70 protein-coding genes and 1 pseudogene (2 of these 71 cut by a window edge) are annotated in these 53,864 nt (G+C 51.4%); 40 read left to right on the forward strand and 31 right to left on the reverse strand.

The window, feature by feature from the left end; all coding sequences use genetic code 11:
- The 3 genes from ACLW56_RS09795 to ACLW56_RS09805 all read left to right on the forward strand — a co-directional run.
- Positions 1-1,638: the 3' portion of a PqiB family protein gene (locus tag ACLW56_RS09795; protein WP_330983590.1), read on the forward strand. Its footprint begins 999 nt before the window's first position; 1,638 of the gene's 2,637 nt are visible here — the last part of the coding sequence; its start codon lies off the left edge, out of view; the stop codon is at positions 1,636-1,638.
- 80 nt (positions 1,639-1,718) lie between these two features.
- A complete protein-coding gene (gene rsmF / locus ACLW56_RS09800; RefSeq protein ID WP_330983591.1) occupies positions 1,719-3,143 on the forward strand; it encodes a 16S rRNA (cytosine(1407)-C(5))-methyltransferase RsmF in 1,425 nt (474 codons plus the stop codon).
- 113 nt (positions 3,144-3,256) lie between these two features.
- Positions 3,257-3,496 (forward strand): YebV family protein, encoded by a 240-nt coding sequence (locus ACLW56_RS09805; protein ID WP_330983592.1) that lies wholly within the window; start codon positions 3,257-3,259, stop codon positions 3,494-3,496.
- Between the two features lie 59 nt (positions 3,497-3,555).
- On the opposite strand, the gene pphA is transcribed toward ACLW56_RS09805, so the two are convergent.
- Entirely contained in the window at positions 3,556-4,200 is a 645-nt protein-coding gene (gene pphA, locus ACLW56_RS09810) for a protein-serine/threonine phosphatase (protein WP_330983593.1), read from the reverse strand.
- Positions 4,201-4,361: 161 nt separating this feature from the next.
- Here pphA and ACLW56_RS09815 point away from each other — a divergent pair, with 161 nt between their 5' ends.
- From ACLW56_RS09815 to ACLW56_RS09840, 6 genes are all read left to right on the forward strand, one after another.
- Positions 4,362-5,318 (forward strand): VirK/YbjX family protein, encoded by a 957-nt coding sequence (locus ACLW56_RS09815; protein ID WP_330983594.1) that lies wholly within the window; start codon positions 4,362-4,364, stop codon positions 5,316-5,318.
- 122 nt (positions 5,319-5,440) lie between these two features.
- On the forward strand, positions 5,441-5,584 hold the full coding sequence (locus tag ACLW56_RS09820; RefSeq protein WP_330983595.1) for an Ecr family regulatory small membrane protein: 144 nt from the start codon (positions 5,441-5,443) through the stop codon (positions 5,582-5,584).
- Positions 5,585-6,324: 740 nt separating this feature from the next.
- A complete protein-coding gene (locus ACLW56_RS09825) occupies positions 6,325-6,942 on the forward strand; it encodes a hypothetical protein (RefSeq protein WP_330983596.1) in 618 nt (205 codons plus the stop codon).
- Positions 6,939-7,442 carry a hypothetical protein gene (locus ACLW56_RS09830; protein WP_330983597.1) on the forward strand — a complete coding sequence of 168 codons (504 nt, stop codon included), beginning with the start codon at positions 6,939-6,941 and terminating at the stop codon, positions 7,440-7,442. The genes ACLW56_RS09825 and ACLW56_RS09830 overlap by 4 nt, the downstream gene beginning before the upstream one ends.
- 152 nt (positions 7,443-7,594) lie before the next feature.
- Positions 7,595-7,852 (forward strand): hypothetical protein, encoded by a 258-nt coding sequence (locus ACLW56_RS09835; RefSeq protein WP_330983598.1) that lies wholly within the window; start codon positions 7,595-7,597, stop codon positions 7,850-7,852.
- A 13-nt stretch (positions 7,853-7,865) separates the two neighbouring features.
- Positions 7,866-8,423, forward strand: a complete 558-nt coding sequence (locus ACLW56_RS09840) for a hypothetical protein (protein ID WP_330983599.1) — start codon at positions 7,866-7,868, stop codon at positions 8,421-8,423.
- A gap of 89 nt (positions 8,424-8,512) precedes the next feature.
- On the opposite strand, the gene ACLW56_RS09845 is transcribed toward ACLW56_RS09840, so the two are convergent.
- Positions 8,513-8,674, reverse strand: coding sequence for a hypothetical protein (locus ACLW56_RS09845; protein WP_330983600.1), 162 nt, complete (start codon positions 8,672-8,674; stop codon positions 8,513-8,515).
- A 193-nt stretch (positions 8,675-8,867) separates the two neighbouring features.
- On the opposite strand from ACLW56_RS09845, the gene ACLW56_RS09850 reads away from it, so the two are divergent.
- From ACLW56_RS09850 to ACLW56_RS09860, 3 genes are read left to right on the forward strand one after another with little or no spacing between them, the layout of a single operon-like run.
- Positions 8,868-9,359, forward strand: coding sequence for an Hcp family type VI secretion system effector (locus ACLW56_RS09850; RefSeq protein WP_330983601.1), 492 nt, complete (start codon positions 8,868-8,870; stop codon positions 9,357-9,359).
- Entirely contained in the window at positions 9,356-9,835 is a 480-nt protein-coding gene (locus ACLW56_RS09855) for a DUF2778 domain-containing protein (protein ID WP_330983602.1), read from the forward strand. Before ACLW56_RS09850 ends, ACLW56_RS09855 begins: the two co-directional genes overlap by 4 nt.
- Positions 9,835-10,104: a hypothetical protein gene (locus ACLW56_RS09860; protein WP_330983603.1), complete on the forward strand. Its 270-nt coding sequence runs from the start codon at positions 9,835-9,837 to the stop codon at positions 10,102-10,104. Before ACLW56_RS09855 ends, ACLW56_RS09860 begins: the two co-directional genes overlap by 1 nt.
- A 49-nt stretch (positions 10,105-10,153) precedes the next feature.
- Here ACLW56_RS09860 and ACLW56_RS09865 read toward each other — a convergent pair whose 3' ends face one another.
- The 25 genes from ACLW56_RS09865 to ACLW56_RS09985 all read right to left on the reverse strand — a co-directional run bounded on the left by ACLW56_RS09865 (position 10,154) and on the right by ACLW56_RS09985 (position 32,751).
- Complete coding sequence (locus ACLW56_RS09865) at positions 10,154-11,167, reverse strand: hypothetical protein (protein WP_330983604.1); 1,014 nt, start codon at positions 11,165-11,167, stop codon at positions 10,154-10,156.
- A gap of 11 nt (positions 11,168-11,178) precedes the next feature.
- Complete coding sequence (locus ACLW56_RS09870; RefSeq protein ID WP_330983605.1) at positions 11,179-11,703, reverse strand: hypothetical protein; 525 nt, start codon at positions 11,701-11,703, stop codon at positions 11,179-11,181.
- Between the two features lie 11 nt (positions 11,704-11,714).
- Positions 11,715-14,192, reverse strand: a complete 2,478-nt coding sequence (locus tag ACLW56_RS09875; RefSeq protein WP_330983606.1) for a host specificity factor TipJ family phage tail protein — start codon at positions 14,190-14,192, stop codon at positions 11,715-11,717.
- Positions 14,183-14,611 carry an NlpC/P60 family protein gene (locus ACLW56_RS09880; RefSeq protein ID WP_330983607.1) on the reverse strand — a complete coding sequence of 143 codons (429 nt, stop codon included), beginning with the start codon at positions 14,609-14,611 and terminating at the stop codon, positions 14,183-14,185. The genes ACLW56_RS09875 and ACLW56_RS09880 overlap by 10 nt, the downstream gene beginning before the upstream one ends.
- 19 nt (positions 14,612-14,630) lie before the next feature.
- Complete coding sequence (locus ACLW56_RS09885) at positions 14,631-15,125, reverse strand: DUF1833 family protein (protein WP_330983608.1); 495 nt, start codon at positions 15,123-15,125, stop codon at positions 14,631-14,633.
- The gene (locus tag ACLW56_RS09890; protein WP_330983609.1) at positions 15,112-15,567 is read right to left on the reverse strand and encodes a hypothetical protein; all 456 of its coding nucleotides are present in this window, start codon (positions 15,565-15,567) and stop codon (positions 15,112-15,114) included. Before ACLW56_RS09890 ends, ACLW56_RS09885 begins: the two co-directional genes overlap by 14 nt.
- 6 nt (positions 15,568-15,573) lie before the next feature.
- Positions 15,574-19,005 (reverse strand): tape measure protein, encoded by a 3,432-nt coding sequence (locus tag ACLW56_RS09895; RefSeq protein ID WP_330983610.1) that lies wholly within the window; start codon positions 19,003-19,005, stop codon positions 15,574-15,576.
- Between the two features lie 61 nt (positions 19,006-19,066).
- The gene (locus tag ACLW56_RS09900; RefSeq protein ID WP_330983611.1) at positions 19,067-19,381 is read right to left on the reverse strand and encodes a hypothetical protein; all 315 of its coding nucleotides are present in this window, start codon (positions 19,379-19,381) and stop codon (positions 19,067-19,069) included.
- Between the two features lie 124 nt (positions 19,382-19,505).
- Positions 19,506-20,147: a DUF6246 family protein gene (locus ACLW56_RS09905; RefSeq protein WP_330983612.1), complete on the reverse strand. Its 642-nt coding sequence runs from the start codon at positions 20,145-20,147 to the stop codon at positions 19,506-19,508.
- Positions 20,148-20,174: 27 nt separating this feature from the next.
- On the reverse strand, positions 20,175-20,912 hold the full coding sequence (locus ACLW56_RS09910) for a phage tail tube protein (RefSeq protein WP_330983613.1): 738 nt from the start codon (positions 20,910-20,912) through the stop codon (positions 20,175-20,177).
- 16 nt (positions 20,913-20,928) lie between these two features.
- Positions 20,929-21,309: a hypothetical protein gene (locus ACLW56_RS09915; protein WP_330983614.1), complete on the reverse strand. Its 381-nt coding sequence runs from the start codon at positions 21,307-21,309 to the stop codon at positions 20,929-20,931.
- Positions 21,306-21,776: a hypothetical protein gene (locus tag ACLW56_RS09920; protein WP_330983615.1), complete on the reverse strand. Its 471-nt coding sequence runs from the start codon at positions 21,774-21,776 to the stop codon at positions 21,306-21,308. The genes ACLW56_RS09915 and ACLW56_RS09920 overlap by 4 nt, the downstream gene beginning before the upstream one ends.
- On the reverse strand, positions 21,736-22,125 hold the full coding sequence (locus ACLW56_RS09925) for a hypothetical protein (protein WP_330983616.1): 390 nt from the start codon (positions 22,123-22,125) through the stop codon (positions 21,736-21,738). The genes ACLW56_RS09920 and ACLW56_RS09925 overlap by 41 nt, the downstream gene beginning before the upstream one ends.
- A gap of 8 nt (positions 22,126-22,133) precedes the next feature.
- Positions 22,134-22,508, reverse strand: a complete 375-nt coding sequence (locus ACLW56_RS09930) for a hypothetical protein (RefSeq protein WP_330983617.1) — start codon at positions 22,506-22,508, stop codon at positions 22,134-22,136.
- Between the two features lies 1 nt (position 22,509).
- Entirely contained in the window at positions 22,510-22,830 is a 321-nt protein-coding gene (locus ACLW56_RS09935; protein WP_330983618.1) for a hypothetical protein, read from the reverse strand.
- 11 nt (positions 22,831-22,841) lie between these two features.
- Positions 22,842-23,870, reverse strand: coding sequence for a major capsid protein (locus ACLW56_RS09940; RefSeq protein WP_330983619.1), 1,029 nt, complete (start codon positions 23,868-23,870; stop codon positions 22,842-22,844).
- Positions 23,871-23,881: 11 nt separating this feature from the next.
- Entirely contained in the window at positions 23,882-24,316 is a 435-nt protein-coding gene (locus ACLW56_RS09945; RefSeq protein ID WP_330983620.1) for a hypothetical protein, read from the reverse strand.
- Positions 24,316-25,740 carry a DUF2213 domain-containing protein gene (locus ACLW56_RS09950; protein ID WP_330983621.1) on the reverse strand — a complete coding sequence of 475 codons (1,425 nt, stop codon included), beginning with the start codon at positions 25,738-25,740 and terminating at the stop codon, positions 24,316-24,318. Before ACLW56_RS09950 ends, ACLW56_RS09945 begins: the two co-directional genes overlap by 1 nt.
- A gap of 30 nt (positions 25,741-25,770) precedes the next feature.
- The gene (locus tag ACLW56_RS09955; protein ID WP_330983622.1) at positions 25,771-26,757 is read right to left on the reverse strand and encodes a phage minor head protein; all 987 of its coding nucleotides are present in this window, start codon (positions 26,755-26,757) and stop codon (positions 25,771-25,773) included.
- On the reverse strand, positions 26,669-28,147 hold the full coding sequence (locus tag ACLW56_RS09960; RefSeq protein WP_330983623.1) for an anti-CBASS protein Acb1 family protein: 1,479 nt from the start codon (positions 28,145-28,147) through the stop codon (positions 26,669-26,671). Before ACLW56_RS09960 ends, ACLW56_RS09955 begins: the two co-directional genes overlap by 89 nt.
- 14 nt (positions 28,148-28,161) lie before the next feature.
- Positions 28,162-29,493, reverse strand: a complete 1,332-nt coding sequence (locus tag ACLW56_RS09965) for a terminase large subunit domain-containing protein (protein WP_330983624.1) — start codon at positions 29,491-29,493, stop codon at positions 28,162-28,164.
- Complete coding sequence (locus ACLW56_RS09970; RefSeq protein WP_330983625.1) at positions 29,462-30,559, reverse strand: terminase small subunit; 1,098 nt, start codon at positions 30,557-30,559, stop codon at positions 29,462-29,464. Before ACLW56_RS09970 ends, ACLW56_RS09965 begins: the two co-directional genes overlap by 32 nt.
- A gap of 6 nt (positions 30,560-30,565) precedes the next feature.
- Complete coding sequence (locus ACLW56_RS09975) at positions 30,566-30,832, reverse strand: hypothetical protein (protein ID WP_330983626.1); 267 nt, start codon at positions 30,830-30,832, stop codon at positions 30,566-30,568.
- Entirely contained in the window at positions 30,795-31,499 is a 705-nt protein-coding gene (locus ACLW56_RS09980; protein WP_330983627.1) for a ParB N-terminal domain-containing protein, read from the reverse strand. Before ACLW56_RS09980 ends, ACLW56_RS09975 begins: the two co-directional genes overlap by 38 nt.
- Positions 31,489-32,751: a hypothetical protein gene (locus ACLW56_RS09985; RefSeq protein WP_330983628.1), complete on the reverse strand. Its 1,263-nt coding sequence runs from the start codon at positions 32,749-32,751 to the stop codon at positions 31,489-31,491. Before ACLW56_RS09985 ends, ACLW56_RS09980 begins: the two co-directional genes overlap by 11 nt.
- A gap of 92 nt (positions 32,752-32,843) precedes the next feature.
- Between ACLW56_RS09985 and ACLW56_RS09990 the strand changes: the two genes are divergently transcribed.
- On the forward strand, positions 32,844-33,212 hold the full coding sequence (locus ACLW56_RS09990; protein ID WP_330983629.1) for a DUF488 family protein: 369 nt from the start codon (positions 32,844-32,846) through the stop codon (positions 33,210-33,212).
- Between the two features lie 120 nt (positions 33,213-33,332).
- Here the strand turns inward: ACLW56_RS09990 and ACLW56_RS09995 are convergent, their stop codons facing one another.
- The 4 genes from ACLW56_RS09995 to ACLW56_RS10010 form a co-directional block, all read right to left on the reverse strand.
- The gene (locus tag ACLW56_RS09995; protein ID WP_330983630.1) at positions 33,333-33,812 is read right to left on the reverse strand and encodes a TIGR02594 family protein; all 480 of its coding nucleotides are present in this window, start codon (positions 33,810-33,812) and stop codon (positions 33,333-33,335) included.
- Positions 33,809-34,102, reverse strand: a complete 294-nt coding sequence (locus ACLW56_RS10000) for a hypothetical protein (RefSeq protein ID WP_330983631.1) — start codon at positions 34,100-34,102, stop codon at positions 33,809-33,811. Before ACLW56_RS10000 ends, ACLW56_RS09995 begins: the two co-directional genes overlap by 4 nt.
- Before the next feature lie 35 nt (positions 34,103-34,137).
- Positions 34,138-34,554: a phage holin family protein gene (locus ACLW56_RS10005; RefSeq protein ID WP_330983632.1), complete on the reverse strand. Its 417-nt coding sequence runs from the start codon at positions 34,552-34,554 to the stop codon at positions 34,138-34,140.
- Between the two features lie 146 nt (positions 34,555-34,700).
- Positions 34,701-35,135, reverse strand: coding sequence for a hypothetical protein (locus ACLW56_RS10010; RefSeq protein ID WP_330983633.1), 435 nt, complete (start codon positions 35,133-35,135; stop codon positions 34,701-34,703).
- A 107-nt stretch (positions 35,136-35,242) separates the two neighbouring features.
- On the opposite strand from ACLW56_RS10010, the gene ACLW56_RS10015 reads away from it, so the two are divergent.
- From ACLW56_RS10015 to ACLW56_RS10145, 27 genes and pseudogenes are all read left to right on the forward strand, one after another.
- Entirely contained in the window at positions 35,243-35,503 is a 261-nt protein-coding gene (locus ACLW56_RS10015) for a transcriptional regulator (RefSeq protein ID WP_330983634.1), read from the forward strand.
- The gene (locus ACLW56_RS10020; RefSeq protein ID WP_330983635.1) at positions 35,500-35,988 is read left to right on the forward strand and encodes a toxin YdaT family protein; all 489 of its coding nucleotides are present in this window, start codon (positions 35,500-35,502) and stop codon (positions 35,986-35,988) included. The genes ACLW56_RS10015 and ACLW56_RS10020 overlap by 4 nt, the downstream gene beginning before the upstream one ends.
- Positions 35,989-36,037: 49 nt before the next feature.
- Positions 36,038-36,826, forward strand: coding sequence for a hypothetical protein (locus ACLW56_RS10025; RefSeq protein WP_330983636.1), 789 nt, complete (start codon positions 36,038-36,040; stop codon positions 36,824-36,826).
- Entirely contained in the window at positions 36,823-38,466 is a 1,644-nt protein-coding gene (locus ACLW56_RS10030; protein ID WP_330983637.1) for a DUF4942 domain-containing protein, read from the forward strand. The genes ACLW56_RS10025 and ACLW56_RS10030 overlap by 4 nt, the downstream gene beginning before the upstream one ends.
- A gap of 1 nt (position 38,467) precedes the next feature.
- Positions 38,468-39,148 carry an antitermination protein gene (locus tag ACLW56_RS10035; protein ID WP_330983638.1) on the forward strand — a complete coding sequence of 227 codons (681 nt, stop codon included), beginning with the start codon at positions 38,468-38,470 and terminating at the stop codon, positions 39,146-39,148.
- Between the two features lie 36 nt (positions 39,149-39,184).
- Positions 39,185-39,406, forward strand: a complete 222-nt coding sequence (locus ACLW56_RS10040) for a hypothetical protein (RefSeq protein WP_330983639.1) — start codon at positions 39,185-39,187, stop codon at positions 39,404-39,406.
- Positions 39,407-39,491: 85 nt separating this feature from the next.
- Positions 39,492-39,776 carry a hypothetical protein gene (locus tag ACLW56_RS10045; protein ID WP_330983640.1) on the forward strand — a complete coding sequence of 95 codons (285 nt, stop codon included), beginning with the start codon at positions 39,492-39,494 and terminating at the stop codon, positions 39,774-39,776.
- A gap of 26 nt (positions 39,777-39,802) precedes the next feature.
- Positions 39,803-40,072: a hypothetical protein gene (locus ACLW56_RS10050; RefSeq protein ID WP_330983641.1), complete on the forward strand. Its 270-nt coding sequence runs from the start codon at positions 39,803-39,805 to the stop codon at positions 40,070-40,072.
- 212 nt (positions 40,073-40,284) lie between these two features.
- Positions 40,285-40,575: a hypothetical protein gene (locus ACLW56_RS10055; protein ID WP_330983642.1), complete on the forward strand. Its 291-nt coding sequence runs from the start codon at positions 40,285-40,287 to the stop codon at positions 40,573-40,575.
- Positions 40,559-40,858 (forward strand): YdaE family protein, encoded by a 300-nt coding sequence (locus ACLW56_RS10060; RefSeq protein ID WP_330983643.1) that lies wholly within the window; start codon positions 40,559-40,561, stop codon positions 40,856-40,858. The genes ACLW56_RS10055 and ACLW56_RS10060 overlap by 17 nt, the downstream gene beginning before the upstream one ends.
- A gap of 187 nt (positions 40,859-41,045) precedes the next feature.
- A complete protein-coding gene (locus tag ACLW56_RS10065) occupies positions 41,046-41,423 on the forward strand; it encodes a hypothetical protein (RefSeq protein ID WP_330983644.1) in 378 nt (125 codons plus the stop codon).
- Positions 41,424-41,546: 123 nt separating this feature from the next.
- Positions 41,547-44,534 carry a RecE family exodeoxyribonuclease gene (locus ACLW56_RS10070; protein ID WP_330983645.1) on the forward strand — a complete coding sequence of 996 codons (2,988 nt, stop codon included), beginning with the start codon at positions 41,547-41,549 and terminating at the stop codon, positions 44,532-44,534.
- 5 nt (positions 44,535-44,539) lie between these two features.
- Positions 44,540-45,661 carry a RecT family recombinase gene (locus ACLW56_RS10075; protein WP_330983646.1) on the forward strand — a complete coding sequence of 374 codons (1,122 nt, stop codon included), beginning with the start codon at positions 44,540-44,542 and terminating at the stop codon, positions 45,659-45,661.
- Positions 45,662-45,700: 39 nt separating this feature from the next.
- Positions 45,701-46,054 carry a DUF977 family protein gene (locus ACLW56_RS10080; RefSeq protein ID WP_330983647.1) on the forward strand — a complete coding sequence of 118 codons (354 nt, stop codon included), beginning with the start codon at positions 45,701-45,703 and terminating at the stop codon, positions 46,052-46,054.
- Between the two features lie 8 nt (positions 46,055-46,062).
- Entirely contained in the window at positions 46,063-46,416 is a 354-nt protein-coding gene (locus ACLW56_RS10085; protein ID WP_330983648.1) for a phage protein NinX family protein, read from the forward strand.
- Positions 46,413-46,856: a hypothetical protein gene (locus ACLW56_RS10090; RefSeq protein ID WP_330983649.1), complete on the forward strand. Its 444-nt coding sequence runs from the start codon at positions 46,413-46,415 to the stop codon at positions 46,854-46,856. Before ACLW56_RS10085 ends, ACLW56_RS10090 begins: the two co-directional genes overlap by 4 nt.
- Complete coding sequence (locus ACLW56_RS10095; RefSeq protein WP_330983650.1) at positions 46,853-47,302, forward strand: hypothetical protein; 450 nt, start codon at positions 46,853-46,855, stop codon at positions 47,300-47,302. The genes ACLW56_RS10090 and ACLW56_RS10095 overlap by 4 nt, the downstream gene beginning before the upstream one ends.
- Positions 47,299-47,931: a morphogenetic protein gene (locus ACLW56_RS10100; protein ID WP_330983651.1), complete on the forward strand. Its 633-nt coding sequence runs from the start codon at positions 47,299-47,301 to the stop codon at positions 47,929-47,931. The genes ACLW56_RS10095 and ACLW56_RS10100 overlap by 4 nt, the downstream gene beginning before the upstream one ends.
- On the forward strand, positions 47,928-48,755 hold the full coding sequence (locus ACLW56_RS10105; RefSeq protein ID WP_330983652.1) for a DNA adenine methylase: 828 nt from the start codon (positions 47,928-47,930) through the stop codon (positions 48,753-48,755). Before ACLW56_RS10100 ends, ACLW56_RS10105 begins: the two co-directional genes overlap by 4 nt.
- Entirely contained in the window at positions 48,752-49,546 is a 795-nt protein-coding gene (locus ACLW56_RS10110; RefSeq protein WP_330983653.1) for a hypothetical protein, read from the forward strand. Before ACLW56_RS10105 ends, ACLW56_RS10110 begins: the two co-directional genes overlap by 4 nt.
- 660 nt (positions 49,547-50,206) lie before the next feature.
- Positions 50,207-50,572 (forward strand): annotated as a pseudogene (locus ACLW56_RS10115) (dATP/dGTP pyrophosphohydrolase domain-containing protein); the annotation flags it as partial.
- A gap of 40 nt (positions 50,573-50,612) precedes the next feature.
- Complete coding sequence (locus tag ACLW56_RS10120) at positions 50,613-50,804, forward strand: DUF1187 family protein (protein ID WP_330983654.1); 192 nt, start codon at positions 50,613-50,615, stop codon at positions 50,802-50,804.
- Positions 50,804-51,061, forward strand: a complete 258-nt coding sequence (locus ACLW56_RS10125) for a hypothetical protein (RefSeq protein ID WP_330983655.1) — start codon at positions 50,804-50,806, stop codon at positions 51,059-51,061. Before ACLW56_RS10120 ends, ACLW56_RS10125 begins: the two co-directional genes overlap by 1 nt.
- An 11-nt stretch (positions 51,062-51,072) precedes the next feature.
- Positions 51,073-53,052, forward strand: a complete 1,980-nt coding sequence (locus ACLW56_RS10130; protein ID WP_330983693.1) for a DNA cytosine methyltransferase — start codon at positions 51,073-51,075, stop codon at positions 53,050-53,052.
- A complete protein-coding gene (locus ACLW56_RS10135) occupies positions 53,049-53,414 on the forward strand; it encodes a YkgJ family cysteine cluster protein (RefSeq protein ID WP_330983656.1) in 366 nt (121 codons plus the stop codon). The genes ACLW56_RS10130 and ACLW56_RS10135 overlap by 4 nt, the downstream gene beginning before the upstream one ends.
- A gap of 90 nt (positions 53,415-53,504) precedes the next feature.
- Entirely contained in the window at positions 53,505-53,801 is a 297-nt protein-coding gene (locus tag ACLW56_RS10140; protein ID WP_330983657.1) for an excisionase, read from the forward strand.
- Positions 53,749-53,864 carry the 5' end (the start) of a tyrosine-type recombinase/integrase gene (locus ACLW56_RS10145; protein WP_330983658.1) on the forward strand. The gene runs 961 nt beyond the window's last position, so the window shows 116 of its 1,077 coding nt (coding positions 1-116); it begins with the start codon at positions 53,749-53,751; its stop codon lies beyond the right edge, outside the window. The genes ACLW56_RS10140 and ACLW56_RS10145 overlap by 53 nt, the downstream gene beginning before the upstream one ends.

Raw genomic sequence — 53,864 nt, forward strand, 5'->3', positions numbered from 1 at the left:
CTCTTACGTGATAATACGCGTATCGAGATGCACAACCCTAAGCTGTCGCTCGATAACACCAATCTCAGCTCGTTGCTGACCGGCAGCACCTTTGAACTGGTGCCGGGTGAAGGCGAACCGCGCGATCATTTTGTCGTGGTGCCAGCAGACAAAACGCTGTTGCAGGAACCCGGCGTAATCACCCTTTCGCTGACAGCACCTGAATCCTATGGCATTGATGCCGGGCAGCCGGTGATTTTGCATGGCATCAAAGTCGGCCAGGTGCTGGAACGTAACCTGTCGAATAAAGGCGTCTCTTTCTCGATAGCCATTGACCCTCAGTATCGTGACCTGGTGCATGGCGACAGCAAGTTCGTAGTGAACAGCCGTGTCGATGTCAAAGTGGGCCTTGACGGGATTGAGTTCCTCGGGGCCAGCGCCAGTGAGTGGATCAGCGGCGGCATTCGTATTCTGCCCGGCGATAAAGGGCCAATGAAGACGGAATACCCGCTGTTTGCCAATCTGGAAAAAGCACTGGAAAACAGCCTGGGCGATCTGCCGACCACCACCCTGACGCTGACCGCGGACACCTTGCCGGACGTTCAGGCCGGTTCCGTGGTGCTGTACCGTAAATTTGAAGTCGGCCAGGTCATTACCGTCCGTCCTCGTGCAAATGCGTTTGATATCGACCTGCATATCAAACCAGAGTATCGCCAGTTGTTAACGCAAAACAGTGTGTTCTGGGCTGAAGGCGGCGCAAAAGTACAACTGAATGGCAGTGGTTTAACCGTACAGGCTTCACCCCTTTCGCGTGCGCTGCGTGGGGCAATCAGCTTCGACAACCTGAGCGGCGCAGGGGCTGGCGCTCGTAAAGGTGACAAACGCATTCTGTATCCTTCTGAAACCGCGGCTCGCGCCGTAGGCGGGCAAATCACGCTGCATGCCTTTGACGCCGGGAAGCTGTCCGCGGGGATGCCAATTCGTTACCTGGGTATCGATATCGGGCAAATCCAGACTCTGGAACTCATCACCTCGCGTAATGAAGTCCAGGCAAAAGCCGTGCTTTACCCTGAGTACGTAAACACCTTCGCGCGCGGCGGAACACGTTTCTCAGTGGTCACCCCGCAGATTTCCGCAGCGGGCGTTGAGCATCTGGATACGGTTTTGCAGCCTTACATCAACGTCGAACCTGGCCGCGGCGGTAATCCGCGTCGTGACTTCGAACTGCAGGAAGCCACCATCACTGACTCACGGTATCTGGACGGCCTGAGTATTGTGGTGGAAGCGCCGGAAGCCGGATCGCTGAGTATCGGCACGCCAGTGCTGTTCCGCGGAATCGAAGTGGGTACCGTAACAGGCCTGCAATTGGGCTCGCTGTCCGATCGTGTGATGGTTGCCCTGCGTATCAGCCAGCGCTATCAGCATCTGGTGCGTAACAATTCGGTGTTCTGGCTGGCTTCTGGCTACAACCTCGACTTCGGCATTATCGGCGGCGTAGTGAAGACCGGGACGTTTAACCAGTTCATCCGCGGTGGCATCTCGTTTGCCACACCGCCAGGCACGCCATTGGCGCCGAAAGCGCAGGAAGGTAAACACTTCCTGTTGCAGGATACGGAACCGAAAGAATGGCGTGACTGGGGCACTGCCCTGCCTCGATGACCCCACACGACTCCGGCTGTAAGAAGCCGGAGTCGGTGTGCTAAACTGCGCGCCTTCCCTTTTTAGATTTGGTGCGTTTAGTGGCTTACCTTCCCGATTCCTTCCTTGAGGTGATGCGTGCAGCAATGCCTGCTCATCTCTCCTTCGATGAGTTCATCGCCGCCTGTCAGCGCCCGCTGCGACGCAGTATTCGCGTCAATACGCTGAAAATCTCCGTGGAGGATTTTCTGCAACTGGTCGCGCCTTATGGCTGGCAACTGACGCAGGTTCCGTGGTGCGAAGAAGGATTCTGGATCGAACGCGAAGACGAAGATGCCCTGCCACTGGGCAGCACGGCGGAGCACATGAGCGGCCTGTTTTATATTCAGGAAGCCAGTTCTATGCTGCCCGTCGCGGCACTTTTTGCCGAAGGTAACCAGCCTCTGCAAGTCATGGACGTGGCGGCTGCGCCTGGCTCTAAAACCACGCAGATTGCCGCGCGGATGAACAATCAGGGTGCGATTCTGGCCAACGAATATTCCGCCAGCCGCGTCAAAGTGCTGCACGCGAATATCAGCCGCTGCGGGATAAGCAACGTCGCCCTGACCCATTTTGATGGCCGCGTTTTTGGTGCTGCCGTGCCGGAAGCGTTTGATGCTATTCTGCTGGATGCACCTTGCTCCGGTGAAGGTGTGGTCCGTAAAGATCCCGATGCGCTGAAAAACTGGTCCGTGGAAAGTAATAACGCCATTGCCGGGACCCAGCGAGAACTTCTCGAAAGTGCGTTTCATGCGTTAAAGCCGGGCGGAACGCTGGTGTATTCCACCTGCACCTTAAATCGGGAAGAAAACGAGGATGTGCTGGCCTGGCTGCTGGCCGAGTATCCGCAGGCTGTCGAAATTACGCCTCTGAATGCGCTCTTCCCGGAAGCGGAAAAAGCGATAACCGCCGAAGGTTATCTGCACGTCTTCCCACAAATTTATGATTGCGAAGGTTTCTTCGTGGCAAGGCTGCGTAAAACCGCTGCGATCCCTGCCCTACCAGCGCCGGGTTATAAAGTCGGTAAGTTCCCGTTCACGCCGATGAAAACCCGCGAAGCCGCCGCTGTGGCGCAAGCTGCACAAGCTGTTGGCTTGCAGTGGGATGAAACCCATTCGCTCTGGCAGCGAGACAAAGAGATCTGGCTTTTCCCGACAGAGATAGAACCGCTGTTGGGCAAAGTGCGTTTTTCCCGTATTGGTCTGCGCCTGGCGGAGACCTTCAACAAAGGGTTCCGCTGGCAACATGAAGCGGTTATCGCCCTCGCGAGTGAAAAAAGCGCACGTTTTGAACTCACTCAGGAAGAAGCCGAAGAGTGGTATCGCGGACGTGATGTCTGGCCTGAAACGCCGCCAGACCGTGATGAGGTTATTGTGACGTTTCAAGGGCATCCGTTGGGGCTCGCCAAAAAAGTCGGTTCACGGCTGAAAAATAGCTACCCTCGCGAGCTGGTTCGCGACGGCAAACTTTTCGCAGGCAAGGCGTAGCGCGGGAAAAAAATAAGCACGTTCTGACTGGCAAATTGCTCCGGCTTGTCTACGCTGAAAAATGGGCGGCCCAACTGGTCGTACCACAACGAAGCAGATAACCGGAGAGCATTATGACGAAAACCAGCGTACGCATTGGCGCCTTCGAAATCGATGATGCCGAACTGCATGGCGAGCAGCAAGGGGAGCGAACGTTAAGCATTCCCTGTAAATCCGATCCCGATTTGTGCATGCAGCTTGATGCCTGGGATGCCGATACCAGCGTTCCCGCCCTTCTCGATGGGGAACATTCTGTCCTCTACCGTCAGCATTACGATCGTCAGTCCGATGCCTGGGTAATGCGCCTCGCATGACCCAAAGAGAACCCGCCCACAGGCGGGTTAATTATTCGCTCCAACTCAGCGATTTGTCATTACTGTAACGGCACCAGCGTTAGCTCGCCGCCAAACACCGCCCCGGTATCGATGTAATGCTGATTGCTGGCATCATAACGATGCTTCAGCGGCGTGTGTCCAAACCAAAAGTGATCCGCGCCAGTAATGGTTGAATGCTTGCCCTCCAGATGATCGCTCAGACGTTGTCTGTCCCATAACACCCGATGCCAGTCGACCTCTTTCTGCCAGTGATAACTGTCCGCCGGATAGTCGGCATGCGCAATGACATGAACGCCAGAGTGCGTATCCACTTCGATGATGTACGGCAGTTGATGACACTCCAGCAACAGCTGTCTCGCCTCCGCTTTAGCTTGCGCCGAGCCTTCCTCAAACCACGCGCCGCCGTTCAAAGCCCATAATGACAATTGCTGATGCTCAAGGGCATCCATCGCCATTTGTTCGTGGTTGCCACGAATAGCAAAAAACCATTTCTGATGGATCAGTTCGAGGCATTTCAGACTTTCAGGGCCGCGGTCGATAAGGTCCCCTACCGAAATAAGTAAATCCTGATAAGGATTAAATTTCAGGGCGTTGAGTTTATTCATTAACAGGCGATAGCAGCCGTGCAGATCGCCGGTTAACCAGATGTGTTGGCACTGCGTACCGTCAATTCTCTGATACATAGTGATGCCCCCTGATATAAGTATAGGAGGGGGTGCTGAAGGTGAGGCGGGTGAATAACTTAAATCAAGGATAAACAAACCCGGAATATACTTCCCCAGCCCATTAAGCTCAGCCCGCTACGCCGCTAAAATAGCCTCATAGCAATGATGAGGTTATTATCGTGTCGGACAATACACTGCATTCCGGGTATTCGCCTGCGCCACGCGCGCATCTTATTTCAGATTTAATCAGTGGCAAGTTAACCCCTGCGCCAATCTGGAAAGAGGTGAACTACCGTCTGAAATTCTTACTGCGCACGGTGATTTTCTACCCAGCCACCCGGCGGATGCTGGGTAGCCTTGGCAAGCGCAAGGACTTTATGCAGTTGCTAAAAGCCCAGGTCACATTGCCCAGCAAAACGCACCGGCAATACTTAGCGCGCGGCTTATCCTCCACGCAGCGCGCAGACGCCATTATCGGGCATTATGAATTTATCGACTCAGTGCAAAGCCCGGCGCTAGTGACGGCGTTAACAGCGACAGAACCCACAGAGCTGCTGAAGCTGGAAGGCAAAGATGGCGCGGTATTTGCCCTGTATGCCTCCTGTGCTCACAAAGCCGAGCGTGAAGGCGAAAGCACCGTCTGGTTCTGTGATGCGCAAAATACCGTGCTGGCCAGTGCGACCTTCTGTATTGCGCGCAGCAGCCAAGGCTGGGAACTGGTGGTTGGCGGTTTGCAAGGCCCTCGTCGCGGCGTTTCGCATGAGGTGATTAAACTTGCCACTCGTGCCTGCTACGGGGTATTCCCAAAACGCATCCTGATTGAATTTTTTGGCCTGCTGGCCAGCCAGTGTAGCATTACTACGCTTAGCGGCGTGAGCGATAATGGCCACGTATTCCGCGCCCTGCGCTATCGCTTTAGCAAAGGCCGTCACCTCCATGCCAGCTACGATGAGTTTTGGGCTTCCATTGACGGCGTGAAACGCAATGTGTTCCGTTGGGAGCTGCCGGTGCAGCAAGAGCGCAAATCGCTCGAAGAGATTGCCAGCAAAAAACGTGCTGAATACCGTCGTCGTTTTGCGCTGCTCGATGACATGGCCGTGCAGTTTGCTGCCCTGTTCCCCGCTTCAGACAAATGAAACCGGATGATCTGCCCGCCCGTGGGCAGAGTCCTTCCCTTGCACCGATTGCGTCGGACACAGAACTTTCGTTATCATCAGACCTCTCCCTTCCGTTAGTCTGCAGGCGAAAGATTCTGGCTATGAGCAAAACTGAAATTGCCCTGATAATCATTGTGCTGCTTATTTTAGCGGTTTGCGTCTGGTTTATTTTCAGTAACCTGATTTGGGTGATGGTCAGTTATCTGGAAACACTGTTGTATCCCGAGATTGTCACACCTGAGTAAAACGTCACTTGCTGCGGATTAAAATGCAAAAAAAAACAAGGTGCCGTTTGAACCCACCCCGCTTCCTTAATACCATGAATTCCGAAATGTAAAGTGACGTGATTGTTCATCCCGACAACCTATCGATTTGCATTTCAGGTCTGTCTGAATCCATATTCCCTGGACGTGCAACTTTCAGACCAACCACCTGCGGCGCTGCATATCCCTGTAAGCCGCAAAGTGAGTCCGATACTATAATATTTATTGCAAGCTTTCCCCTTTGCCCTGCGAAGCGAAGGGGATTTTTTTTGCCTGTAGACGCAAAAAAATCGTGTAAAAGAAATGTTAAGGCAGAAAGTGTTGTGATATAAAAGATTCAGGTCGGGGCAGAAGTGTGGGACATTTTTGCATCGACTTTCGTAAGTCTTTGAACGGACTTACAGATAAAAAGAGACCGAATACGATTCCTGTAGTTATTTAATTCCAGCTTTATTGTTTGAAATCAGCAAGTTAAACCAACCTTCGTTTTTAAAACACTCATTTTCACGTTTCAATGCATACCTTAACGATCAAACACATATCACTTTTTTCGCAAGTATTCGGGAAAATTTCGTTTAAATGCATCCGTCTAAATGATTCAAAATGGATCACATCACCGGCAGATCATCAAACTCCCCGCTAATGTAAATATAGTAATAACACTATATCTTTAGATATAGTGATGATACTATATCTCTATCAGCTCACCTCAGGAGGTCATCATGAAAGCGATCATCAGCGTACAGCATAACGTTACCCACGCAGTGACTCCCTACGGCAACAAGACCATCATTACTATCTACGGAATGGGGGCAACAGAAAGCATTGCCCGACAAAATGCGTTTTGTTATTTGAATCATGGCACGAATGATTTCGAAGAGGAATTCAGCGACGGAACGTGCATCGAAGTATCTGAAAAGCTGAAAGCAGCTCATCTTGATAACGCATGGGAAACAGAAACAGATGGTTCAACAATGTCTATTACTGCCGGTGACGGACATATTTTTTACATAGAACACGTTCTGCACAACCTGCTTATTGATGAAAACAATCAGCTTAGTTACGGCGATGAGTTGAGCCTGGTTAACTATATAAGAATTTATTACGGTGGCGTACAGAGAAGGTTTTCTGAAGCTGCGGGTGTATCTCCTGCTCAGGTCACGCAGTGGATTAATGCCGGATTCATCGTTGAAAACCACAAGCTAAAAAGTCCACCAAAGCCAACAGTATTTAGAAGAGACCTGCCGGTGCCGGTAGCTTATGACCATCGCGCACAAGAAGAGTCAGAGCGTGTCGTATACGCCCCGAACATTGACTGGACTGATGAGGAATGCGAATGAGTAGCATCGATAGTAATTTCGAATTTTGGCACAACAATGTTGCAGACATACCCCAGCGTGATGAAAACGGCTGGTACGATCTTGAAACAGGCCTTCGCTACGATCCAAGCCATGCTTATCATCAAAAAAAGAAAGTAACCCGCAAAAAAATTAGCCCTCAGACTGCCGTCGCTCGCAGCACAGCAAAGAGTGCGGGCGGGAAAGCACTCACTGGCACGGCGAAGCAAGTTAAATGGGCTGAAGTCATTCGCGCTGAAAAAATAAAGTGTATGTCAGAAGAAGCGGCCGCACTTTGTTGCAGCCCCGACGGCCTTCTCTCATCCGCGAAACCCTGGATTGAAAACAGAGATCGTTCACCGCAAGATTTTGCTCAATTCGCGGTTGCTGTTAAAACGATGCGAGAAGAGTACGAAGTGGCCAGCGCCAAAGGAGATGTCGAAGCAGTGAAAAAAATCGCAACAGAGCACAACGCGCTCACCGCATCCTGGGGATTTAAGTAAAGATGATTTAAGGGGTTTATTCTAACACTTCGTCAAACATAAATCAGCACTAACTGCTTAAGATTGTACACGATATTACTTTACACGATAAGTAAAACAATTTACTATACATACATCGAAGCAAAATACTCAAACAAACTGAGGAAAACAAAATGTCTAAATACCAGTTGCGTAGAATCGACCCAATGACTCGCTGTGAAAACAAATATATTGATTGTGTGGATTTTGATAGTTTTAGTGATTTGCGCGATGAGATGAACACGCGCCGGGACCCGTGGATCGCCGCAGGCTTTGACGTTCTCAACGCAGACGGTGAAATTATTTTTAGTAAGGATGACGCGTATCACTGCCGTTTATATTTCGGCTCAAAATATACACTGAAACAGATTATTGAGTACCGCTCATTATAAGGGGAGAGAAAGTATGAGTTATAGTGAATTTGAAAAAATAATTTCAGATAATATTATCCACCACCGCATGGGAAAGAGATATGACCACCTTGAGGAGTGCTTCTATGAGAATGTGTCCGCTATTTCTGCGATTTCGCAAATGGTTGGTAGTGTTGGTGGCGCGACGTGGCTTTGGGCGTGTATCAGCTTCATCCATCGCGTAGGGGGCGGGGGACCTGGGAAATATCTCACTGAGGATGACAGTGTCGCCGGTGCGTGGGGCTCACTGGCAATCCGCCAGCAGACCGGCAGGCATACTGTGAATCAAACCCGGTTTGAAAACTGGCTAAAAGCTGATTCGTGGGGAGTCTTTTATACGGAAACGCTTAAGTTCTTTGAGCTGGCGAAGGTGCGACATGCTCGATTTTCTATCCACTCCCTGTTTGATGTGGCTCGTCTGCGAACGATGGCTATTGATGGCTCGGACGATACTCAGTTGCCTGCTCAGAGATTCAAGATGCTGATGATGTCCGATTTTATTGAGGGGCGCCATGCCGCTGAAAGCCATGCCGCTAAAAAACTATATAGATAAGAACTACGACGGCAATCAATCCGCATTTGCGCGAGCTGTGGGCCGCTCCCGCCAGCAGGTTCAGCAGTGGATTGATGGCAACTACATAGTTATAGACGGAAAGCTTTACAGCCCACGTCGCGACATCCCAACTCCGCCATAAGCGGCTTCACATGACCGGAACATCGTCGAACATCTCCGGTCCGCGCATCGTTGATCACGTACTTAACAACGCCCTTTATTTCTACCGGCTCGGCATCGTCGTTCAGCATGATGATCTCATTTAACCGATCAAGGTGCTGAAGATGCGGAGTCGGATAAAGCCGCAGGCGCTTAACCCGAAATTTTCCATCGATGACGCAAACAACAATGATGTATATGAATTTTTCTGGATCATCATTCCTAACGATTTTATAGTGTCTGTGCTTTTTTCACTCACATCATATACTTGAAGGATCAAATGAAATGGCTATTCCTGCTTACTTATGGCTGAAGGACGATGGCGGCGCAGATATCAAAGGCTCAGTAGATGTTCAGGACCGCGAAGGCAGCATCGAGATTTTATCTTTCGGTCATGGACTGCATATCCCTACTGACAGCAATACAGGCAAGCTCACCGGTACCCGCATGCATTCCCCATTGACGTTTGAAAAAGAGTTCGACTCGTCGTCACCGTACCTCTACCGGGCAGTGGCTACCGGGCAGACACTAAAATCTGCTGAATTTAAATGGTACAAAATCAACGATGCCGGGCAAGAAGTTGAGTATTTCAACATGCACCTGGAAAACGTGAAGGTTGTCGGTATCACCCCTGTCATGCATAACGTCAAAAACGCCGACATGGAGAAGCACAACCATAACGAAGCTGTGGAACTGCGCTATGAAAAAATCACCTGGAAGCACTGTGATGGCAATATCCAGTTTACCGATGGGTGGAACATGCGAGTGACAGCATGATTATCGCCAGGTATGCGCTAAACGGCTTGCCTACCTCAATACTGACTGTTCCCGGCGTCGGTAATTTTCCTGCGTTCTCCGGTCAGCTCTATGGTCGCAACAATGTGACAATGGCAGGAAGACCAGATATCGGCCCTATTCCACCCGGTCGCTATTTTATCGTAGGTCGTAAAAGTGGCGGCAGGCTCGGATCGCTCCGGAACTACTTCCTGAAGAATTTTTATGGCACGGATCGAGAGTCATGGTATGCGCTGTACAAAGAGGATTGGCAGATTGACGACACGGTCTTTGTGGAGGGCGTGAAGCGTGGGAATTTTCGGCTGCATCCTATCGGGCCGATGGGGTTAAGTGAAGGGTGTATAACGTTGTCATTTCAGAGCGATTTTGACTATCTGAGCAAGGCCCTGTCAAAAACGACAATGATTCAGGTACCGTGCAGCAGCTTCATGGCGTACGGCACAATCACGGTGACCTGATGATCGAAAAAATTCTCACTCTGGTTGTATTGCTGGTTGTATGGTTCATCGTCGCATCAATCGCTTGGGTGGAGCTATTTCCGCTTGAGTGGGTATTATCCATTGACGGGTACCTCGTATCACACGGTATTCACATCTACGGTGAGCATGAATTCGGCGACGAGCGGGTTTATGACTTTATGGCTGACCTGGCGATTACCGGCTCTGCGGTATTATCCGTCGTCATGACCTCAATCACGTACCGACTCATAAAGAAACGATTCCTGTAATCTTTCCCCGAGGCCAGTTACGGCTCGGGATTTTTTTGCGAATCCAGGCCTATGTCTTCGCTGCGTTGATAACCACCTCCAGCCCGGCCAGTTCTGCCCCGCTTTGCCAGTCACTGAAATTTGTTACGGTATTGTATTGAACGTAAGAAGGAGCAGCGCCACTGAATTTTGACGTGATCATGCTTTGCTTCACTCCATTCAGATAAATTTTTTGAGCCAAAGCACAGCCCTCTGCCGGTGGAGATGTCAGGCCGGTCGTTTGAACCGCGATCACGTTATCTGTAGCTGTCGGCACGGCATTATATTTGAGAGTGCCGGGCGCAGTTGTCATGTGCAGAAAACCGCCGACGTCCTGATAAGCCGAGTCATAGATGCTGTTCAGATCTGTGACGATATCAAGCCCAAGGGTATTGTAAGCACTCGCGTTTCCGCTGAAGCGCTGAGCAGTGCATGACCCAACAAAAAGATTGCCGAACGGGCTCATTTTTGCAGTTGTGTCGTCGTCAACTGCGATATAGAAATCAGAGTACACCAGGCCGACGCCAGATAACCCCAGCGAGCCTGGGCACACCATTGTTGCATATTTCGACGATGAGATGACTGAGTTATCAGTTGTTTGCTGGCCGTTAGAGTAAGCTCTCAGCTCTCCGGTTTTCGTATTTAGTGCAATTTCACAATAATACGAAAACTCACCACCACCAACATGCGTTGCGGTTTTTAAGGTGCCCCCCGAATATTGGACTGTAAAAGGGGAATATGATGAATTTAGTGAATTGCTGGCAGAAACTCTCACCCCCACATAAACGATTTGATTGGGGTAGCTATCTGCGTTCACAGTCAGTTCTATTCTGCTGCCAGTGTTAGTTAGTCCGGTATTTACACCCTTGTATGACTTACCCTGCACACTTGCTGTACCGATTTTCCCGGTAGATGTAGTAAAGATCTCCCAGGGACTTATTAGACTGTATTTATTTACGAAGCTGATAAAGACGGCTGAACTTGCTGTTGCAGAATATTGTGGCAGATGGTCAAATCCCTGCATCCAGATGATTTTCTTGGACATAAACGCAAACCTTATTTATAGGCGTAATAAGTTACTGACGAAAATACTTCCATAAAATCAGGGAGCACTGCGTAATAATCAGTCGTTGAGTATACTTCTACATAGCCCGGCAGCACTGCGTAGTAGCCTGTCTGTGAATAAATATCAATTTCGATGGGTTTGGGGACAATTAAGCCTTTTGAATACAGTTTGGCACTGTATGTAAACGTCCCATCAGATTCATCCAGCGGCAGCAAATCTTCAGGGAGTAATGTCACTTCATAATCTGCAAAGCCGAACTCCGTTTTGATGGGCATCATGAAGCTATTTCTGCCCTGGTCCAGAACATTTACGAACCACGACCAGAATATTTTTGCATCGTCTCGCGAAAATTTAAATGTGACACTCCAGGAAACAGGCACGTTTTTGTTTGTATTTTTCCTGTACCCCTCTCCAAATCGAGGCTTTACCAGTCGATAACTGGGGGGTGACGTTCTCGTTTTCCCTGTCGTAATTATCCCCGGCAGGCTCGCCGGCCATCTGATATCAGTCGCCATGTGCGCCCCTGTTAGTCGTAGCCGTACGTTCGTTCGTCGTACTGTGTCAGCGAAATACTGAGCGTGTCCGGATCACTGGCAGGGCCACGCGCAGTAAGTGTAAATTCCATCGGCTCGCCAGCGAGAGATGTCGTGATGACGAACCTACTTCCCGAAAGCACAGTAACGTCGTCTGCAACGTATGCGTTGCTGTATACAGCCGAAAAGGCCGTCGGTTTTCCGGCGATATAGGAGGCCGTCAGCCAGGCCGATGGATACCCGTAACGGTCTGTAATGCTGACCTTGTATGTTGTGTCTGAACGTAGCCCCAGTGACTCAGATGTGTAAAACGTGCTGCCCGCTATCTGTATTATCTCCCCCGTTGTAACCACTGAGTCATACGAATCAAGCCAACGCGCCCGGTCGCCAAGTTGCACCAGAAAGGCGTCATTAAGCGCGACATCCTCGACGGCAATTCTCTGATAGATGATCCTCCGTGCCTCAAGTTGTGCCCGGTTTTGTGCCTGGTCCCGATTTCTGCAGCCAGCCAGCTGCATTTTATAGGGCCGCCGGGCTGTACCCGCCACAATGCTTTTAGAGGCGGCGTTGATGCGCAATCGGATATAGGCCTTTTTATCAGTCCCGTCCTGGTTTGTATCGGTGGAGTCTACCCACTCTAATTCCACTCCGTCATAAGATGTCGGCAGGCTGCATTTGTACTGCAGTGAACCGCCGCTATCTCCACTGGCCAGATTGCGTGAATCAAATTGCGCGGAAATAATCGATTTTTTTTCATCACGGACAAAACGCCACATTAAACCATCACGAAAAACTGTCACACGAGCGACATTGCAAATTGTTTGCAGGCGCTCTCCGAGCGAAATATCTTCATCGTCAAATGAAAAATCGAACCATCCCAGACGCTCATTTTTCGCTTTCAGCGCAGCATCGATAGCGTAAAGGCTTACCAGATCCAGTTCTGTATACGAGCGTTTTGCAACTTGCGTATAGCAATGCAGAACTGCATCAGCGAAGCTCCGACTTGCCCGCAGCGTGGTAACCACTTTTGAACCGTCCCAGCTGACAGTCAGGCGGGTAGCTAACGCATTAAATTTTTTGTCTTTGTACCCGGTGGCCTGTGCGGTCGCGATTGTCACGCAGCGAATCAGGGTCTCTTGCGCAGTGACATTTCGCCGTATCTGAACCGAATAAACCTCTTCAAGTTTGGCCTGGTCGGTCAGCTGGTCGTAACCATTGTTTGTGCGCTGGATGCGGAAGGCGTACCGGGCCCGACCCCCGCTGGGCGTCACTTTCCGGGTGAAGTAAAGCGCGTTATAAGTTGAGTCATTATACGAAAAACTCTCCGACTGGCTGGTACCCGGGATCTGATTATTATCCTCGTCGACCTGCCACCACTCGGCAGTGAATTCGGCCGTTGCATTGTCGCCGTCATCATCCATCAACCCGCGCAAAAAAACCACGTTGTACCAAATCTGATCGGATTCAGAGGGCAGAATGAAAGGGCCGACATACAGAGCCTCCATATCGCTGATAGTCAGGCTACGAACCTGACTATTAAATACTGGCAGACTCGACTGCGAGGAAATTTTATTTATATAAATTCTGTTGGTTGTCGCGCCGTCTTCCCCTATTAACTCCGTTTTATAAATCTGACCGCTGACGGTATAAGAGTTATTCGTAAGAACGATGTCAACTTTGACAGAAATTGGCTTACTTTTATCGAAAAAATAATCTAGGCTGCCGATCGTAGGTAGTTCAATAACAAGTTCAGACTGACTATATGCTGCACGGGCATTATTTGTAGTGGCCGAATATAACACCGTATCCCCGCGATTTGGGGGCGTAATTTCCTGACCGTCAACGTCAGGAGATTCGGCAACATCATATATCTCAGGAATTACGTTCCCTGGATAAAAAACCTCGTACGATGCGCCCGAAATTGTGCTCAGAAGCGTGTCAGAATATTTTACTTTTTCTATCTCATAACTACCAACTCCGACACACAAAAGTTCCGTCACATGTTTTATATTGTCGATGTATTCTGAAAGTGAGGTGCTAACCAGATCCGGAAATACGCGCACTTTTCCATAAATGTCAGGTATCGCCTGATAAAGGCGAGCCAGGTTTGTCTGCCCTGTCAGCTCGTTATTCGGGCTATCTTTGCGCGAACCGGATTGGTTAGGAATTGTTGGTTTCGGAGTGAGCGCAATAACGGCAATTGCGGCGGCTGCGGCGATAATTCCAACAATGGCCAGCGTTATACCCTGCTGCCGCAGCATGATCGTCACAGCATCGTCTTTTGATGCAGGTTTGTTCAGGTCAAACTCCAGTGGGTTCACCGTTTTGCCATTAACGATAACCGTTGTAGTGTCAGCAGAAAGACCATCCGGAAATGCTCGCTGGATATTTTCCTGTAAAGTGAGCGAGTTGTCGATTTCAACGATGTCTCTACCCAGCAAACCTTTCGGGTCTCGATAGATTACCAGCATCGCCAGCCCTCATATTTGTAATAGTGCATATCCCCACCGTGGAAACGGCGGAAAACATCAATGCGGTCACAGCGTACCTGCCCCGCTTTCTTGTCATCCCCGGCTGAATGCAGAACATGAGTGCAATCAACTATCACACCGACGTGAGTAGCTCGCCCACCTTTGAAAAGCATGAACGCAATGCCATCCCCCTCAGGTACATCAACACGGCGCCAGGTTCCGGTGGCAATCTGATTTTTGAAACCGGTATCGATGGATATGCCACCCGTTGAGTACCCTTCAACGCAAGGGATTTCTTGGCCATAAACATGGCGGAAATACATAATGACAACGCCCCAGCAGTCCATTGCGCTCCAGGAACAGGCGCGATCGACCCATGGAAGCCCGACAGCGCGGGCTATAAAATCATATTTGTTCATTTTTTTTCTCGGGAGAGGTTTAGAGGTACTGCAGGCCTGGGTAGCGGTCGATGTCGTAAATGATGCTGCTATTCATCGTCATTGGGTTGTCGTCGGTCGCTTGAAGCGTCACGTAGTCGGGTGTGACGCGCACGCCTTCTTCTCCGACAAAAAGCCCCCAACTCTGATCAGGAGTAGTCGTGTTTTGCTCGGTGTAGTGCTGAAGCAAGACGGAAACCGGAGTCATCCAGTCATACCCATCAAGCGATCGGATATAAACTTTGAACTGATCGCCCACATTAATTCGTGAAAATTTTATGGTCGCGCTGCTAATTGGATCTCGCCCCTGTTCTGGCTTGTCGATTTCCATCGCGCACGCGGTATAAACCGCCCCGTTAATCGTGATGTCTTCATAGACATTTGCCACAAGTCGGATTGGGCCATCAAAGGCAGGGTGTGAAATCACGACGACATCATAGTCTGCAGCGGGATTTTTCGTTGACCAGAATTCACGTTGCGCATCAGATACAGGCATTATTGATAGCCTCCAGTGCTGCATTCCTGTCGTTGTACAGCGACGCTGATTTCAGCGCGGAGGAAACTGCAGGGATCGCAAAGGTTCTACAAATTAATCTCGCTGAGTAACTGAAGAGCGCCCCCTGCTGGGTTACTGTTATTGCGGTTTCCGGGTCAAAGATGACCTTCTGCTGCGTAAGTCCGAACTCGGTATCAATGGGCATAATAAAATGTCTTCGGCCACCCTCGATTGTGTCTGTGTACCATCGCCAGAAATAGTCCGCATCGTACTTCCCCAGCACGAAGTTCACATCCCATGTCGTCGGCTGGTCAGTAGAGATGTTTTTCAGATACAGCGGTGCAACCGTCGGATCTGACGCGGCATATGAAGCGCTGTGTGTGCGCCTTTTTCCACTTTTCACTGCCGGACTTAAACCTTCCGGCCAAGTTAGCTCTGCCATGGTCCTCTACCTCGTTTTACCGGAAATATTCCAGCTGTCGCTTAATGAACGCGCCACTTCGCCGTTACGACTGCGCAGCTGCTTCGCGACCTCTTTCACTGCGAGCGTTATAGTTTTTGTGTCCGGGTTATAGCCCTGGTTCTCAACCGTCGCGCCCGGAGCCGTGTTGTTGATAATGATGTTCACAGGTGAACTGCCGCCAGAACTGTCTGAGGGAACCACTTTTCCGGACTGACCCGGAATGAACATTTGCTGCCCGGCACTGTTCTGGAAAACTTCGGATTCGCCGCTTTCGTTGACGCGGTACATGTTGCCAGCAGACACACCGCCGCCGTACCTACGGCCCCCTACGGCCATCATTTTTGACATCGCATTAGTCGCTGCTATACCGGCCATTGCAGGCGCGGAGTTGGCACCATAAGATGCCAGTGATACAGCTGCTGCGGCCGGTGCATACGCGCTGGCTATTGCAGGGCCCGTTACTGCTGCCTGGGCTACGGATGCGCTTGAAGCCGTCTGCCCGATGGCAAGATTTTTCAGGGCCTGTGCACCCATTGCCACCAAAGCACCGACTGCCTGATTCAGAATCGTGGCAGCCAGGTTTCTCGCCGCTTCAGTGGCTGACTGAGTGCTAGTGATCATCCCAGTTATCATGTTCCCAAAGCGCTGACCAACTGTGTCTATCATCGACATAGTAAAATTGTTCAGATCCGACTGAGCGCGATACTGCTGTTCAAGTGCCGCCAGGCGCTGTTGCTCGTACTGTGTCTCAACAGCGTTTTTCTGTGCCACTGCTTGCGTATGCGTCAGCACTGCCGCCTGTTCATATGACGTCAGCAAAGCCAGTTTCTTGGCATACTCATTAGCGGCCTGCTGCACGGGGTCAACGCTGCCTGCCAGCTCTTGCTGAGGCGTTACACCCGAAGCGTTTTCAGCGCGTATTTTCGCCAGATTAGCCTGGTGCGTTTGCGCTGATCGCTCACTCGCCTGGTTGTACTGTTCTTGAGTAATGAGTTGCTGACTCAGCGCCGCAGTCAGTGCATCGGACTCCTGTTTGAACTGTTTCTGCTCCCCGGTCTCAGCCAGCAGCTTCTCAGCGACGGCTAGTCCTTTCAGAGCGTTAGTCGTATCCCATATTTTCGCGGCGTATTCACCTGCCTGCTTCGTTTGCGCTGCAGTTGCTCCTTTGCCGAGCGAGAGTTGCGCGTTAAGGATCGCTTGCTCACGGCTCAAATCGCTGGTGCTGTCGGCGGTAAGTTGTGACTTTTGCTTCAGACTGGAGAGTTTGCTTGTGATTGAGTCAGTGGCAGTTGATGATTTTTTTGTTGCCGCTGTATTTTGCTCAGTCTGCCAGTACGTCTGACCGAGCATCTCTACATATTTTTTACCGGCTTCAGTTGTGAGATCTACGCCGTCTTTTTCAGCGTCGTATTGCGCAGTTAATTTAGCTTTTTGCTCCCCCTCCAGTTTTGAAAGAGCCAGCCGCTGCTGTGCCAGTTTCAGCGCATCTTTTGCTGCTCCGGAAATATCTGGCTCAGCAATTTCGGGTGCTTTTGCTGGCTGCGCTTTTTTGTTTATCTCATCCATAAACTGCGCGGTAATTGCCATCGCCTGGATGGCCGCTGCACTGGCATTCGGTATCGCTTGTGAAAGATGTTGCTCAAAAATTTTAAGCAGCGCGTCAGACGCTGCCACTTTATCGTTATAGATGCCCTGGGCCTGTGAGAGCGTGTTTTGCGTAGCAGTGAGCTTCGTTTCAGCGACGTCCAGGTCCCTGAGTTTTTGGCTAATTTGATTTTGTAGCTCCGTCGTTTTCCTCGATGTGTTGTTGACCCCCATCATGCCGTCATTGAGATTAATGTAATCGCCGGTTGCATGTTTCAGTTGGAGTTGTAGCGATGCCAACTCTTGCCGTTCGTCTGCGATGGCTTCTTTCTGAGCGTCAATCGACTTATTCAGGTCTACGATGGTGCCCTGCACCTGGACCCGGTTCATCTCCTGCATTTTTTCAGTGAGAGCGCCGAGATTATCCGCAAGGTCAAGGCTGGCCTGAGTTGCCTCCTCAACATTTTGATACCATGAATAAAGGGCCCCGGCGGCAAGCAGGATGATGCCGGCAGGCCCACCCAACAGAGAAAACCCACTTTTCAGCAGATTCAGTCCAACCGAAGCCGCTCTGGATGCGGCGGTTAATCGAATCGTAGCTGCACTCGCCAACGTTTCAGCTGCGGTGAATTCAAGTGCCGCAGCAGCAGCACGCGCCTGTGCCACAGACAAGGCGCTCAGCGCAGCGACTTCAGTCGATGTGCCCTTCGCTGCTGCATAGGTCGACTCGGCCATCCTCAGGTTCGCGATTGCTGTCTGATTAGTGGCGCTGGTCGCAGTTAATGCTGCAGTGGCAGCAAGTTTCGCGGCCAGTGCCTCACTCCGCTCTGCGACCGCAGCAGCTCTCGATGCGGACGCTTTTTTGATTTGTGCGCCTGTGGCCGACGCGAGTGAAGTCAGGTAACGGCCACCAATTACGCTTGCAAAAATCAGAGCGACACTCTTGCTCGTATCCAGCGCTGCAGCCATGCCATCTGCGCTCTGACTGAACGACAACATTTCGTCAGCTGCAGCAATGATGCCGTTTGTGAAACTCTGGATAACGCCGGTGTCGCCTTCGAAGGCGACAACAATCGATGTCACAGCAGTTTTTATTCTGACGCTGGCATCGGTGAGGTTATTTGACATCCCCGCGGCGGCGGCCGAGTTTTCATCGAGCGATTTTCTCAGCCCTTCACTGAGCTGGCGAGCTGTCAGGCTACCCGCAGCGCCAAGCGCCCTGATGTCTGCAGCAGTTTCCCCGCTGGCCTTTGCCACGTCATTAATAATCGACGGTGTGGCCGCAATGATGCTCTGCCAGGCATCTGCAGACACCTTCCCGGTGTTCATAGAGTTGGTGAAAGCGTTGATTGCCGACTGCGCCCGGTCTGCCGAAGTAGCGTTTTTTACGAACGCATAGGACATTGAGTCCTGGATGTCGATCGCTTCGCTCGTGGTGTAATTCATGCTACGCAGCGAGTCTGCGGTCTGGATATAGAGCGTCTGCGCTTCACCCAGCGAGCGGTAAGTGCCATTTGCAGTGTCGAGAAGGCGACGCTGCACCATTTCAAATTCCGCCTGGCTAGCCGTAGCCATCTGCACACGTTCGGCCATTTCCTGATAGCCCTGCACCAGCCCGGCAATTTCACGCAGAACAGAAGCCGCGATGAACGATTTAATGACCCCGGCCAGTTTGGTAATGCCGGTATTAAGATTTCCAACGGATTTGTCAGTTTTATCGAAACTGTTCTGCATTTTGGCCGTTGATGTATCAACATCCTGCTGAGCTGTCAGCAGCGCCGCTGTGCGCGCTTCAACGGTGTAATAAATTCCGCCAACTTTTTCATCAGCCATCACTTTCTCCAGGCAATAAAAAACCCCGCAGTGCGGGGTTATATTTTCTTACTCTAAATAGTTATTGGCACCTCTTCAGCTTGAGAGATTCCAGTTGCTCAAGCCTGGCCTCCGCTTTAGTTCGCGCGTCTTCTTTAGCAATACCATTTCCAATGCCGAAATCACCCAGAACCCCGAGGACGGTTTTTCCATCGAAATCACCTGTGGATTCAATTTCTTGCTGAATGCTATGCGTTTTTGCGATGTCCTGTTTAATCGCCTGGCAATCAAAATTAACCGACTCTTCACCCGTTACAGCAGGTACCTGCGGATATTGCTTTGTGGCGCATCCGGAAAGCAAAACAATTCCGAAAACACACATTGCCACTCGTTTCATTTTATGCTCCATGCATTGAAAACCCGCACGGTAACACTTCAGGCCGACTGCACCAGAGCTAAATGCCTGATTTCGGTAATTTTGGGATTTTATAAAGATTTGGTTATTGAGCATCAGCCTCTTTTCAATGCACAGCTGAATAATCTGCCTCCGCCAGGGCGTCTGCCATTTCCATGAACTCGTCGTATTCCTCTTCCGAAGGAATTTTATTTTTTTCTTTCTGCGGGTACTTCGCGGCAATGGCAGCGCGAAGGCCTGTCATTGTCATGCTCCACGCATCAGACTCGCTGAGCCCGAGATGCGCCATAGCCTGATATACCCACGACCGGGCCTCAAACCGGGAGTTAAACTCTCCTTTCGATTCCACCTGTTCAGCAGGCTGATCTCCTACGATGCCGTGCAGTAACAGATGCTGTGCAATTATGTGAATGGAATCGAACGGCATGATACCGCCCCGCCGAAATAGCCTGCCGCGAGTGGTTATCTTCATCTTCCCCAGGAGCAGGTCTACATTGTCATCACAGCATGCCCGGAGAATAGCAGAGGATGCTGCCATAATTTCAGCATAACCCCTGCTTACAGCAGCGCGGGCAAGGTCTGGATTGTAGATATCATGCTGCGGGTACCGGCTGCCAAAAACTGCCGCCATTGTCGTTATGATTTGCTCAGGAGAGCCGATTCTGGTCATCGCCTGGAAGGTCGGTCGGAAAACATAATCATGCCCTTCGACGTGGACTGCCATGTGCCCAATATCAGTGATCACCATAAAATTCAGGGGCCGAAGCCCCTCCTGTTATGCGCCGTCCGTGACGGTTACGACTGCGCCCGTTGATGTCAGTGTTCCCGCCGATGGTGAAGAGATGCTGACAGTGTATGTCCCGGCATCAGTCTCAACGACGCTGGGTACTGTGTAGGTTGCCGAGGTAGCCCCGGAGATAGCCGTGCCGTCTTTTTTCCACTGATAAGTCAGCGCTGAGTTGTCACTGGATTTCGCCACGACACTGAGATTCAGCGCATCACCGACTTCTACTGTCTGGGTGACCGGCTGAGACGTAATGATGATGACTTCAGTACGATCCCTCACTTCCACAACGCCAGTGCTACTGCACTCAGTCGACCACGTCGCGACATCATCATGCGGTGCTTCGTCGCTCCAGGACGTGATCGTAAAACAGCCCTCGGTTACGTCGTTGGGAGTGATGAATTTCAGCCAGATATAAGGCTGGTTGTTGGTGGTGTCGCTGGGGTTGTAAGCATGTCGCTTCACTTCGCGCTGGTTATAAACCGCCTCTTTACGTGAAACACCATCTCCGGAAAACGTGACGTCTTTATACGTAACCAGAGTTTCTTTCGTGTGCTCCGCGCTCATATCGCCAGTGGCATCCGCATTATCCCAGGACACCTCCATTGTTTTGCCACGCATCATCCCGAGGCGTTTGTAATCAGCCAACGCGGGCTTATTCCCCGGGCAAGCAATGCAGTAATACAATGCCGAATCGCGCCCGGTAAAAGCGCCTGAATCACATCCCATGATGTTTACTCCACTGTTAATTTGCAATTAGCGCATTAAAGTTCATTTCAAAAATGATTCTTTTTTCCGCCGTTGAATAATTGGGTATGCCACCGAACGGTTGCATAGAAAAAATGCTGGCAATGCTGTAATCCTCAATCATCGTTTGCCGTACTTTGCTGGCTAAATCCTCAACGCTGGCAACATCCGGATCTGAACAACCGGAAACGAATAAGAACCGGAATGAGTCACGAATTAAGGCTTCCTCGGTGACACCGCCGTTATTTGACTGAATGACGATAAAGCGGTCCTGGGGATCACCATCGCTCCAGCGTCGCTTCTGTATGCGATAGCCGTTATCAAACCCGTGTATTTCAATCCACGACTTAAGCGCATCGTATATTTCGCTACTTGTCATAGTTTATATCCATCTCTAATCAGGTTTTTTATTTCAGAAAGACCATCACGCTGAAACCCTTTTTTTAGAAAATCGGGTTCGGCGTGCGGGTCCCAGAAATTACCAGAATTAGATGCAAATCCTGTCTTCCCATTTTTGGTTTCAAACGATTTAACACCAGAGCGGGGCTTGCCCTTCAGCGTTCCTGGAGCATCGTTGACGTACAAAGCATAGTCAGCGCCATACCCTGACATGCCGATAGTTTTGCCAGGCTTTTTCTCTATACGTCGATACTGAGTGTTGACTAAAAAAGAGGTGTCGCGTGGCGTGATCGCAGCGGCATATGCCTGCCCCGTTATCAACACCGCCGTGACAGTCTGCTCCGTTACCGGACCTGTGATCTTGGCCAGCAACGCTTTCACGTTCTGATTAACTTGTTTGCGCCCTTTAACTGGCATTGGTTTCAACCTTGTAGTCTGGATCTTCATCGAAAAAGCTCATGTCATCTTCATGAACTTTTGTGATTTCGTCCGCCCCGGCTTTGATAGGATCAGCCTCAGTCATGCGATCCCCCAGGGCGATATAATCGCCCTCCAGGGGAATACGCACTGATTCTCCGTTATATTTGCTCTCGGTGTAGATAGTGCGGTTATGCACTCTCTCGGTGCCGAGTTCATCCTGGCCGAAGTTTTTGCCCGACAGTGCGTTATCTGTCCCCCATGTAGCGGAAATCAGATAAGGCGCCCCATACGAATTTGCTCCACTCCAGTCGTCCTTGCCTGCAATCGGGTAGACGGTACAGGCGTTGGTATAAGTCCATGCCGCTGTATCTGACATCGCACACCTCACACAACCATAAAAATCCCAACCGGATCACTACCTGCAGTGATGGGCAAAACCTCGCTGCAGCCGCTGGTATCCAGGTCTGCCAGAGATTCTTTCAGCCAGGTTAATGCATCTTTATCGTAATCAAATGATCGGCTCGCGCCGTTTGGCGCACCCTGTGATTTGATACGCCGCGCACCGGACGACGCCGCCACGAGAGCGCCCGCATACAGCAAAATCAGCTTTTGCGTACAGTCGTCATAGCCTGCACCGTTCAGACACGGCAGAATTGAATTAACACGGCAGAGAATGGGGTCCAGCAGACTATTGGGGATGGTGTAACCGAGTTCTGTGAGGAATTGCTTTATTTCAGCGGCAGTAATGCCGGTTTCCATACTACCCCTTAGCAGCTTTTAATTTAGCCTGCAGCCCAGTGATTGTTTTTTGCATTTGCTCAAGTTCATCGGTCTGGCGCAGGTTATCGGCGTCTTTTTGCGTAATAAGCGCCTGAGCCTCACTCAGTTTATTGGTAAGGGTCTCTATTTCCTGGCGCAGCTCGTTTACGCCAGCCTGTTCTTCAGGACTCAGGGAAGTACCGGCAGAAAGAACCGCTTTGCCGACAAGGTAAGCCGGGAGGGTTTCACCCTCAAAGAATTGCCCTTTTTTCAGTTCATGGCTGTCATGAGTGAGCAGCCATTTTTGAGTTTTATTTTCCATAGCGAGTACCCTTATTTAGTGAACTGGACGTAACCGGCCTGACCTTCGGCGTCGTGTTTATATTGAACTGCGGCAGCTGCCATCACACTGAAGACATAGTCATCTTCCGGGTTCTGACGAGCCTTCGGTCGGGTACTAAGCGGCATGCCGTTGAGCACTTTCACAACGTCAGAGCGTTTGACGATACCCAGAATTTCATTGGCGGGCACTTTGCTTGCAGGCACGATACCCGCGATACCCGGAATTTCGTTGATGCGAGCCATAATCGTTTTCGGATAACCCGCGGTGTAGTCGTTTGTTCCGGCATAAAACCAGTCATCGTAATTGAGATACAGCGTGACTGGCACGCGGTAGTTTTTCGCATGCACAGCAGCGATTGCCGCGGTGATAGCCGCCAGCCAGTTCGCGCCAGAAGCACCGTTCAGAGTAAAACCGTGAGCGCCGGTGGCACGATATGGCGCTGTTCGCAGACCATAAATTGTTGCCCCACCTACGCTGATTGACGAATCACCATTAATTGCCAAATCCTCCAGCTTTTCTGCAACCTTCCGCTGGTTGTTAGGAAGTGCATCCGCATCCAGACTCTCACCTTCGGTCTGTGCGGCCAGCATGTCTCGCCAGCCGAATACCAGTTCAGAGTCGATGATAGGAACTGGCGTACCCTCATAGGCCATGACAGGCGAATCAACTTTGGCCTTGCTGCGACCGTCAAGGCTGATATTGATATCACCCGAGTCAGACAGCGTGCGGAAATAACTGATGATTTTGCCCAATGGCACTGGCGATGCGACTGAAGAAGATAAGTCACTAAACACGGCTAGCGTGTCACGCTGCACCAGAATCGAGCTTTTATCCCATGTGCCCCAGACATCCTTTGGCAAGGTGGACGCATTTCCCATCAGGTTATCATGAGCTGAAATGAAGCCGCCGACGTCATTCACTGCAAAGCCGTACATGCTGGCCATGTTGCGGTGCATAAAGTCCCAGCGGCGGCGAGCGTTAATAATCAATGCATTCTGTTGTGGTGTAAATTTTAACATTTCTTATTCCTTTACTTCAGATAAGCGCGAGAGAGAATCACAATGTCACCGAACCCTTGTGCCGACAGCGTTCGTGTCGCACTTTCATCGAACGCGGCGACAACCAGGTTGCCGGTTGTGGCGGCTTTGAAAATTCCGCCAGTCCCGATGGTAAGCTCCTGTTGTGCTGTGTAGGTTCCAGCAGCGAGTTGCACGTTATATTCCTGCTCACCCTCAACCCGATAGGCATTTGCGGTATCGTTCGTTGAATACATTTCGCTGATGCTCTGCCCAACAAAACGGTTATTACTGAGAATTAACCAACGCCCTGTAGCAGCGGATGCTGCTGCGAATTTGCCACCGGCGATGATTACAGCGGCCCCTGGTAAGCTTTGTGCTGACACCTGTCGGGTTAGCGTCTTAGGCTCGCGCTCGGCAGGGCCGCGATAAATTACGTTAGCAACCATTATTTTTCCTCCATTGCGTCAATGTCTGCGTTCAGGTCATAACCCTTCCACTGGTCGCTTGGACTATCCACATTAAACTGGAAATGCGGATGCAGGCCGGTAGTGGTCTGACATTTGGCATACATGCTGTCCAGTAGCGCCCCCTGCATTTCGTTAACCGCCAGATCATCAAGTTCAAATTTCTGTTTCACGGCGGCACGTTTGATGGACGCGTCTTTATCAGCATTCGTAGCCAGTTGCGTTTTTAGTGGTTCGACGGCGGTGTTTACGGCGTTGGTGATCATCTCCAGTAACTCTTCATTGCCGGTCACCGAGGCCTTAAGTTTCGGCTTACCCGTCTTCGGATCGATTTCTTCATTTTCATCCGGTTTGGCTTTGGCATTAGCGACTACCAGCGCGTTATGTGCCGTGAAAAGCTGCTCGTCGCTCAGCCCATCGACCGGCTTTCCTGCGGCTTTTAGCGCGTTAATCATCATTTCTTTAAACATCTGTTCATCTCCGTTTGTTTTGATTTCGTATTCAACAGGCCTGCGCACAACCTCAACCGGAGAGCCTAAGAACTCAGCCGCTCCGGTGTCGTCAATCACGTATCGTTGTTGCCAGTATTTGCCGTCCTCCTGATAGATAAAACGGTCTGGCCAGACAGCTTCCGGCCACGGGTAATAATCGTCCGGTTTACCCTCTTTCATCCGATTGCGGATAGCCGTAGCAATTTCATCGAATGTGTAATTTGAGGCATTGGCGAGATAAAATTTGGTTTTATTCCAGGGCCCCTGCCTGGTGAAATCCATGCCTTCACTAAGTGACACGGTTTCAATTTCTGTTTCGGTGCCGTCCGAGTTAACAAATATCCCGACACCGTCAGTGGGTGTGCCTGCCCCCTTTTTATTCAGCAGAATGGCAACGTGGTCGAACTCCATTTCAGTGACAATGGTTTTGTACGGTTTGCCGTTTGATTTCCCCTCCGCAACGATTTCGTTGTAGAGCAGCCCGGTAGAGATATGAATGGGTTCAACGTTTTTCCCGGCAATCATGTCGTCAAGGCGGTTTATTAGGGTTTTGCCCTTTTCGCTCGCCTCTGCATAACGCCGGTTAACGTACATATCGCCACTAACCCGCCCATCAGCATGTTTTCCATCCTGAAACCATGCACCGACGTGGTAGTCGTGAATAGCGCGAACATCCGAGGCGCTGATATTCACATTGCCTATGCGTGGATGGTCGTAGGGCATGGGTTTGTTTTCGAGGGTCTTATAGCTATTTTCTATTCTGTCTGCCGGGTACAGTTTTCCGTTCATCACAATGTTATCGACAATGGGAACTACGCCTCGCACAACAATATGCGGAACGCCGTCTATTTCGATTTCACTGATATTTGATGCGGAGTTGATAACCGACAGCACGTTAACGCGATTGCGTGGCATGCTGATTTCCTGTTTCCAATTGAGTTTTGATTACGCGGCTTTTTTGTATTCTTCTTCCCATTCCTTCCGCTCCGCAGCCAGTTTTACTACCAACGTCTGGCTGACCGGCTGCATGTTGGCATCAACGAGAATCGGTATTTGTGAGCAATAGCAGTGGTAGCGGTTGCCGCCCTCGGCGTAGAACGCCCTGACATCTTCAGTTGTGAACGTCTTACCATGCCGCGCGGCATGCCATGCACGAGTGGTGTCTTTCAGTGCAGACAGCCAGAGCAGCGCGGTGCGCATACCCAGACGGCTTTGCGTATCGTCTGTTTCATCCCATTGCGCTTTGCGATATGCCCCGACCTGTTCTGTCTGGGCTATGTTGAACGCACCAGACATCGATACATCGAGGCGCTTGCTGATAATTTTTGCTGTTTCTCTGGGGCTAATTCCCCGCGCCACTGCGTCCGACAGCACACTGGCAAGGTCAGCGCGGGCCTTGTCACTTATGCCCTTCCATTCGCTGTAGCTTTGCGCATACGCAATCCCGATTCGTTTTTGATACGCCGGGCTGGTGAGCAGCTCTGCCAGCGTGGTTTTTTCTGCATAATCGACACTCTGCTTTGCGAGGCTGAGGTAGGCCGATTGGGTTCCCCTCGCGTACTCAGTAGCGACGAATTTGCCCACCCAGATATCACCCGGGCCACCTTCCAGCAACCATTGGTCGAGAATGGCCTGAGTACGCTCCAGCAACATCGCCAGCATTCTGCCATCAAGAGCATAGGAGTATTCACCAGCGTTGACCTGATAGAGCGACGCAGGCCCGATTTCGTTATTGCAGAGGATGGCGCTTTGTTGACTGTTGGCTTCTGTGTAGTAGCCAGTGAGCCAGGAATCGAAAAGGGTTCTGAGGTCGGTTTTTATGCCGTAATAGCGACGCCGTATTTCACTTTGTAGTCGATTTACTGCCTGGCTGCTTTGTGTCGGCTCCGACCGACTTCGCGGCAGGGTCGGTGCTGGTGTCGTCGTCCTCATTGAGCGGGTCCTTTGTTGGAGGCGGTGGCAACGGCTCATTCAGTTCTTTTATCGGCTCCATCCCGCCTGCTGCACGCACCTCATTTTCAGTAACTGCAGGCCGCAAAAATGCGTCTGTAGTTTTCTTGGCCACATCAGCCATTTTGTCCATATTGGCGATTTTGTCGGCTTCACTCGGTGCCAGTAAATCAGACCATGCGACAGTGATTTCTGGTTGAGCAGTAGCGGGAATGATGCCGAGGTCAGTAAACCAGGCAACCACCCCCTTGATCATCTCAGTCAGAAAACCGTCGCGACGGCTTTTGCGAGTCTTAGCCCAATCTTTTGCGTCTTCTGTGCTCGCCCGCTCTCCTGTTTGCATGCCAATAAGGATTTTTACTGCGATAGGGATAGTGGCGCAGAACTCGTTCAAAGCAGTTCGCCAGGTGGGTTCCGGGTCAGCAGCTTCAACAGAGAGAACGCTTGCAGTTCCTTCCTGCATAAACACCGCCGAATCAGTATTCGAATTCAGGCGCCTGGTCTGGTCGTGCAGAGCATCGGACAATTGCCCTTCTGTCACCCCCAGCGCCTTAGCCAGGTTGGCGAAATCGGTTTTTGCGCTGAAATTGTAATTCAACTGCCGACTGGCATTTTTCAGGAAACCCTCTGCGCTGCCACCAGAGATTTTTTCGATATCCAGCAGTTTATTAAAACCCGCCTCCAGCATTGATTCTCCGCTGTATGGGTTATCGTCATCTGCGCCCTCGGCGAGGATAAACACGCGGTCAGGATGCACATTGATATCCCTGCCTGGTGACGACCCAACCGGGTTACCCACCGGCAGTTGAGTAAAGCGATACATTTTCGGGTCGCCGAATTTTTCACTTTGCGGATCATCTTCCCATTCAACAGGTTCTAACTGCGCCTCCCACACCGGGATGAGTTTTACGATCGCCTTTTCAGCCAGCAGCCTGATTTGATTTCTGTCTACGGAGTCTTTCCATTCTTTGCCATCCTTGAGCTGGACCAGCAGCGCAGAGTAATGGCCGACAGTATTCCGTTTGTCTGCGCCTTTAATTTGCTTCCAGTACTTTTTAAACAGCGTGTTTACCTGTTTATCCCAGGAGGTTTGCTGAGTGGCGTCCTCTTTCTTATCACCCTCATAGATTTCCGGGTAATCTTCCCAGCAGCCGTCATTCATACGCTTGATTGCAGCTGCAGCTATCGCATTGCGTGCGTAGGCACGATAGAAATCACCGAAACCCACATGGAGGGGGTAGCCGAACTCCTGATACAGCCGGGTTCGTTTCGTGTTGGCAGTGCCACCGAATGACTCCTCCCAAAATGCCCCTCGCCTCTCCGCCGTTCCGTGCAGGCTACGTTGCAGCTGCCGCATTTCATTTTCTGTCACTGTTTTATTCTCCGTCAGCGCGATCGCACCAGCATGCCCATGTGTTTGACGAGTGGATAAACCTTCACGATGAAATAGCCGCCTGCGTCGTTTCCATGGTCGAAACCAGCTTTTTTATCTGGTTCGAGTTTGTTTTCTGCCTTGCCTTTATCGCTATAAATTTGGCGTTCGAGACACTGCGTGTATTTGGGGCAGGTGTAGGTATTGACGAGCATGCGGCGCTCACCGTAGGTGTTGCACAACATGCCGTTCACGGCGTTGATACGATCCTTTACTGCGGGATTGGCCGCATTCACGATGACAGAAAACCCTGCGGTTCTGAGCAACGCGATATCGGATGCGCTGGCGTTATTTGTCTGCCGGTTCTCTCCGGAGGCATCCGGATAAATGGTGATGCTATGGCCGGCGTAGTGCTCCTGAATTTTCTCGATCATCGCCGGTGTATCGAAAACATCCATAAACTCGAAAACGGCGCGGGGCAGTCCATCACGAATGACGAAAACGACAGCGGCCATTTTGCTGACGTTGAAGTCCATGCCGATATGGAGGTCGTCATTTTTCTGCACCGTGTCATCGCAGTGATTTAAACGGCGGTCAAAGCAGTAATAGATGACACCCTGGTAGTTCTCGAAGCTGGCCTGGTATTCCTGTCGGAATGTGCGCGGGTCCATTTTCCGCCGTGCTGCTTCCAGTTCCTCAGCCGGGACGTTACCGCCATCGAGTGAGGTGTAGAGCCAACTTTTATGGTCTGGCTCGCCGTTCTCTTGCCCTGACAGCCAGGTGTCGTAACAGTGGTTAAACCCCTTTGGTGTGCCTATGCGGAGTGCATGGCCACCGACATACTGCACCCCATCAACGACAAATTTGCACGTCGATAGCATGGGACGAATAACCTCTTCCCACGCTGCGTATGGGCAGTCAGCCCACTCATCTATCAGGATGAAGAAAAGGCCAGAGCCGCGCAGGTCATCGTAGTTATTCAACCCCACGCAGCGGATAACGTGCCCGCTGCGAAGCGTTATCGAGAGCTCGGTTTCGTTGGGTTTTGATGCCCACCAGTGTCGGGGAATGGCCTGCTTTAGCCTGCGCCAGAAAACGCGTTTCGCCTGTTTCTGGGTCGGAGCTGCATACCAGATTTCATCCTCTGTACTGACATTCCACTTATCAGCAAGGCGAGCAGCGCGGCGCATCTCTGCTTTGCCTAAAAACGTTTTTCCGAAGCGTCGACCGCACACAGCATCACGGAATCGTGCCTTGGGCTGCCAACCCCAGACGAATATATTTGCTTGTTTTGGTGTGAGTGCGACCGGACCTTCAGAGGACTGGATTGTCCGGCGTAGGTTCATCTGGGGTTAATGCCTGTAGTTGATAATCGTCATCTATGCCACGCTGGCCTGGCGGATTGATTTCGTTTTTAAGGACTTCAATTTCTAACCGGGCTTTCTCGTTCACCAGACGCATGCGCTCAAGCTCAAGCTCTTCTTTGCCGGGCACTATGTTACGTGTGGCTTTGAGATGGGCCAGCAGTTCCTTGCGAGCTGCTTCCGGGCTGGCGTACTTCACCTTCAGCCCGTTCATGGTCTCTTCTACACCGAGATATGCCCACCGCGCGGGGCCATCAAGCATTGTGGTATCGGCAAAGAATGGTTGCCCTTCTCCTTCACCGTAACAGCGTGGGCACTCGGGATGCGGGGCAGCCGAATCAACGAAGCCGACTCCACCAAATTCGGGCGGTGCCTTTTCTTCTTTCAGTGCAAGAGCACAGGCGTGCTCATACTCATCGATGTCCTTCCACTGATATTGGTGGTCATCACCCCAGCAGTAACGGCAGTTCACACGACGGAACTGTGTGAGCTCATTGGCATCCAGCGAGGCGATTGAGGAAAGCTGATGGATAATCTCCGCCTCAGTCAAAGCAAGGCGGCGCTGGCGCTTGTCACGCAGCCAACGAACGGCACGAGAAACCTTGGCATTCCTTAGCATGCGCGATGCGTTCGAATTGGCTGTCGCCCCTGCTCCCTGATACCCGGCCAGACGGTAGGCACCGGTCAGGGTTTTACCCATCGCAACGTGTTGAGCGAATACGCCTTGCTGTTCAGATATCCCGAAATCAGCAGGGTCGAAAACGGAATCGTCAACGTTGACTGAATCAGCTTCAGTAAAATTTCTGAGATTTTTTTCTGGTAAATTTTCCGCCCGTTTCTGCGCAGTTTGCGCACCATCTTTCTGCGCAATTTTTTGCGTAGTTTTGCGCAATTTTTCCTGCGCAGTTTTCGGGGGCTTTTTGATGTATCGCCGGGCTGTGGCGTAGTTCAGTCCAATCTCTTCACACCAGGCTGCGGGAGAGATCCCGGAGCGGGTATGCGCAGCGATGAACCTTTGCTGTAGTGCCCCCCAATCCGGTTTGCTCATCTGTTGTTATTCCTGGTTCTTCTCCACTTTCAACAATTCGCGTAGTGCAAACGTATCGCCTTCCCTTGCAAGTTTGTAGAGCGCCGTTCTCAGCTCGGCTTCGCCTCTTGCACGACCTTTCCGGACGCTGGCGTAAAACTCCTGCAATTGATTCGCGTCTTGCTTTAGTAAAACGAAGTCGATATCCAGAGCGTCAGCAACTTGCTGAGCGCTCATGCGGCATGCGGCTAGCGCTTCAGTCTTCGCCTTGTCGTACCGGATCGGCTGGGTCATCAGGCAGTTCCTCCAGCTTCTGAAGCGCCAGTTCAGCTATGGTCTTCAGTGCTTCAGCGGTGTTGATGATGTTCAACTTGCTTTTGGTCTGTATCACAGCATCGAAGACCAGATCGAAGTCGCTGACACGTCCAACAGCAATCAGACGCTCTTTCGCCTTTTTCCCGACTTTTTCCAGCGCCTCGATGAACAGATTTCGTTCTTCCGGAAGGAAAGCGATCACGAGGTCTTCATATGCAGGCTGAGCGAAAGAGAGTGTCTGCACCTCGACGTCGTCGATTTTGAAATCATCATCGGTCAGGCCAGAGTAAATCTTCAGGTCCAGGCTTTGGATTGAGGCGTATAACTCCAGGAGTATGTTGCTGTCATCTTTGCCCTTGATTGCGTTGTGACTGAGCTGGATAGCCAGTTGCTCGTCTTCGGTGAGTTCAGAAATGATATCAATGATGAACGCTTCGACCAGCCCGGCTTTCATTGCGGCTTCTCGTCGGTGATTACCCGACAGCACGGTACCGCGATACACAACAGGCAAACTTGTTAACTCTCCATCCCGTCGGATGTTAGCAACCAGCAGGTCAAACTCGGCAGGCTCCATATAATGGGCGTTCTTTTCCAGCGGTTTCAGGTCTGCCAGAACCGCCTGGCGGATAGCTGTTTTAATTGGCATATTTGCGGAACCACTCTGTGAAGATTTGCTGCGGCGTCTGCTCGCGTACCGCCGAGGAATAATTCAGGAATCCATCACCGCGTTTCGCCAGTTGATAAATTCCGCGGTATTTCATTGATACCGGCTTGGTCGTGAACGCTGTGGTGCAGACCGACTGAATGTCGATCACATACTGGCGGTTAACGTGATTAATAACGTCGCGACTGGTTGCCAGCATTGGCACCAGTTTTGACAGCTTCCGGTGCCTCGACGTGGAGAAGTCGCTAAGCATGTAGATGCTATGGATCTTGTCGCCGTACTGCGCCATTGAGAAGATGAACGCGCCCACCAGCATGCCATCCACCAGCACACCAAAGTTAATCATCCCGGCCTTGTGATTAATGCCTTTTGCCAGGTAGATATTTTTCAGGAAATTAAGTTGTTGAGAATTTAGCTGCTTAATTTCCACTACACTGTCGGCAGTGATCGCTTCTGTCTCAACGGTACGGTACCGAAAGGCCTGCGATTTTTTCTGCTCACGGCGAAGTGATGACCGGGCATCATTCGCGTACATGTAAACCGGCTTGTTGCTGCCGGCGAACATGATGCGCGGCTCGATATTTTCCATGCGGCGGTCGGACACAATGGCAAAGTTCTGACCTTCCACCAGCAGGCGTTGGATTAATTCTTCGGTGTTATCCGGGTCCCATACGCCGTAAGAAGGTGCTGCCCACGTGGTGCTGGTGTTCACGAATTTATAGATATTTTCATAGCCGCCCTTATACGTCGGGGCGAACATAATCACCGTGCCGTCGTTCTCCCTGGCGGCGTCAATCTGGTGCTGAAAGTCTCCGGCATGGAACCCGTCAATAGTGAAGCCGTCGGTGTAGCGCAACAGCTTCTCCCTCTCAATGCGGTAATAGTCAGGCAGATTCCGCAGGATGTGCGCGAAATGTGCCTGACTATACTGGTTATTGCCTTTGTATCGTGCCAACGTGATAGCGAGGCAGATTGCGGCGGTGTTAGCCACTGCGTCACCACGCAGCTGGTTAAGTGGTTCCAGACGGCCGGAAAACTCAAGGTCCATTCCCTTCCCGGTCAGCAGATTACCGACAGCACAAGACAGCAGTGATACGTCGTTTCCGTAAACCCGGGTATCGGGCAGCAGATTCTTGATGGCGTGTTCAGTTCGAAAAGAACCAGAACAACCGATGTAGACACGAGGTTTCAGGTGGATGTTGCCCAAAATCTGGGTGATAAGTTTCTTCGGCATCGAGCCTATAAACATATATTTTCCGTTATAAGTCAGATACTTATGTTATAATTGATAACGTAGGTTATTGTTTAGCACATGAAGGAATTACGATGAAAACGTCCTGCTTTTCTCTATACCGCGGTGAAGGCCGCATCTGCATTGCCCGATATGCTCCGCGCAATACGCCGTCCGGTTACCAGATGTTCAAGAAATTGGCTCCGGGCGATTGGTTTAATTCGGTTTCAGTTTCCCGCTACATCGATCTGTACGAGCACGAGGTACTGGCGAAGCTGAATCCTGAGCAAACATGGAACGAGCTGCACTTGCTCACCGGGAACGTTGAGCCTGTGCTGCTGTGTTATGAGAAGCCTGATGAGTTTTGCCATCGGCAGCTGGTTGCCCGATGGTTCAGGCGTGAGTTGGGGATCGCCGTTGAAGAGTACGATCCCCACGAAACGCCGCAGTATGGTTTGTTCTGATGACTAAGCCGGGGGAACCCGGCTTTTACGGTTTATCCCCGCTAGCGCGGGGAACACGCGCTACGTGATTTCTGTATTTTTCTCCACCACTTACCCACAAAATTTTAAAACTGGAGCATCTCATGCTTCGCTTTCAGATGGTTTCCCACTTAATACGGGTAGCGGCTGCTGAGGGTCACTAACTCCGGCAGGCCAGCGGTAACCGCTTACGCGCCACGGCGAGAATGCACGAATGCAGACCTGATCGCTTTGGTTGCCACCCAGCACCATCAGGTCGCCATTTGGCGCCTGACCGACAACAAAGCCGACGTGGCCACCGCCGTCACGAGTGAAAGTGGCCACACAGCCATAGGCTGGTTCTTTGAGTGCTACGCCCCATGTCTCGTATGATTTTGCTGACTCAAAGCGGGAAGAGACAATGCCAACGTGTTCGAGCATTGCGCCGGTGTAAGCTGCGCACCATGGAGTCTCATCGTCCTTGATGCCGCCGCGGTGTATGTCCTTCCACCACTGCACAATCAGCGGGTTATTGGACTTGCCTTTAATTTCACGCTCACCGATGTATTTGCGGGCCTCTTCCAGCCAGACGGGTTCCGTCATGTAATTCTCCTGTTTTTTGATTCATCCAGTCTCTCCAGAAAGCGTTGTTCAAAATGCGTCAGGATTTTCGCTCCCATCCACGCGGCCATGCCGCAACCGAGGCCTATTCCATAAACTTGCCACCCGAGGCGCAGTGCGACGAGGTACGTGATCGCCGCAGCAAACGCAGAGATAACGAGGTTATCCAGCGCGGTACGGATGACTACAGGCTTTTCAGTGAGGTCGATACTTGCGAGATGGGCAAATGCCCCCAGGAGAGAATATAAGACTGCGATTTCAATGTGCGGCATGGCAACCTCTGCGGCTGCCCTGCCGTCAATTGTGCTTAGTCACTTTGTTTAGCCATAAACTTTGCGATCTGGTCCCGTTTATCCATTGCCCAGATCGCAGCAGCATGAACGCCATGCATACCGGCTGTACCGACGAGTGCAGCTATGATGGTATGGTCAACGGTAATCCCGAAAAGCGTTATCGGAGGAACGCGGTTCCCCAGCACCACTGCGATGAGTGGGCAGAAGATCACATCTGCCATGACTTTTTTCCATTTTGCTCCTGTGTAAAAAGCGCTGGCCACGACACATAGAAGTGCTACGATGATTGACTGTACCGTTTGTGAGTGCTGCCGGTAGCACTCCAGCAAAGCAGTAAAAAAATCCCCTTTTTGCGGCATTGATTCGTCCTTGTGATTTTCGGGGGTAAGAGTGAGATAGCAGGCCATCAGAAGGATGTAACGACGAAGCACTCGAGGATTTTTTCTGCGGCCTGCAATTTGGGGGGGCATGAAGCCCTGAAACGAAAAAACCCGCCGAAGCGGGTTTAAATTTTTGGTACAGCTTGTCGAGCTTGTAGCGAAGATTAGGACAATTTTATTCAGCATTCAAGTGAACACTAAGGTTTTTTAATTCCAAACTTAGCAAAATACTCTTCCACGCGCTGATCGTAGAAGCGTTTTCTGTCTTCCATCGCTTTAATGAAGTCATCGATTTCGCTGTCAGGTAATGCCTTGGCTAGCTCGAGCAATTTGATCAACCGAAAATCGAGATCTAATAAGGTCTGACTCGAAGTTTGCTCTACCTCGTACGGTTCGTCCAGGTACATTTCAGGCATGTCGTATGTACCCTCTAACCTTCTGGCGGCCTTCTCCCCAAAAGACGCCCTGCCACCGATTAGCTGAGAGATATAGCTGCTTTCTTCGCGCGGAACCGTACGATTTTCGAACCACTCTTTAAGTCTTTGCTGTCGAATCTCTTTAATATCCATAAGGGAACACTTCGTTTTCAGTTGGTTTTGAAGTAAATCATTCGTAAAAAGCTGACGAATCACGCATAGGTTCGTTCGTAAATTTTTATTAATATTTTTATTTCAAACAAACACTTCATTTTTTAGTAAAACATTATTAAAATAACCATATCTTTAATAAGAGGTGTTCTATGGATTTGAAAAGCTATTACGATGATCTTCCTAGGGGTGAGCGTTACAAGCTCGCTCACGAGTTGAACATGCCCCCAGCCTATCTGTCTCAGATAGCGTCAGGATATGTCAAAGTACCCCCTTCTCGCGCACTAGCAATCGAGAAGGCCACGAATGGGAAAGTTACCCGAAAGGACCTTCTTCCTTCCGACTGGTGCAAATACTGGCTCCCATCTGAACTTGAGCATACAGAAAGCCAGCGTCATGGGGTTGAACAATGAAGATCAGCCCTATTGTCATGAACTCAGCATTGACCGCCTGGTCTGCTGAAATAACTCAGGAAACAGCTACGCGATTAATTACGGCCACCTTTCTATCAAGTGCACATAGGCCTGAGCTTCAACTCCATCGCATTGAACTGGAGGATGGGGTTGTCGATTATGCTGCCTGGCGTCGCAACCGCATATCAATTTTTCAGCGCTGGCGTAAATGCCAGACAAGTGAACAGTCCAAGAAATTTGAATTACTGACCCCGTTTATTCTTGAATCGATAAGACACGAGAACGCTGAACTTTACGCCATGGTAACTGCAGGTAGCAGCATCCAGTACCTTGCATCCCGCCTTCTAAGAGAGAACACGGATGCGGTCAATGCGGCGTTGTTAGGGGCACCGTTGCGGGATTTTGAAAAAGAATGTGATGAAGCTGAACTGGCGATAACAGCGCTACGTGACGCATATCGTCACCAGCAGAGACATGACCAATGACCAACGTTTTAAAACGTAACTTCAGCAGCGTTACGTAGCAGAGGCTCCTATGGCAAACACCTGGTTACGCCTGTGGCATGACATGCCAAATGACCCCAAATGGCGAACAATCTCGCGCATTTCCGGCCAGCCGGTATCGCTTGTCCAGGCAACCTATATCCATATTTTGGTTAGCGCGTCACAGAATGTCACGCGAGGTCACACTGATGTCACGAATGAGGATTTAGCCAGCGCACTAGACGTGACTGAGGATGACATTTCATCAGTTATCGGTGCGATGCAAGGGCGTGTCTTAGATGGTTCGTATGTCAGTGGTTGGGACAAACGGCAGGTTAAGCGAGAGGAGAGCTACAGCCCTGAAAACCCCGCCATGACTGCTGCTGAGCGAAAACGGAAACAACGTGAAAGGGAGAGAAATCGGAACGGTGTCACGAATGGTCACGATGAGTCACGCGATGTCACACCAGATAAAGATAAAGATAAAGATAAAGATAAAGATCTAAAAACCAATATGTTCGAAAGCGCCTGGTCTGCTTATCCAAAACGATCTGGTAGCAACCCTAAAAACCGCGCCCAAGAAAGTTGGAATGCCCGGCTCAAAGAAGGGGTTCTTCCCGAAACTATGATTCAGGGAACTGAGCGCTACCGCTTGTTTTGTGATTCTGAGAAAACCACTGGCACCAAATTTGTTATGCAGGCCCAGCGTTTTTTTGGCACGAGCAGAGAGTTTGACAACGAGTGGGCCGTGGCTTTCGATCCGCTACTCACCATCAGCATGCCAGATGACCGGATTCCTCCCGGATTCCGTGGGCATGTACCAGAAGACCAAGAGACATGACCATGACTGACCAAGTTTTCAACCCGGATGAATTTTTCGCACCAGCGTCCAGTGACCTGGTGGACAACCTGCTGGGCAGATATACCCTCGAACGTCAAAAAATCGAATCACTGGCGGCCATACTGAGCGATAACGACTCTCAGGTGGCAATAGGCCACTTCCTGAGTGGAAATCAGCGTGATGAGCGTTACAGGAGCTTTCCTGCGATTGGCGATCTATTCTCACGCGACGGAGCAATCTCACACCTAAACGCCGCATACTGGCAGAAGGCGCTGCTACTGACAGACGTGCTTGATGTCATGCCTGCAGCCAGGCGGGAGGAGTGGAACGACAGCATCCGTGAGATGGGCACCCCAGAATTTGAGGAGGAGACCGTCAGGGCTACGCTGAAGGACATGCTCAGTTCTCGCGCCAAATTTTTTGGGGAACGTGTTGACGGTATTTTTCGCGCTCTTTCCGGCGAGCACGTCACGAACCGACCAGAGGGCTTCAGCAAGCGCATGATCTTGTCATGCGTGTACGATCAATGGGGTTTTACGAATTACAAGATGGTGAATTACGTACTGGACCTACGTCAGGTTATCGCGAAGTTCATGGGGCGTTCGGAGCCATCATACGAATTGACGAACAAATCCCTGAAGACCGCACGCGATTACCCTGGAACGTGGATCTCGATAGATGGCGGTGAGATGCGTATTCGTGCATACCTCAAGGGCACAGCTCATTTTGAAATTCATCCAGATATAGCCTGGCGGCTGAACTGCATTCTGGCAAGCCTGTACCCGATGGCTATCCCACCAGAATTCCGCGCAAAACCGAAGAAAAAAATCAAAGATTTTGTCCTGATGCAGAACGTTCTCCCAGTGGCGGTTTTGCAAGATTTGTGCAGTCTTGAAATCGACGCGTATCGCCCAATCCAACGTCACAAGTGGGAAGATCCGATAGAGCCAAAAACGCATAACCCATTTAACCGGATATTTCGCGGTTATGGCTCTACTGAAGACCGTCATGTACGTAAGGAATCAGAAAGAATTCTCTCGTCAATTGGTGGCGCTAAGCTCTTCAGCGGCAACTGGTCATGGTGGGAATTCGAATACGATCCTACTCGCGTAATAGCTGAAATTATCGCATCTGGTTGCGTGCCTGATGACAAAAGCCACCAGTTCTACCCTACCAACCCAGAGCTGGCGGAATACTGCGTTCAACTGGCTGGCATTGAACCCCACCACACTTGCCTGGAGCCAAGCGCGGGAATCGGCGGCATTGCGGAGTTCATGCCCGTTGACCAGACTATTTGCGTAGAAATATCCCCGCTGAAATGCCAGGTGCTCGACAGCAAAGGCTTCCGTGTATACCAGGCGGACTTTTTAAAATGGGCATCCGTCAATGGCGGTTGCTTCGACCGCATTGTGATGAACCCACCGTTCAGTGATGGCCGGGCACTGGCGCACCTGCAGGCCGCCGCTGCTCTGACCAAAACAGGGTCGGTAATTGTTGCAATTCTACCGGCGGGGATGCGCGATAAGGGTGTGCTACCGGATGACTGGAACTGCACCTGGTCTGATACGCGTGCGGGAGAATTTTCAGGAACAAGCGTGTCAGTAGTGATTCTGACGGCAGAACGGCAATGGAGAAAATAACATGCGTCTGAAATATGCGATCACTATCGGCGACCCGAAATCGGCACAAATTGTTGCGTATCAGGCCCGCTCAACTGGCAATAGCCACCTGACCCGCGAGGATATTGTGATCTCGCTGGGAATTACGCAATCCCGGTGCAGAACAGGTTTGTCCCTGATTTACGCTAAATACACAAAAGATCCATATGCAGCAGCAACGGCGCTTTCCGGTCTGGTGCAATACGCTTCGGACAATTACAAAAAATTCCTCCCTGCCGGAACATCAGGGAATGTTCAAGAAGCATTGTCCGCCCTCGCATCGCTCGCTATCGAAGAGTTTTGCAGAACGGCCGATACACCGGGAGCGAAATGCCGTTGCGGTGGCAGAGGACAAGTCTGCGATCTGAAAAAAACGAAGCAAAAAAATCGGCTGATACTAAAGGACTGCCCAAGGTGCAAAGGTAGTGGTTTGAAACCAATGACCGAAACGAGGTGTCATCACGCCCTGTTTAAGATCCTGGGTATTTCCCAATCCACTTATTCACGCTACTGGTCCCCCCTCTATCAGGCGCTCATGACTTGGTGCTATCGACAAGAGGCTGAGGCAGAAGATAGTTACAATTCGCTTACATCGCTTCGGCCAAGGATTGCGGAAGCCCCTGGCTATACCCGAAAGGAAGCTGGCAAACAGGATCACTCTTAGAGGAGTGAACTTCTTAAGTCAAATTGAGGGTTACATATGATTCACAAGGCAGTAAATCAATTACCAGATATCCCAGAAAATCTGTGTTGCTCTGGTGATGCACTGATTGCCTCTGAGTTCGTCGATGTAAGGGATTTACTCGTACGAATGCATAGTGATGAACCAGCGGTAAGAGATAGCGCTCGCAAAATTCTGGTAAATTTCATCTGCACAGCAGAAAGGCAGAAGCATACACTAATCAAAGATGAATTTTTTTAATAAAATTTTAGTAATTTCACTTGCCATAGGTTAGTAATCATTTAAAATAACCTCATAGACAAACTTCTATGAGGTTACAAAAAAAATGCAAATCACTATCCTGGACGAGCAACTCAACGCGGTGGAGATCTTCACCGAGCAAGACCTCACCTCTGCGGTGAAGGCTTCACAGTCAGCAGTACTGGAAGCAGCTCTGAACGGCAAAAAATTCACTGCAGTTAACGAAGATGGAGAAAGCATTCTGGCCGTCGACTTCGAGGCAATCATCCCAGCAGGTCCGGCATCAAACACCAACGTCAAATTTGAAGGTTACGAGCGTGACCAGCTCGGTGATGACCTCCCTACTTTTTCCGGCGTTTTTGGTTTTTAACAGACCAACCAGCAGAGGCATGACCAATGACCACTAAAAATGGAAATTCAGCACTACAACTGGCCACCAAACTTTCAGGATTTCATGCAATGGCTTTAAAGATTGCATGTGTGTTAGAGGAGCTGGATTTGGCACGCAGCGGCGTAATTGACGTCAAACATAATCTGGATGATGCAGAAGAAGCCCAAAAAGCCCTCGATGGACTTACCGTCGCCCGTGACTATTTGCAACGCAGTAAAGACCGCTGCAATGAGGAAACTGGGCGATTAAGGTCTCAACTACATGACCTTGGCTAATTATCTCGCCCCTGCAACGGGGAAAATTAAAAAGTGAATTTTGTGGTGTGGTGAATTGCGGCTTAGCGCACGCGGTACAGTTAAAAATGCCAACAAGTCCTTATTGTTTGGGTGGAAAAGTAGCCGGCGATATTTGTTAACTGGTTATCGTCACCGGGAGGCACCCGGCACCACACCACAAAATTTGTTTAATCACAGCAGAGACATGACCAATGAAAGTAAATTTAGAATTGGAAGCAGATAATATTACCATCAGGCCAGATAGCTCAACAAAATTAAACGTTGATATTGATGGTGTTAATGTGGTGAACGTGATTGATGAAATCTCAGAAGCCGAAGGCGGAATTAACAAAATGCTGGAATTAATCGGCATTGATAATATAGCCGAATGGATTTACACCGAAGCTAAAGTTTCGGAGGCTCTGGGTTACTTTGACAACGAAGAAATTATTAATCACCTCAGAACTCAAGGCGTGGAGGTTAGTGATGAATCTACAGATTAGGAGCACCGCTGACCTGATGCGCAAGCCAGCGCAGACACAGGCCATCTCGCTATCATGGATTGGTGTCAAAGTCCGCCTGTTGTGTTACACGCTGGCACAGAAAGGCGACCCAGACAGGGAGTTCATCGAATGCCAGTACCACCTGTGCCAGAACGATGTTGAAAAAGAAAAGGCAGTAAAGTCCAGGCTGCACTTCCGCTCCGGAACAATGTGGCTGAGCGAAGAGCGGTTGTATTGCTGTGACCGCTGCGCCGAGTGCGACCAGATGGCAAACGAACCGTAATAAAGATTCCGCAGCCAGCGGGCAATAATAACAGCGAGGGTAGCCGCCTGACCAACGGCCTCGATACTCCGGAGACCTGTTATTCATTGCAATATCTGAAAGCGTCAATTAATTGGGGCTTTCCAATGTTGCAAAAATATGTGCCAGCAATGGCATGGGATTCTATTACCTAAAGAAGGAAAATTGAATGAGCATCAAAACGAAAGAAATCGCAGCCAAGATTGAATCTCTTACAAGTCAATTCCCTCGTTATGCAGGGCTTGAAATTGATGGCGAGTTAGCAGGTTATATTTGCCAGAACAATTCAGACAGCGGATTAATTAAACCATTCTCTCTTGTCGGTATTGATGGGAAAAATGTTGGCGATTATTGCTGTATGGACCATGCAGTAAGAGCTGCTGCTCAAAATAAATATCCTGATGCAGGCGTGCTAGTTGGCGATGCCGACAAAGCTGGTGTGCTCAAAAAAATGCTCTTAATGGGCCTGCTCGGGGCGCTGGCTGAAACTTTTTCAGAAAGCGAAGAAGAAAGTAATAAAGAAAAAAGCCCGCACGAGGCGGGCTGATTCCAAATTTTACATCTCTCGATGTGCAGGTCGGCGACCAAACCGACCAGCAGAGACATGACCAATGACCACCGAGGCGGACACTGGACGCCTCTATTCTACACGGAATGAGGAAAAATAGTAATGAGTGAGAAAAAACCGTACTTCATCCATCACAGGGCGAAGAAACAAAGCGGCGAGCCAACTGCTGTGTTTTGGGAATCTGCGATGACTGACACCCGCGCCCTGCGCGATGCAGAGAACGCGCTGGAGGATGCAGGCAAAGACGCCGGAAACTACTTCCGCCCGGTCGTGACGAACTTCCCGGTAGTGGACGAGCTGCCGGAGGAAGGTGAAATTGATTTCGACTGGTGCAACTTCTTCCAGCTCGGCGACGACGGTATGACCTGGGCGGTTATCCCTGGCGCAGTACGTGAAGAAAAGGTTGTGGCCGGTATCGACACTACCATCGTCGATGGCGTAGACACGAACACAGGTGAAATCATCGATGTCGATAAAGCCGGTACCGTGGACACAACAGCAACCGTCACCGTCGAAAACGGCCTGGTGGTCGATGAAAGCGACGACAAGAACACCCGCTACGCCGTAGTTACCCTGCCGTTCCGCAAACGCCTGATCGCCCAGTTAACCGCAGACCAGAACGCCACAGAACAGCGCCACCACGTCACCCGCGCGGAGCACGCAGCTATCACTGCTATCGAAATGGACACGGATAACTCGTACGTTCAGAACCTGCTGCTGGCCGGTGAGCAATTCGACGAACTTAAAAATTGTGATACCAAAGACCTGCGTCGTTACACCGACGCGGTGCAAAGAGCGTTTCTTCGCGAGAAACGGCATGAACTTGGCACGCTGCTGAAATTCACAAAAATCTGGCTCGCTACCGATTACCTCGACCGCGGCATTCTGGTGCATGAATGGGAGGCTGGTAATCGTATCAGCGAAGTGCCACACACCAGTACCGACGGCGGCAACTCCACCACACCACCTTTACAGGATGCAGCCCCCTACAAACGCGCTGTCTCCCAAAGCATGGCGAACCTTCAAATAGAGGTTGCGGTCGCGCTGCTGTACCCGGAGGCAGAGCCAGGAAAAGTTTCTCGCCCGCAGCTCGCCGGAGCAAAAGCGCTCGTGGAACGTAACGAAGATGTTTTCGACATTGCCCTCAAGGTGCTGGGGAAAACCACCGACATTCTCGATTTTAATGCCGACACCATTTTCCTCGTCACCCGGGCAATCGAATGGAATTCTGGGAAAACTTACTTCGAACTCCGCGCACTGACTCGTGACTGGTTCACGGAGAACGGCGTCTATGAAAATGGCGAGCGCTGCAAAGGCTATCCGGAATGGAATGAAGACCCACGCTCAGCGCGTAACTCCGCGGATTCAAACACCACGCAGCAACCGCAAATTGAAAACCTCGGGGCCGGAGTCTTTTCGGTTGAAAATCTCATGGGTGAACAATCACTCAATGAGTCCGAAAAGCAGCAGGATGTTAATAAGCAACTTGCTGCAGGACGTGGGGAGTTTGTGGAGGGCATCAGCGACCCTGAAGCCTCGAATTGGGTTCACGAGGACCTGGCAAAAACCGCCTCAAATGAAGGCGAAAAAAGTGAAGTGGAGACCACCAGCGATGTGCAGATTCAAGAAGCTGTCATTGATGAAGAACAGGCTGGTGATGCGCTGCAGGCAGGCAAAAGCCGTGGTGAAGCTGGTGAAGAAACAACTGCCGTAGAACCGACTGCATCAGAAATTTTGGCAGCTAACGCACCACATCTCGCGAGCCAGGATCAGGAAGAAATCGAGGCAGAAGTAAAGCAATGGCCAACCCACTTTGAGCCAGGCCGATACGAAAATCTGCCAAACGACGTTTACCACGCCGCCAACGGCGTGAGCAGCACCATGCTGAAAGATGTGCGCATCAGCCCGATGTTCTACTGTGGCCGCCACGTCACCAAAGCAATCCCGCGCACGCAAAACGACGCGATGAAACGCGGTACCGTCGTGCATGGCTACGTGCTGGAACCTGAAAAATTCCACGAGGAATTTGCGGTACCGGCAGAAATGCCCGACGGCGTGGTCTCCACCACCGGAGATCTGCAGGCCATCATTAAGGAATACAACGCCAGTCTGCCAGCGCTAATGACTCCGGACGAACTGAAAGGCTGGATTGAAGCGTACAACAACGATTTGACTCCCCCGCTTTCGCTCAGTGGCAGCGCCGAAGAAACTGGCCTTCTGTACATGTCCCTGCCTGAAGATTTCCAACGCCTGCCTGCCGACACTAAGCAAACGGCTACACAGCAGAAGGGCTGTATCAAAGAATACAACGCCAGCCTGCCCGCGCTGCTCAAGACCAGCGGCACTCGCGATCAACTTCTGGACCAGATTGCCACTGTCGCACCGGATATGGCTGCTGCCGAACGCGCCAAATTTGTGCCATACAACTTCAGCGGCACGAAGGAGCAACTCACCGAGATTGTTCGCACACTGCGCCCGGACGTGATGACCGCTGACGACTGGCATAAACAGCAGGAAATCGCCGCCGCCGGCAAAATCATGATCAGCCTGGATATGTACGAACAGGCCAAAAACATCAGCGCTGCTCTGCAGGCCCACCCGAGCGCCAGCCGCCTGCTAAACCACCCTGCCCGTCAGTCGGAAATCAGCTATTTCGGGTTCGATGAAGAGACAGGCCTCGAAGTGAGAGTGCGTCCCGACCTGGAAATCCAGCTCCCTCATTCCCGTATCGGTGGTGATCTGAAGACCATCAGCCTGGGCTATGTGAAGCAGGAGAACTTACGAGCCCGTCTGCACCGGGAAATCATCGACCGCGATTACCACTTGAGCGCCGCCATGTACTGCGACGTTGCAAACCTCGATCAGTTCTCCTGGATTTTCGTCTGCAGGGATGAAGGGTACCACTGGATTGCGGTCGTTGAAGCGTCTGTTGACGAACTTGAGTTGGGCCGTCTGGAATACCGCCGCGCCCTGCAAACCATCAACGATTGCACGATGTCCGGAAGCTGGCCTGCGCCAATCACTGATGACTATACCGATGAACTCAACGACTACGACCTGCGCCGCTACGAAGCGTTGAGCGCGATGTAAGGAAAATGATGATGACTAATTACTCTGAAGACCAGCTCAACGCTCCGACGACAATTACTGCCAGTAACGCAATATTCAATGTGCCGATGCTCACTCAGTTAACGGCGTTTGCAAACCTGATGGCTGACTCTCGCGTTTCAGTTCCGGAACACCTGGCCGGGAAACCTGCCGACTGCATGGCAATCGTGATGCAGGCCATGCAGTGGGGAATGAATCCCTATGCTGTTGCACAGAAGACTCACCTGGTCGGTGGCAAACTCGGCTATGAGGCCCAACTGGTCAACGCAGTTATCTCAAGTTCCGATGCCGTTACCGGGCGTTTCCACTACAAGTACGGTGGCGACTGGTCAAAATGCACAGGCACCAAAGAAGTCACGGTAAAGAAACGCGGGAAAAATAACAGCGAATACACAACAACAGAACGAATCAGGGCCTGGAATGACTCTGACGAAAATGGGGCATTCGTTCAGGTAGGTGCTGTTCTCCGTGGAGAAAGAGAGATCACCTGGGGTGAGCCAGTCTATCTCTCCAGTGTGGTTATCCGTAACTCCCCACTCTGGGTAACTAATCCCAAGCAACAGATTGCTTATCTGGCCCTCAAATACTGGGCACGCCTGTATACGCCTGACGTCATCCTGGGTGTTTACACGAAAGAGGAGCTGGAAGGCCATCTCGAAAAAGAGATCAACCCATTATCAGCAGCTGATCGCGTTAACATCCGAGCGATGGATGAAAGTCCAGTAATCGACACTTCTGATGCGATTCAGACGTTTTACGAAGAGCGTGACTCATGGGGTAGCGATTTCCGCCAGCGCATCGAGGATGCGGAAAGCACTGAGGTAACAACCGAGCTTCGCCAGGAGGTTGAGGGTAAGAGAAATTCAATCGGTATCGATCTGTATACCGAGTTGAAAGGCAAGGTTGTTGGCCGACACCATCACCTGAACGCCGTGATGCGCATCGAAAAACAGATTAACGACCTCCCGAACCCAGATGAACCGGACGCGGCGGATAAGTTCCAGGCGCTGGAGAATGCGCTGAACGCCGCTAAACAGCACCTCGGCGAGCTGTTCGATGGCTACACCCTCACTCTCAACGACATGAAACCGGAATACATCGGCGCATAACAGGAGACTGGCGGCCGGTAACGGTCGCCTGTGATTTCTATGACTGGACAACATTCAGAAGAAACGAAGAAAACGCGAGTGCGCCAGATTATCGATCTGGCTAACGAGCAAGGTCGGGTCACTCCCGGGCAGATTGCCAAGATGTTTGATGTCTGCCTGGAGACTGCAAACCGGTATCTAACCCTGGCGGCTAAGTCCGGTGAAGTTATCCGGCTTAGTAAATGCGGCGTGTTCTGTGATGAAAAAGCTATTGCTGAATTTAACCGCCAGCGCAGCCCGGCCACGAAATACCGCAACAAGCTCCGCAAAAACACAGAAAACGTGATTTTCCAGGAATGCCGTCGCAGCCCTGCGATGCAGCGTGTCCTCTCCTTCTACGGGGTGAACGTATGAAAAAGCGCATGAAAATTTACGAGCTCACTGGCTCCGCTCTCGACTTCGCAGTCGACCGGGTGGTGAACGGCAAAAAATACGGCGAAGAATTTTCAGTAATTCGCGCTGCAGGCGATGGATTCCGCCCTTCCTCAAGCTGGCGTGTCGGTGGCCCACTTATCGAGCGCTACCGCCTCGACCTGATGCCAGACCCGGAAAGCACTGAATGGTGGGCAGATAAAGCCGAGGGTGCTGAAGCCAGACATTTGCATGGCAATGGCCCCTCCCCACTTATCGCGGCATGCAGGGCCATCGCGTCCACACTCGGCGACGAAGTCGACATCCCATTCAATTTAATCAAAAGCAAAGGAGGTGCAGCGTGAGCAACATTGAACGTTATGACTTTCATTATTTCGATGATTTCAGATCAAAATATTCTGCTTTCCGTGAGGAATGCCCGGACGGTGAATATGTCTCCTTTGACGATTACGCAACTCTCGAAGCACAGCGCGTTGCGCTGGCGGCGGAGAATGCGGGGCTGAAGAACTTCATCAAGAATGATTGTTGGATTTTTCATCCAGACGTTGAGATGTACAGCGATGCAATGGACTACGTACCGGAAACCCCAGCCACCGATCGCTTTATCGCAGATGTGAAGGCGCAGGACTCGGCACCTTTGGTCAAGGCGCTAACTACGATTGCAAATTCAGAGCAGCACAGCGGCGAGACGGTTGTTTGTGATTTCTACACGCTGATCTCAGTAGCTTCAGGTGCGCTGCGTGATTACTACGCCCAGCAGCTGCGCGGGGAGAAGGCAGAATGAGCATCATCGGATGGTACTACCTGCATGAAAATGGAGATCTGATTTATAAGCCTGGATCAGATTCAATTACTGATATTCGCGATTCAGATTTCGCCAGATGCTCATGGTCAGTTGATGTTACTGATCGCAGAGCAGCTTGGGAAATGCTGGTTGAAGCAAGCGCTCTGGGCGCACGTGAATCACGTGTAAATGAGTTGGCGGAAAAATGGCACTGCGATGATGCCGACGCAGACATGTTCGCAAGTGTCATTGGAGTAGTTCTTGTGCCAGATGGAAGCCAGTGGTGCGCACACAGCAAAGATTTTGTAGACCTCCAGGAGTCATCGGCTGGGTTCGGAGATAGCAAACTGCTCGCAATGGTTGATCTAGCCAGGCAGTTAGGCATTCGCGGCGGGCATATGTGGCGCTCTACATTTTCCGAATTAGTCAAAGGAGCGTCAGCATGAAAGAGCGCGGCATGATTTTCAACGGCGAAATGGTCCGGGCGCTGCTGAGCGGTCAGAAAACGCAGACACGGCGAATTATGAAAAATCAACCTGCCGGAGATCACCCTGATACACCGGTTTCCGTCAGATGTATCGATGATGGTTTTCAGTGGCATGGATGGCACGGCGAAAGCACTGTTTTCCCATGCCCATTCGGAAAAGCAGGCGACCGCATCTGGGTGCGCGAGACATTCCAGGGGCCTCTTTTCGATTACGACAAAATGGACGCCTACCTCAAAGACAGCACGCCATTCGAAAAACCGGAATTTTGCCAATATGCAGCTGATGGCGGACCGCGCCCGGAATATCAGGATATGGACGACAACATCCGTTACGGCTGGAAGCCTGCTATTCACATGCCTCGTTGGGCATCCCGCCTGCTGCTGGAAATTACCGAAGTGCGCGTGGAGCGCCTACGGAGTATGAGCCAGGACGATGCTCGCGCTGAGGGTGTTATTGCAGCATCTGGCCCAATGGAAGCCGGTTTAGCATTCCGTGAGCTATGGGACTCCATCTATGGCGAGGAAAGCTGGAAGGCTAATCCGTGGGTGTGGGTTATTGAGTTTAAACGTGTAGAGGGAAACGCATGAAAATCAAACATCCAGCTATTCGCTATCACGGCGGGAAGTTTCGGCTTGCCTCATGGATTATCAGCCATTTTCCGCCGCACCGTTGTTACGTTGAACCGTTTGGCGGCGCTGCATCTGTCCTCCTAAAAAAGGAACCGAGCGAAGCCGAGGTTTATAACGATTTGGATGGTGACGTGGTGAATTTATTCCGCGTTCTACGTGACCCTGCAAACAGCCAAGCCCTCATCGATGCATGTGCCCTTACTCCATATTCACGCGAAGAGTTCAGTTGCGCCTACGAATCAACCGACAACCCGGTTGAGCAGGCCCGTCGTCTTATTGTCCGCGCAACGATGGGGTTTGGCAGCGCCGGAGCCACAAAAGGTTGCACCGGCTTTCGCCTCGACACCAGACGCAACAGCGCTACCGCGCAGGCTATCTGGGCACGACAACCAGATAATCTCGCAGTTGTGGCCAGTCGGTTTGCGGGGGTACTTGTTGAGAACCGCGACGCTCTCCAGTGCATGCGTGACCACGACACCGCATCAACACTACATTTTGTTGATCCACCCTATATCCATGAAACACGAGTTGAGACTGCCAAAAATAGCGCATACCGATTCGAAATGACGGATGAGGACCACATTTATCTGCTGGATGTACTGCAGGATTTAACGGGAATGGTCATTGTTTGCGGATATGACAGCGAGCTCTACAACGACCATCTGCGGGGATGGCAGCGTGTCACCAGAACAACGGCGGCCAATGGCTGCGCCGGTTCGGTACAAAGAACGGAATGCCTGTGGATTAACCAGGCTGCACAGAAACAGGAGAGCGCAGCATGACTACACCAATGACCAAAGAAGCGATCAGCTCGGCGATGTTCAGCTCACTGGAGGGATTTGTCTCCTATGTCGTCGGCTCCATTGAGTCCGACATTAAGCGCAATTTGACCGACGAAGAACACCAGTCCGTTTATCACCACGTTGAGAGCATTGTCGATGGCACCGGACTGGCCGCCAAAGATAAGCGCATTGCTGAGCTGGAGCTGGCGCAAAGTTTCCATGATGAAGGAGCGGCGATGCTGTGCGGGGAGTATGACAAACTCGCTGCCGCAATGGGCTGGACGTCTGAGCTAGCAGAAAAGCAGGGAGTCAGCCAGATGGAGTTCGCACGCCAACTGCAATCCCGCGCCGAATCCGCAGAGCAGAAAAAAGTGGCTGAACTGACCGCCGCTACGAACACCAACAAGCAATGGAAGCCGGACACCTGCCCGATCAGTGGCCGCCCGTTCTTCCTGTGGCTTGACCATCCAGAACTCGGTTATGTGCCGACCTACGGGGGTCCATACGACAGCTTCACGCTGGCTGAAAAGGACGAGAACGGAGAGTTCTTCGCTCACAGATACGACCACGACGAGGGCTGCTGGGTTGATGATGAGGCCGTGTATCTTTCTGACCGCGCCGAATCCGCAGAGCAGGCGCTGCTGGAGAGGCAGAAAGTGAAATTCCCGAACAAGTGGCATGCGAGATATAACACTGCAAGCGGACAGTTCAACGAAAAGCGTTTCAATGAAGATTTTATTGAATTTCTGAAGTCAGAAGGCATCACCCTACAGATTCAGGGAGGTGAGTGATGCGCTTAAAAGTCGGTGATGATTTATACGCGTGTTATTTCCCGCAGGAGCGACCGCTGGACGGGGCGGAGGTTAGATGCTGGAGCGAAGACGGAAAGCTTCTTGGGGATGGCGTAGGAATTCATCTGCGCCAGTCGGGTGGCGCAATTCTGGTTTGTGGCAAGACTTACGACTCAAACAAAATTGTTCACTGGGTTCCGCTAACAAGTCTACAGAAGGGAGGTTCGGCGGAGCTATGAATGCTACAGCAAGAAATAACCTGGATAGTTGGAAGGCTGAATGTGACCGCATGTGGAGGACTAAGCCATGACCACAATCACCAAAGAGCGCATCGAGCAATATGCCCACGACAAGCGCATGTGCAACGTCAACGACGAGATTCGCAAAATGGCCCGCATGCTGCTGGCTGGCATGGAGCAGGAGCCTGTGTATCAGGTTTTCGATGAAAGCGGCGGTTGGTTTGATATTGAGAAAAATGATGTTGGCGAGGAAACTGATTGCGGTAATCAAGTTCGCACCCTCTACGCCGCACCGCAGCCAGCACCGGCTGGGATGCAGCAGGAGCCTGTGGCGTGGCGATATCGCACCACTGACATTAATGGCAATCCTAACCCGCGCTGGTCATTTTCCGAAGAGGCGAGCTTGCTGGGGTTGTATCAACCGCTCTACGCCGCCCCGCAGCCGCTGACCGATAGTGAGCGCGCAGAGCTTCAGGAATACCGGAAAGCAGACGAACGCGAAAAAATCCGCGTTGCACATGCTGAATGGTCGCGTGAAACGTTCGGTAGCGTTGGTCCTGTGGGGCCACTTAAGCATTTGGCAAAAGAGGCGCTGGAAGCCGCAGCTGAGCCCGGCGACCTCAGCGAATGGGCGTACATGCAGTTTTTACTATGGGACGCCCAGCGCGGCGCCGGTATTACCGACGAGCAAATCACACAGGCGATGTTTGAAAAGCTGGGGGTCAATAAGTCTCGTCAGTGGCCGGAGCCAAAAGATGGCCAGCCACGCCTGCATATTAAAACCCAATCAAAATAATTGAGGCGCCCCGCAAGGGGCGTAACGAGACATGACCAAATTTAAAGTAACCGCCACCGTGATCAAACCAGGGAACACACCGACCAATTGGACTAGGTTCACCGAGAAAAAACTGACGAAAACTGAGTGCGAAAAAATGCTTTCAGTTAACAAGGAAGTCGGCGTCGGCATCGAGGCAAAAGTGAATCTGGAAAATTTCTCCTGCGTTAAGGCGGGTGCGTAATGGAAACCACCCTGCACTACGCCATTCAGCGCATCATTGAGCTGGAAAACCTGCTGCTGCCAGAGGTGCCTGAAACCGTCTGGCCTGCCGAAGTACAGACCATCTACTCGCAAATCGAAAGCGCCGCGCAGTTGCCGGCGCATCATCAGCGCCGCCTGCAGCATCACATCAACCGGATGTGGCTCGACCGCATGCCTGTCCCTTCGATCGTCACCGCAGCTAAGTCGCTGTGTGAAGCCATGGAGAAATATGCGTGAACAATTCAGAAATCTCAGAAATCATCGTCGATAACTTTGCCGGAGGCGGCGGTGCGTCAACAGGCATTGAGATGGCGCTGGGCCGCAGTGTGGACATTGCTATCAACCATGACCAGAACGCGGTGGCGATGCACAGCACCAACCACCCCGACACCCTCCACTATTGCGAGTCTGTCTTCACTGTGAAGCCGAAGGTGGCGACCGCCGGGCGCAAAGTAGGTTTAGCTTGGTTTTCTCCAGATTGTCGTCATTTCTCCAAAGCCAAGGGCGCAAAGCCAGTGGAACGTGAGATTCGCGGCCTCGCGTGGATTACCCTGCGCTGGGCGCTGGAAACTGAAATGCGCGTGGCGATTCTCGAAAACGTCAGCGAATTTAAGACCTGGGGCCCTCTGCTTGTTCCCGAGATGCGCCCGGACCCGCTGCGCGTCGGCGAGACATTCCAGGCGTTCGTCGACATGCTGAGCACCGGAATTGCACCTGATCATCCCGCGCTGACGGAGTGCTGTGAATTTCTGGAAATTTCGCCAGAGGGCGCGCAAGCCCAGCGCCTCATTCGTGGCCTGGGCTATCAGGTAGAATTTCGCGAGCTGCGAGCTTGTGACTATGGTACGCCGACGATCCGGAAGCGTTTCTTTATGGTGATGCGCCGTGACGGGAAGCCGATTACATGGCCGGAAGCAACTCACGGCGACCCTAAGTCGGAGGCAGTAAAATCGGGCCTACTGAAGCCATGGCGCTCAGCGGCAGAATGCATCGACTGGTCGCTACCGTGCCCGTCAATTTTCGGCAGAAAGAAGGATCTGGCAGCGAACACTTTGCGCAGGATAGCCCGCGGCATCCAGCGCTTTGTTATCGACAGCGCCTCGCCATTCATCGTGAAATGCAATCATACCAGCACGCGCACTGTATATGACTGCTTCCGTGGGCAATCACTTAACGATCCTCTGCAAACCATTACCAAAGCGCCAGGCTACGCGATTGCCGTTCCTCACCTCACCAAGTTTCGTACCGGCGCGACCGGGCAGCCTGTCACCGAACCTGTGCCGACAGTCACAGCTGGCACATCGGCGCGCCCTGGCGGAAACGGGCATGCGCTCGGGATGGTATCGGCGGCGCTGACTCCGTTCCTCTCTGGCAACGGCGGCAGTGAATACCAGGCGAAGCCGCGCCCTCTGACCAAACCGGCTCACACCATTCTGAAAGAATCACGTTGCTGTGTTGTTGCCCCGGTCATTGCTCGTCAGTTCGGTGCCAGCATCGGCCACCGCGCCGACGAGCCAAGCGCAACGATTACTGCGGGTGGCGGCGGTAAATCGCAGCTGGTGAAGCCGGTGCTGATCCAGATGGGTTACGGCGAAAGACCTGGCCAGGCACCCCGAGTTCTTCAACTGGATAAGCCACTTGGAACAATCACAGCTGGCGGCGGCAAGTTTGCTCTGGTGGCCGCGAACCTCATTAAACACTTTGGCGGCAACTACTCCGGTGCCGGAATTTCACTGGATGAACCCGCGCACACAGTAACCACCACCGATCATCACGCGATCGTGACTTCCAGCATCATCAAAATGCGCGGGACCAATACAGGGCAGCCAACCGATACACCACTGCAAACCGTTACGGCCGGTGGCCAGCATTTCGGCGAAGTCAGGACAAACCTAGCTGTCGACGGCTATGACGAAGGTCGGGCGCTTGAAGTGCTGGCATTCCTGAAGAAGTATTGCGGCGAGGATAGCGACGGCCTAGTGACGGTCGAGGGCATCGTTTACCGCATCGTTGATATTGGCATGCGCATGCTTCAGCCGCACGAGTTATATCGCGCCCAAGGCTTCCCGGAGTGGTACATCATAGACCGCGACTACACCGGGCAGCGCTATTCGAAAGACAAACAAGTGGCCCGTTGCGGCAACGCGGTACCGCCGCAATTTGCAGAAGCACTGGTTCGCGCCAACCTGCCAGAACTGTGTGTCAGCAGGGAGGAAATTGCAGCATGAAAAACACTTCAGTTCCCTGCAATGGATGCACGCTCTGTTGCCGTGGCGATGCTATCAGCATCCATCCAGAATTAGGTGATGATGCCTCGCAGTTCCAGACGGTCCCTCATTTTGTTCCCGAAATGGCCGCTAAAGGCATTGTCATGCTGGCACATAAGTCCGATCTCACATGCATATACCTCGAAAAATCAGGTTGCAGCATACACGGGCGCGCTCCCGCATTGTGTCAGGAGTTTGATTGCCGCCGCCTCGTTAAACAATTGGGGTACACAAAAGCAAGAAAATACGTAAAGAAAGGTTTGCTCAATGCCGGAATCGTCCGGCGTGGGCTGGAGCTTATCCCAACATTGGAGATTAACTAACCATCTGATTTTATGACTTGATTATCGTTGTTCAACCCCGGCCGCCGCAGGCGCGTATAGTTTGCGGCGGTCATGAAGAGACATGACCAAATGCCATTATTAACACTGACAACGTGGGCGGCTGAATATTACGAGAATCCCCCATCACTGGTAACGCTCAGGCGCTGGGCGCGCAACGGCAATATTTATCCACCGCCGGAACTGCACGGGCGAGAATATCGCGTGGATCCGGAGGCTTTCTACATTAAGCCGAACAAGGCCGGGCAAACGCTGGAGCAGCACCACCCGAACGGGCGCACAGGAAAGCAAAGCCCACTACTTGAGAGGTTGATCCATGAGTCGCGAAAAGTACGATGCGAACCTGCCAAAGAATTTAACGTATCGTAAAGCAGTAAAATCTTTTTACTGGCGCAACCCCTTAACAAAAAAAGAAATTTGCCTCGGGCAAAT

Origin of the sequence: Pantoea sp. sgz302252, from assembly GCF_047713085.1 — a bacterium.
Lineage (GTDB): Bacteria > Pseudomonadota > Gammaproteobacteria > Enterobacterales > Enterobacteriaceae > Scandinavium.

Coding starts and splice junctions, on each gene's coding strand:
- ACLW56_RS09880 (WP_330983607.1), bottom strand. CDS start 14,611: ATGAACAAATATGATTTTATAGCCCGCGCTGTCGGGCTTCCATGGGTC.
- ACLW56_RS10030 (WP_330983637.1), top strand. CDS start 36,823: ATGACCATGACTGACCAAGTTTTCAACCCGGATGAATTTTTCGCACCA.
- ACLW56_RS09920 (WP_330983615.1), bottom strand. CDS start 21,776: ATGAAGATCCAGACTACAAGGTTGAAACCAATGCCAGTTAAAGGGCGC.
- ACLW56_RS09890 (WP_330983609.1), bottom strand. CDS start 15,567: ATGGCAGAGCTAACTTGGCCGGAAGGTTTAAGTCCGGCAGTGAAAAGT.
- ACLW56_RS10045 (WP_330983640.1), top strand. CDS start 39,492: ATGCAAATCACTATCCTGGACGAGCAACTCAACGCGGTGGAGATCTTC.
- ACLW56_RS09965 (WP_330983624.1), bottom strand. CDS start 29,493: ATGAACCTACGCCGGACAATCCAGTCCTCTGAAGGTCCGGTCGCACTC.
- ACLW56_RS09825 (WP_330983596.1), top strand. CDS start 6,325: ATGAAAGCGATCATCAGCGTACAGCATAACGTTACCCACGCAGTGACT.
- ACLW56_RS09850 (WP_330983601.1), top strand. CDS start 8,868: ATGGCTATTCCTGCTTACTTATGGCTGAAGGACGATGGCGGCGCAGAT.
- ACLW56_RS09835 (WP_330983598.1), top strand. CDS start 7,595: ATGTCTAAATACCAGTTGCGTAGAATCGACCCAATGACTCGCTGTGAA.
- ACLW56_RS09955 (WP_330983622.1), bottom strand. CDS start 26,757: ATGAGGACGACGACACCAGCACCGACCCTGCCGCGAAGTCGGTCGGAG.
- ACLW56_RS09970 (WP_330983625.1), bottom strand. CDS start 30,559: ATGAGCAAACCGGATTGGGGGGCACTACAGCAAAGGTTCATCGCTGCG.
- ACLW56_RS09975 (WP_330983626.1), bottom strand. CDS start 30,832: ATGACCCAGCCGATCCGGTACGACAAGGCGAAGACTGAAGCGCTAGCC.
- ACLW56_RS10085 (WP_330983648.1), top strand. CDS start 46,063: ATGAAAATTTACGAGCTCACTGGCTCCGCTCTCGACTTCGCAGTCGAC.
- ACLW56_RS10140 (WP_330983657.1), top strand. CDS start 53,505: ATGCCATTATTAACACTGACAACGTGGGCGGCTGAATATTACGAGAAT.
- ACLW56_RS10125 (WP_330983655.1), top strand. CDS start 50,804: ATGGAAACCACCCTGCACTACGCCATTCAGCGCATCATTGAGCTGGAA.
- ACLW56_RS09980 (WP_330983627.1), bottom strand. CDS start 31,499: ATGCCAATTAAAACAGCTATCCGCCAGGCGGTTCTGGCAGACCTGAAA.
- ACLW56_RS09945 (WP_330983620.1), bottom strand. CDS start 24,316: ATGGTTGCTAACGTAATTTATCGCGGCCCTGCCGAGCGCGAGCCTAAG.
- ACLW56_RS10040 (WP_330983639.1), top strand. CDS start 39,185: ATGATTCACAAGGCAGTAAATCAATTACCAGATATCCCAGAAAATCTG.
- ACLW56_RS09860 (WP_330983603.1), top strand. CDS start 9,835: ATGATCGAAAAAATTCTCACTCTGGTTGTATTGCTGGTTGTATGGTTC.
- ACLW56_RS09990 (WP_330983629.1), top strand. CDS start 32,844: ATGAAAACGTCCTGCTTTTCTCTATACCGCGGTGAAGGCCGCATCTGC.
- ACLW56_RS09910 (WP_330983613.1), bottom strand. CDS start 20,912: ATGGGATGTGATTCAGGCGCTTTTACCGGGCGCGATTCGGCATTGTAT.
- ACLW56_RS10050 (WP_330983641.1), top strand. CDS start 39,803: ATGACCACTAAAAATGGAAATTCAGCACTACAACTGGCCACCAAACTT.
- ACLW56_RS10080 (WP_330983647.1), top strand. CDS start 45,701: ATGACTGGACAACATTCAGAAGAAACGAAGAAAACGCGAGTGCGCCAG.
- ACLW56_RS09925 (WP_330983616.1), bottom strand. CDS start 22,125: ATGTCAGATACAGCGGCATGGACTTATACCAACGCCTGTACCGTCTAC.
- ACLW56_RS09805 (WP_330983592.1), top strand. CDS start 3,257: ATGACGAAAACCAGCGTACGCATTGGCGCCTTCGAAATCGATGATGCC.
- ACLW56_RS09950 (WP_330983621.1), bottom strand. CDS start 25,740: ATGCCACGCAATCGCGTTAACGTGCTGTCGGTTATCAACTCCGCATCA.
- ACLW56_RS09870 (WP_330983605.1), bottom strand. CDS start 11,703: ATGGCGACTGATATCAGATGGCCGGCGAGCCTGCCGGGGATAATTACG.
- ACLW56_RS10055 (WP_330983642.1), top strand. CDS start 40,285: ATGAAAGTAAATTTAGAATTGGAAGCAGATAATATTACCATCAGGCCA.
- ACLW56_RS09840 (WP_330983599.1), top strand. CDS start 7,866: ATGAGTTATAGTGAATTTGAAAAAATAATTTCAGATAATATTATCCAC.
- pphA (WP_330983593.1), bottom strand. CDS start 4,200: ATGTATCAGAGAATTGACGGTACGCAGTGCCAACACATCTGGTTAACC.
- ACLW56_RS10100 (WP_330983651.1), top strand. CDS start 47,299: ATGAAAGAGCGCGGCATGATTTTCAACGGCGAAATGGTCCGGGCGCTG.
- ACLW56_RS09985 (WP_330983628.1), bottom strand. CDS start 32,751: ATGCCGAAGAAACTTATCACCCAGATTTTGGGCAACATCCACCTGAAA.
- ACLW56_RS10120 (WP_330983654.1), top strand. CDS start 50,613: ATGACCAAATTTAAAGTAACCGCCACCGTGATCAAACCAGGGAACACA.
- ACLW56_RS10135 (WP_330983656.1), top strand. CDS start 53,049: ATGAAAAACACTTCAGTTCCCTGCAATGGATGCACGCTCTGTTGCCGT.
- ACLW56_RS09935 (WP_330983618.1), bottom strand. CDS start 22,830: ATGGAAAATAAAACTCAAAAATGGCTGCTCACTCATGACAGCCATGAA.
- ACLW56_RS09875 (WP_330983606.1), bottom strand. CDS start 14,192: ATGCTGGTAATCTATCGAGACCCGAAAGGTTTGCTGGGTAGAGACATC.
- ACLW56_RS09940 (WP_330983619.1), bottom strand. CDS start 23,870: ATGTTAAAATTTACACCACAACAGAATGCATTGATTATTAACGCTCGC.
- ACLW56_RS10070 (WP_330983645.1), top strand. CDS start 41,547: ATGAGTGAGAAAAAACCGTACTTCATCCATCACAGGGCGAAGAAACAA.
- ACLW56_RS09905 (WP_330983612.1), bottom strand. CDS start 20,147: ATGGTGATCACTGATATTGGGCACATGGCAGTCCACGTCGAAGGGCAT.
- ACLW56_RS10110 (WP_330983653.1), top strand. CDS start 48,752: ATGACTACACCAATGACCAAAGAAGCGATCAGCTCGGCGATGTTCAGC.
- ACLW56_RS10065 (WP_330983644.1), top strand. CDS start 41,046: ATGAGCATCAAAACGAAAGAAATCGCAGCCAAGATTGAATCTCTTACA.
- ACLW56_RS10015 (WP_330983634.1), top strand. CDS start 35,243: ATGGATTTGAAAAGCTATTACGATGATCTTCCTAGGGGTGAGCGTTAC.
- ACLW56_RS09820 (WP_330983595.1), top strand. CDS start 5,441: ATGAGCAAAACTGAAATTGCCCTGATAATCATTGTGCTGCTTATTTTA.
- ACLW56_RS09865 (WP_330983604.1), bottom strand. CDS start 11,167: ATGTCCAAGAAAATCATCTGGATGCAGGGATTTGACCATCTGCCACAA.
- ACLW56_RS10095 (WP_330983650.1), top strand. CDS start 46,853: ATGAGCATCATCGGATGGTACTACCTGCATGAAAATGGAGATCTGATT.
- ACLW56_RS09895 (WP_330983610.1), bottom strand. CDS start 19,005: ATGGCTGATGAAAAAGTTGGCGGAATTTATTACACCGTTGAAGCGCGC.
- ACLW56_RS09855 (WP_330983602.1), top strand. CDS start 9,356: ATGATTATCGCCAGGTATGCGCTAAACGGCTTGCCTACCTCAATACTG.
- ACLW56_RS10000 (WP_330983631.1), bottom strand. CDS start 34,102: ATGCCGCACATTGAAATCGCAGTCTTATATTCTCTCCTGGGGGCATTT.
- ACLW56_RS09915 (WP_330983614.1), bottom strand. CDS start 21,309: ATGACAAGTAGCGAAATATACGATGCGCTTAAGTCGTGGATTGAAATA.
- ACLW56_RS10060 (WP_330983643.1), top strand. CDS start 40,559: ATGAATCTACAGATTAGGAGCACCGCTGACCTGATGCGCAAGCCAGCG.
- ACLW56_RS10035 (WP_330983638.1), top strand. CDS start 38,468: ATGCGTCTGAAATATGCGATCACTATCGGCGACCCGAAATCGGCACAA.
- ACLW56_RS10105 (WP_330983652.1), top strand. CDS start 47,928: ATGAAAATCAAACATCCAGCTATTCGCTATCACGGCGGGAAGTTTCGG.
- ACLW56_RS10025 (WP_330983636.1), top strand. CDS start 36,038: ATGGCAAACACCTGGTTACGCCTGTGGCATGACATGCCAAATGACCCC.
- ACLW56_RS09995 (WP_330983630.1), bottom strand. CDS start 33,812: ATGACGGAACCCGTCTGGCTGGAAGAGGCCCGCAAATACATCGGTGAG.
- ACLW56_RS09885 (WP_330983608.1), bottom strand. CDS start 15,125: ATGCCTGTATCTGATGCGCAACGTGAATTCTGGTCAACGAAAAATCCC.
- ACLW56_RS10075 (WP_330983646.1), top strand. CDS start 44,540: ATGATGATGACTAATTACTCTGAAGACCAGCTCAACGCTCCGACGACA.
- ACLW56_RS09845 (WP_330983600.1), bottom strand. CDS start 8,674: ATGCTGAACGACGATGCCGAGCCGGTAGAAATAAAGGGCGTTGTTAAG.
- ACLW56_RS10020 (WP_330983635.1), top strand. CDS start 35,500: ATGAAGATCAGCCCTATTGTCATGAACTCAGCATTGACCGCCTGGTCT.
- ACLW56_RS09900 (WP_330983611.1), bottom strand. CDS start 19,381: ATGAAACGAGTGGCAATGTGTGTTTTCGGAATTGTTTTGCTTTCCGGA.
- ACLW56_RS09930 (WP_330983617.1), bottom strand. CDS start 22,508: ATGGAAACCGGCATTACTGCCGCTGAAATAAAGCAATTCCTCACAGAA.
- ACLW56_RS09830 (WP_330983597.1), top strand. CDS start 6,939: ATGAGTAGCATCGATAGTAATTTCGAATTTTGGCACAACAATGTTGCA.